The 57,036-nt window shown below is 66.9% G+C and carries 49 protein-coding genes (1 of these 49 running past the window's edge); 20 read left to right on the forward strand and 29 right to left on the reverse strand.

The features are described from left to right. Positions 1–190 precede the first annotated feature (190 nt). The 5 genes from Q9Q95_RS08135 to Q9Q95_RS08155 form a co-directional block, all read right to left on the reverse strand. Positions 191–868, reverse strand: a complete 678-nt coding sequence (locus Q9Q95_RS08135; RefSeq protein ID WP_306095810.1) for an alpha/beta hydrolase — start codon at positions 866–868, stop codon at positions 191–193. A gap of 258 nt (positions 869–1,126) precedes the next feature. Next, positions 1,127–2,527 carry a dihydrolipoyl dehydrogenase gene (gene lpdA, locus Q9Q95_RS08140; RefSeq protein ID WP_306095811.1) on the reverse strand — a complete coding sequence of 467 codons (1,401 nt, stop codon included), beginning with the start codon at positions 2,525–2,527 and terminating at the stop codon, positions 1,127–1,129. 39 nt (positions 2,528–2,566) lie between these two features. Further along, complete coding sequence (locus Q9Q95_RS08145) at positions 2,567–2,965, reverse strand: acyl-CoA thioesterase (RefSeq protein WP_306095813.1); 399 nt, start codon at positions 2,963–2,965, stop codon at positions 2,567–2,569. Further along, complete coding sequence (locus Q9Q95_RS08150; RefSeq protein WP_306095814.1) at positions 2,958–3,185, reverse strand: hypothetical protein; 228 nt, start codon at positions 3,183–3,185, stop codon at positions 2,958–2,960. The genes Q9Q95_RS08145 and Q9Q95_RS08150 overlap by 8 nt, the downstream gene beginning before the upstream one ends. A 10-nt stretch (positions 3,186–3,195) precedes the next feature. Further along, positions 3,196–4,485 carry a pyruvate dehydrogenase complex dihydrolipoamide acetyltransferase gene (locus Q9Q95_RS08155; RefSeq protein WP_306095816.1) on the reverse strand — a complete coding sequence of 430 codons (1,290 nt, stop codon included), beginning with the start codon at positions 4,483–4,485 and terminating at the stop codon, positions 3,196–3,198. A 146-nt stretch (positions 4,486–4,631) separates the two neighbouring features. Here Q9Q95_RS08155 and Q9Q95_RS08160 point away from each other — a divergent pair, with 146 nt between their 5' ends. After that, positions 4,632–5,087 carry a universal stress protein gene (locus Q9Q95_RS08160; RefSeq protein ID WP_306095818.1) on the forward strand — a complete coding sequence of 152 codons (456 nt, stop codon included), beginning with the start codon at positions 4,632–4,634 and terminating at the stop codon, positions 5,085–5,087. Positions 5,088–5,263: 176 nt separating this feature from the next. Further along, positions 5,264–6,553, forward strand: a complete 1,290-nt coding sequence (locus tag Q9Q95_RS08165) for a M28 family metallopeptidase (RefSeq protein WP_306095820.1) — start codon at positions 5,264–5,266, stop codon at positions 6,551–6,553. 132 nt (positions 6,554–6,685) lie between these two features. On the opposite strand, the gene Q9Q95_RS08170 is transcribed toward Q9Q95_RS08165, so the two are convergent. The 6 genes from Q9Q95_RS08170 to Q9Q95_RS08195 form a co-directional block, all read right to left on the reverse strand. After that, positions 6,686–7,573 carry an RcnB family protein gene (locus Q9Q95_RS08170; RefSeq protein WP_306095822.1) on the reverse strand — a complete coding sequence of 296 codons (888 nt, stop codon included), beginning with the start codon at positions 7,571–7,573 and terminating at the stop codon, positions 6,686–6,688. A 117-nt stretch (positions 7,574–7,690) separates the two neighbouring features. After that, the gene (locus tag Q9Q95_RS08175) at positions 7,691–8,176 is read right to left on the reverse strand and encodes a GAF domain-containing protein (RefSeq protein ID WP_306095823.1); all 486 of its coding nucleotides are present in this window, start codon (positions 8,174–8,176) and stop codon (positions 7,691–7,693) included. A 129-nt stretch (positions 8,177–8,305) separates the two neighbouring features. Beyond that, positions 8,306–8,707, reverse strand: coding sequence for an alternative ribosome rescue aminoacyl-tRNA hydrolase ArfB (gene arfB, locus Q9Q95_RS08180; protein WP_306095827.1), 402 nt, complete (start codon positions 8,705–8,707; stop codon positions 8,306–8,308). Then, positions 8,700–9,350, reverse strand: coding sequence for an RluA family pseudouridine synthase (locus Q9Q95_RS08185; RefSeq protein WP_306095829.1), 651 nt, complete (start codon positions 9,348–9,350; stop codon positions 8,700–8,702). Before Q9Q95_RS08185 ends, arfB begins: the two co-directional genes overlap by 8 nt. 92 nt (positions 9,351–9,442) lie before the next feature. Next, positions 9,443–10,075: an NAD(P)H:quinone oxidoreductase gene (gene wrbA, locus Q9Q95_RS08190; protein WP_306095831.1), complete on the reverse strand. Its 633-nt coding sequence runs from the start codon at positions 10,073–10,075 to the stop codon at positions 9,443–9,445. A 124-nt stretch (positions 10,076–10,199) separates the two neighbouring features. After that, on the reverse strand, positions 10,200–10,898 hold the full coding sequence (locus tag Q9Q95_RS08195; protein ID WP_306095833.1) for a pirin family protein: 699 nt from the start codon (positions 10,896–10,898) through the stop codon (positions 10,200–10,202). Positions 10,899–11,023: 125 nt separating this feature from the next. Between Q9Q95_RS08195 and Q9Q95_RS08200 the strand changes: the two genes are divergently transcribed. After that, the gene (locus Q9Q95_RS08200; protein ID WP_306095835.1) at positions 11,024–11,938 is read left to right on the forward strand and encodes a LysR family transcriptional regulator; all 915 of its coding nucleotides are present in this window, start codon (positions 11,024–11,026) and stop codon (positions 11,936–11,938) included. Positions 11,939–12,112: 174 nt separating this feature from the next. After that, a complete protein-coding gene (gene ctrA / locus Q9Q95_RS08205; RefSeq protein ID WP_306095837.1) occupies positions 12,113–12,826 on the forward strand; it encodes a response regulator transcription factor CtrA in 714 nt (237 codons plus the stop codon). Between the two features lie 59 nt (positions 12,827–12,885). Here ctrA and Q9Q95_RS08210 read toward each other — a convergent pair whose 3' ends face one another. Further along, complete coding sequence (locus Q9Q95_RS08210; protein WP_306095838.1) at positions 12,886–14,538, reverse strand: MFS transporter; 1,653 nt, start codon at positions 14,536–14,538, stop codon at positions 12,886–12,888. Positions 14,539–14,677: 139 nt separating this feature from the next. On the opposite strand from Q9Q95_RS08210, the gene Q9Q95_RS08215 reads away from it, so the two are divergent. Next, positions 14,678–15,211, forward strand: coding sequence for a hypothetical protein (locus Q9Q95_RS08215; RefSeq protein ID WP_306095841.1), 534 nt, complete (start codon positions 14,678–14,680; stop codon positions 15,209–15,211). Between the two features lie 234 nt (positions 15,212–15,445). On the opposite strand, the gene Q9Q95_RS08220 is transcribed toward Q9Q95_RS08215, so the two are convergent. Next, entirely contained in the window at positions 15,446–18,472 is a 3,027-nt protein-coding gene (locus Q9Q95_RS08220; protein WP_306095843.1) for a TonB-dependent siderophore receptor, read from the reverse strand. Between the two features lie 309 nt (positions 18,473–18,781). Here Q9Q95_RS08220 and Q9Q95_RS08225 point away from each other — a divergent pair, with 309 nt between their 5' ends. Next, positions 18,782–21,136 (forward strand): penicillin acylase family protein, encoded by a 2,355-nt coding sequence (locus Q9Q95_RS08225; protein ID WP_306095845.1) that lies wholly within the window; start codon positions 18,782–18,784, stop codon positions 21,134–21,136. A 138-nt stretch (positions 21,137–21,274) separates the two neighbouring features. Here the strand turns inward: Q9Q95_RS08225 and Q9Q95_RS08230 are convergent, their stop codons facing one another. Next, a complete protein-coding gene (locus Q9Q95_RS08230; protein WP_306095847.1) occupies positions 21,275–21,904 on the reverse strand; it encodes a helix-turn-helix domain-containing protein in 630 nt (209 codons plus the stop codon). A 148-nt stretch (positions 21,905–22,052) separates the two neighbouring features. On the opposite strand from Q9Q95_RS08230, the gene Q9Q95_RS08235 reads away from it, so the two are divergent. From Q9Q95_RS08235 to Q9Q95_RS08270, 8 genes are all read left to right on the forward strand, one after another. Further along, the gene (locus Q9Q95_RS08235) at positions 22,053–24,026 is read left to right on the forward strand and encodes a serine hydrolase (protein WP_306095849.1); all 1,974 of its coding nucleotides are present in this window, start codon (positions 22,053–22,055) and stop codon (positions 24,024–24,026) included. A gap of 4 nt (positions 24,027–24,030) precedes the next feature. Further along, positions 24,031–25,050 (forward strand): dipeptide epimerase, encoded by a 1,020-nt coding sequence (locus Q9Q95_RS08240; RefSeq protein ID WP_306095851.1) that lies wholly within the window; start codon positions 24,031–24,033, stop codon positions 25,048–25,050. A gap of 84 nt (positions 25,051–25,134) precedes the next feature. Next, positions 25,135–26,283: a dipeptidase gene (locus Q9Q95_RS08245; RefSeq protein WP_306095853.1), complete on the forward strand. Its 1,149-nt coding sequence runs from the start codon at positions 25,135–25,137 to the stop codon at positions 26,281–26,283. 26 nt (positions 26,284–26,309) lie between these two features. Further along, on the forward strand, positions 26,310–28,520 hold the full coding sequence (locus Q9Q95_RS08250) for a TonB-dependent receptor (protein ID WP_306095854.1): 2,211 nt from the start codon (positions 26,310–26,312) through the stop codon (positions 28,518–28,520). Between the two features lie 14 nt (positions 28,521–28,534). Then, positions 28,535–29,572 (forward strand): DUF1611 domain-containing protein, encoded by a 1,038-nt coding sequence (locus Q9Q95_RS08255; RefSeq protein ID WP_306095856.1) that lies wholly within the window; start codon positions 28,535–28,537, stop codon positions 29,570–29,572. After that, positions 29,569–30,699, forward strand: a complete 1,131-nt coding sequence (locus Q9Q95_RS08260) for a hypothetical protein (RefSeq protein ID WP_306095858.1) — start codon at positions 29,569–29,571, stop codon at positions 30,697–30,699. Before Q9Q95_RS08255 ends, Q9Q95_RS08260 begins: the two co-directional genes overlap by 4 nt. Further along, positions 30,696–32,270 (forward strand): serine hydrolase, encoded by a 1,575-nt coding sequence (locus tag Q9Q95_RS08265; RefSeq protein WP_306095860.1) that lies wholly within the window; start codon positions 30,696–30,698, stop codon positions 32,268–32,270. Before Q9Q95_RS08260 ends, Q9Q95_RS08265 begins: the two co-directional genes overlap by 4 nt. A 41-nt stretch (positions 32,271–32,311) precedes the next feature. Continuing rightward, positions 32,312–33,475 carry a dipeptidase gene (locus Q9Q95_RS08270; protein ID WP_306095862.1) on the forward strand — a complete coding sequence of 388 codons (1,164 nt, stop codon included), beginning with the start codon at positions 32,312–32,314 and terminating at the stop codon, positions 33,473–33,475. Between the two features lie 162 nt (positions 33,476–33,637). Here the strand turns inward: Q9Q95_RS08270 and Q9Q95_RS08275 are convergent, their stop codons facing one another. After that, a complete protein-coding gene (locus Q9Q95_RS08275; protein WP_306095865.1) occupies positions 33,638–35,662 on the reverse strand; it encodes an ATP-binding protein in 2,025 nt (674 codons plus the stop codon). 348 nt (positions 35,663–36,010) lie between these two features. Then, positions 36,011–37,111, reverse strand: coding sequence for a redox-regulated ATPase YchF (ychF, locus tag Q9Q95_RS08280; protein ID WP_306095867.1), 1,101 nt, complete (start codon positions 37,109–37,111; stop codon positions 36,011–36,013). A 118-nt stretch (positions 37,112–37,229) separates the two neighbouring features. On the opposite strand from ychF, the gene Q9Q95_RS08285 reads away from it, so the two are divergent. Further along, positions 37,230–38,117: an oxygenase MpaB family protein gene (locus Q9Q95_RS08285; RefSeq protein WP_306095869.1), complete on the forward strand. Its 888-nt coding sequence runs from the start codon at positions 37,230–37,232 to the stop codon at positions 38,115–38,117. An 89-nt stretch (positions 38,118–38,206) separates the two neighbouring features. Then, positions 38,207–39,196, forward strand: a complete 990-nt coding sequence (locus Q9Q95_RS08290; protein WP_306095872.1) for a transferrin-binding protein-like solute binding protein — start codon at positions 38,207–38,209, stop codon at positions 39,194–39,196. A gap of 56 nt (positions 39,197–39,252) precedes the next feature. On the opposite strand, the gene pth is transcribed toward Q9Q95_RS08290, so the two are convergent. From pth to Q9Q95_RS08315, 5 genes are all read right to left on the reverse strand, one after another. Next, positions 39,253–39,822 (reverse strand): aminoacyl-tRNA hydrolase, encoded by a 570-nt coding sequence (pth, locus tag Q9Q95_RS08295; protein WP_306095874.1) that lies wholly within the window; start codon positions 39,820–39,822, stop codon positions 39,253–39,255. Positions 39,823–39,899: 77 nt separating this feature from the next. Beyond that, positions 39,900–40,514, reverse strand: a complete 615-nt coding sequence (locus Q9Q95_RS08300; RefSeq protein WP_306095876.1) for a 50S ribosomal protein L25/general stress protein Ctc — start codon at positions 40,512–40,514, stop codon at positions 39,900–39,902. Positions 40,515–40,668: 154 nt separating this feature from the next. Next, positions 40,669–41,151: an SRPBCC domain-containing protein gene (locus tag Q9Q95_RS08305; RefSeq protein ID WP_306095878.1), complete on the reverse strand. Its 483-nt coding sequence runs from the start codon at positions 41,149–41,151 to the stop codon at positions 40,669–40,671. Then, positions 41,148–41,486, reverse strand: coding sequence for a helix-turn-helix transcriptional regulator (locus Q9Q95_RS08310; RefSeq protein WP_306095879.1), 339 nt, complete (start codon positions 41,484–41,486; stop codon positions 41,148–41,150). Before Q9Q95_RS08310 ends, Q9Q95_RS08305 begins: the two co-directional genes overlap by 4 nt. A gap of 197 nt (positions 41,487–41,683) precedes the next feature. After that, positions 41,684–42,559, reverse strand: coding sequence for a TraB/GumN family protein (locus Q9Q95_RS08315; RefSeq protein ID WP_306095898.1), 876 nt, complete (start codon positions 42,557–42,559; stop codon positions 41,684–41,686). Between the two features lie 67 nt (positions 42,560–42,626). Between Q9Q95_RS08315 and Q9Q95_RS08320 the strand changes: the two genes are divergently transcribed. The 3 genes from Q9Q95_RS08320 to ppdK all read left to right on the forward strand — a co-directional run bounded on the left by Q9Q95_RS08320 (position 42,627) and on the right by ppdK (position 48,718). Continuing rightward, positions 42,627–43,493, forward strand: coding sequence for a glycine--tRNA ligase subunit alpha (locus Q9Q95_RS08320; protein ID WP_306095901.1), 867 nt, complete (start codon positions 42,627–42,629; stop codon positions 43,491–43,493). A 232-nt stretch (positions 43,494–43,725) separates the two neighbouring features. Then, positions 43,726–45,885 carry a glycine--tRNA ligase subunit beta gene (glyS, locus tag Q9Q95_RS08325; RefSeq protein ID WP_306095903.1) on the forward strand — a complete coding sequence of 720 codons (2,160 nt, stop codon included), beginning with the start codon at positions 43,726–43,728 and terminating at the stop codon, positions 45,883–45,885. 172 nt (positions 45,886–46,057) lie between these two features. Further along, the gene (gene ppdK, locus Q9Q95_RS08330) at positions 46,058–48,718 is read left to right on the forward strand and encodes a pyruvate, phosphate dikinase (RefSeq protein WP_306095905.1); all 2,661 of its coding nucleotides are present in this window, start codon (positions 46,058–46,060) and stop codon (positions 48,716–48,718) included. A gap of 90 nt (positions 48,719–48,808) precedes the next feature. Here the strand turns inward: ppdK and Q9Q95_RS08335 are convergent, their stop codons facing one another. The 8 genes from Q9Q95_RS08335 to Q9Q95_RS21205 all read right to left on the reverse strand — a co-directional run bounded on the left by Q9Q95_RS08335 (position 48,809) and on the right by Q9Q95_RS21205 (position 56,562). Next, positions 48,809–49,087, reverse strand: a complete 279-nt coding sequence (locus Q9Q95_RS08335; protein WP_306095907.1) for a hypothetical protein — start codon at positions 49,085–49,087, stop codon at positions 48,809–48,811. A 76-nt stretch (positions 49,088–49,163) separates the two neighbouring features. Further along, positions 49,164–50,156 (reverse strand): type II secretion system F family protein, encoded by a 993-nt coding sequence (locus tag Q9Q95_RS08340; RefSeq protein WP_306096349.1) that lies wholly within the window; start codon positions 50,154–50,156, stop codon positions 49,164–49,166. Between the two features lie 2 nt (positions 50,157–50,158). Then, on the reverse strand, positions 50,159–51,136 hold the full coding sequence (locus Q9Q95_RS08345; protein WP_306095909.1) for a type II secretion system F family protein: 978 nt from the start codon (positions 51,134–51,136) through the stop codon (positions 50,159–50,161). 53 nt (positions 51,137–51,189) lie between these two features. Beyond that, positions 51,190–52,470, reverse strand: coding sequence for a pilus assembly protein CpaE (locus Q9Q95_RS08350; RefSeq protein WP_306095911.1), 1,281 nt, complete (start codon positions 52,468–52,470; stop codon positions 51,190–51,192). Then, positions 52,467–53,096: a CpaD family pilus assembly lipoprotein gene (locus Q9Q95_RS08355; RefSeq protein WP_306095912.1), complete on the reverse strand. Its 630-nt coding sequence runs from the start codon at positions 53,094–53,096 to the stop codon at positions 52,467–52,469. The genes Q9Q95_RS08350 and Q9Q95_RS08355 overlap by 4 nt, the downstream gene beginning before the upstream one ends. An 18-nt stretch (positions 53,097–53,114) precedes the next feature. Beyond that, a complete protein-coding gene (locus Q9Q95_RS08360; RefSeq protein WP_306095913.1) occupies positions 53,115–54,809 on the reverse strand; it encodes a type II and III secretion system protein family protein in 1,695 nt (564 codons plus the stop codon). A 1-nt stretch (position 54,810) separates the two neighbouring features. Beyond that, on the reverse strand, positions 54,811–55,833 hold the full coding sequence (cpaB, locus tag Q9Q95_RS08365; protein WP_306095915.1) for a Flp pilus assembly protein CpaB: 1,023 nt from the start codon (positions 55,831–55,833) through the stop codon (positions 54,811–54,813). A gap of 54 nt (positions 55,834–55,887) precedes the next feature. Beyond that, entirely contained in the window at positions 55,888–56,562 is a 675-nt protein-coding gene (locus Q9Q95_RS21205; RefSeq protein ID WP_371876715.1) for a prepilin peptidase, read from the reverse strand. A gap of 49 nt (positions 56,563–56,611) precedes the next feature. On the opposite strand from Q9Q95_RS21205, the gene Q9Q95_RS08375 reads away from it, so the two are divergent. After that, a protein-coding gene (locus Q9Q95_RS08375; RefSeq protein WP_306095917.1) for an alpha/beta fold hydrolase crosses the window boundary here: on the forward strand, positions 56,612–57,036 show its start. The gene runs 523 nt beyond the window's last position; the window shows 425 of its 948 coding nt (coding positions 1–425); its start codon is at positions 56,612–56,614; its stop codon lies off the right edge, out of view.

A 57,036-nucleotide genomic window follows, 5' to 3' on the forward strand; every position in this document is an offset into this window, starting at 1 on the left:
GACGAAGCGAGCGAGCGGGGGTGGGCGCGGTCCGGCGGATGTCTGGAATGGTGGCGGGACATAGGCCGAGTGACGCTCTAGGGGACGTCACCCGGCCACGCCCGCTACTACCCTAAATAGGTAGGCCGCGGGTCGTTTTCCACCCCGGCTGCGCCGGTGCGGATGTCTGCTGCGTCGAGGCGAGTCGGCGTCATGCGTGCTGACCATAATAATGCGCCTGCGCGGCTTCGGTTGCGCTCACGGCGAGCAAGGAGCGCGCGTCGTTGGCCGAGCGTACCTTGCCGGTGCGATCCGCCGCGGCATCGAGCACGCGGTCGAGCAGCGCCTGGCCCTCTTCCCACCAGCCGATGCCGCTCGCGGCGTTGAGATGGCCCTGCGGCCCGGCGTCGATGAAGAAGCTGCCCCAGCCGCCGGCCAGCGCCCGCGCCTTTTCGGGTGCGATCCATGGATCGTCGCTGCTCGCCACCACGATCGACGGGAAGGGCAGCGGTTTCGAGGGCGTGGGCTGGAAGGCGGCGAGTTCGGGCCGCACGTCCTCGCGATCGACATCGGCGGGGGCGACGAGCAATGCGCCCGCTACCGGCCAGCCGAACGGCTGCCCGGAAAGCTCGGCCCACCATGCGACGGCGAGGCAGCCGAGGCTGTGCGCGGCGAGGACTACCGGCGCCTGGGCATTGCGAATCGCCTGATCGAGCTTGGTGACCCAGGTATTGCGATGCGGCGAATCCCACATGCCGAGTTCGACGCGATGCGTGTCGGGGCGCGATTGCTCCCATAGGGTCTGCCAGTGCGACGGGCCCGAGCCGCCGAGTCCGGGGACAGTGAGAATGATCGGCGAATGGTCGTCGATAGGCGAAAATATGGACATTGGTTCCACTCCACCCGAAGGGAGGCCGGAACACGGATATATATCCTATCGATTTAGTGGGCAATAAGCAGTGCGCCGGATTGTCGTGCGCGTGCGACGATCTGATCGGCCGAGAAAAAATCCTCCCTCGCGCAGCGGAGGAGGTGGCGCCGAAGGCGACGGAGGGGGCCTCTCCCCAGGCGACGCGCCCGTGGAGAAGCCCCCTCCGTCACGCTGCGCGTGACACCTCCCCCGCTTCGCGAGGGAGGATCGAACGACTCAGATGTGCAGCGCGCGTCCGTAGGCGCCGAGCACGCTCTCGTGCATCATCTCGCTCAGCGTCGGATGCGGGAAGACCGTCTCCATCAGCTCGGCCTCGGTGGTCTCGAGCGTCTTGCCGATCGTATAGCCCTGGATCAGCTCGGTGACCTCGGCGCCGATCATGTGCGCACCGAGCAGCTCGCCGGTCTTCGCGTCGAACACGGTCTTCACGAAGCCCTCGGCCTCGCCGAGCGCGATCGCCTTGCCGTTGCCGATGAAGGGGAAATTGCCGACCTTGACTTCGTAGCCGGCTTCCTTCGCCCTGGCCTCGGTCAGGCCGACGCTGGCGATCTGCGGGTGGCAATAGGTGCAGCCCGGAATGTTGCGCGGGTCCATCGCGTGCGGATGGTTGCCGGCGATCGCCTCGGCGGCGATCACGCCCTCATGGCTGGCCTTGTGCGCGAGCCAGGGCGGCGCGGTGATGTCGCCGATCGCGTAAAGGCCGTCGACATTGGTCTTGCAGGCCGGATCGGTCTTGAGGAAGCCGCGATCGTCGACCGCGACGCCCAGCTCCTTGAGGCCGATATTCTCGGTGTTCGGAACGATGCCGATCGCGACGATGACGTGGGTGAAGTCGCTTTGCGTGGACTTGCCGTCCCTGGCGGTGATCGTCGCCTTCACGCCGTTGGCGTCGGCGGCGATCTTGTCGATCTTGGCGCCGGTCAAGATCGTCATGCCCTGCTTCTTGAGCGCCTTCTCCAGGAAAATGGAGACGTCGGCATCCTCGACGGGGACGATGCGGTCGAGCATCTCGACCACCGTCACTTCGGCGCCCATGTCGTTGTAGAAGCTGGCGAATTCGATGCCGATCGCGCCCGAGCCGATGACGAGGAGCTTTTTCGGCATCTCGGGCGGAGTCATCGCATGGCGATAGGTCCAGACGCGCTTGCCGTCGGCGGGGAGGTTGGGAAGGTCGCGGGCGCGCGCGCCGGTGGCGAGGATGATGTTCTTCGCCTCGAGATCGGTCTTCTTGCCGTCCTTGTCGGTGACGCTGAGCTTGCCCTTGCCGGTCAGCTTGCCCTCGCCGAAATGCACGGCGATCTTGTTCTTCTTCATCAGGTGCGTGACGCCCTGATTGAGCTGCTTCGCCACGCCACGCGAGCGCTTGACCACGGCTTCGATGTCCGCGCTGATTCCCTGCGCCACGAGGCCGTAATCCTTGGCGTGCTGCATGTAATGGTAGATCTCGGCCGAGCGGAGCAAAGCCTTGGTCGGGATGCAGCCCCAGTTGAGGCAGATTCCACCGAGCAATTCGCGCTCGACGATCGCGACCTTGAGGCCGAGCTGCGCGCCGCGGATCGCCGCGACATAGCCGCCGGGCCCCGAGCCGAGGACGATGAGATCGTAGGATTCAGCCATTTGGATGCGCCTTGTTGGTTCGTTGGCGAGATAGGGTGTTCAGGACGTCGTTGCGACCGCCGCCTCGACCGGGCGGGGCTGGCGGTGCTCGTCGATCGCGACGAAGACGAACTGGGCCTGCGTCACGAGGCAGCTTTGCTCGGCATGTCGCGCGCGGCGCCAAGCCTGGACGTCGATCGTCATCGAGGTGCGGCCGACCTTGACCAGATCGGCATAGACCGAGACTTCGTCGCCGACCGCGACCGGGGCGTGGAACTTCATTCCCTCGACTGCGATCGTCACCGCGCGGCCGTGCGAATGGCGCGAGGCGACGAGCCCCGCGGCCATGTCCATCTGGCTCATCAGCCAGCCGCCGAAAATGTCGCCATAGGGATTGGCGTCGGCGGGCATGGTGGTGACCCGGATCGCGGGCTGGCGATCGGGTGGGCTGTCAGCCATTGGCAATGTCCTTCGGTTTGCGGCCGAGCCTGGCGCGGTCGATCGTCAGCGCGCGGCGGATCGGGCCGATCCCCATCAGCACCACCAAAGCCATCGCGACGAAGGTGACCAGCCAGATATCCTGGGTTGCGCGCGGATAGGACCAGGCCGCCGCAGTCGCGATCAGCGCCGCGGCGAGCAGACCGATGGCGATATGGACCACCTCGATGAGGACGCGCACCGCCGCCGCCTCAGGCGATCATGCCCATCGGCGCTTCGACCAGCGCCTTGAAGGTCTTCATCAGCTCGGCGCCGTCGGCGCCGTCGATCGCACGGTGATCGAAGCTGCCGGTCGCGCTCATGACCGTGGCGATCTGGAGCGAATCGTCGATCACGTACGGGCGCTTCTCGCCGGCGCCGATCGCCATGATCATGCCCTGCGGCGGATTGATCACCGCATCGAACTGCGTGATGCCGAACATGCCCATGTTCGAGATGCTGGCGGTGCCGCCCTGATATTCCTCGGGCTTGAGCTTGCCTTCCTTGGCGCGGCCGGCGAGGTCCTTCATCTGGGTCGAGATCGAGGAGACGCTGACCCCTGCGGCGTCGCGGATGATCGGGGTGATCAGCCCGGTGGGCGTCGACACCGCGACCGACACGTCGGCGCGGCTATACTTGATCAATTTGTCGCCGGTGTAGGTGACGTTGCACTTGGGCGTCTGGATCAATGCGACGCCCAATGCCTTGATCAGCAGATCGTTGACCGACAGCTTCACCCCGCGCGGCTCGAGCGCCTTGTTGAGCTCGCCGCGCAGCTTGAGCAGCGCATCGAGGCGGATATCGACGGTCAGGTAGATATGCGGGATCGTCTGCTTCGACTCGGTGAGGCGGCGCGCGATCGTCTTGCGGATGTTGGAGAGCTTCTCTTCCTCGTGCGGGATCGACTCGTCGTACCACACCGGCTTGTGCTCGGCGGGTACGGCGGCGGGAGCCGCGGACGGCGCGGAAGCGGCGGTTGCCTGCACGGCCGGGGCGGCACCTGGCTTCGCGCCTTCGAGATCGGCCTTGACGATGCGGCCGTTCGGGCCTGAGCCGGTCACCGACGCGAGATCGAGACCCTTTTCGGCGGCGAGGCGCTTGGCGAGCGGGCTCGCCTTGACGCGGCTGCCATCGGCAGCGGCTTTGGCCGGTGCAGGGGTAGGTGCCGGGCTGGCGGCGGGCGCAGGTGCCGGAGCGGCTTCGGCACTGGCGGCCGGGGCCGGGGCCGGAGTCGGCGCGGGCGTAGCCGAGACATCCCCGTCTTCGCCGGCCATCACGGCGATCACGGTGCCGACCTTCACATTGTCGGTGCCCTCGGGGACGGTGATCTTGCCGATCACGCCTTCGTCGACGGCCTCGAACTCCATCGTCGCCTTGTCGGTCTCAATCTCGGCGAGGAGGTCGCCGGACTTCACCGTATCGCCCTCCTTGACCAGCCATTTGGCGAGGGTGCCCTCTTCCATGGTGGGGGAAAGCGCAGGCATCTTGATTTCGATCGACATGGAGGTTCCCGTCGTTGGTCCCTGGGGTAGGCTCGTCCCCCCTTTGCCGCCGCTACGGCGTCGGTCAAGAGCCTGAGGGCCGAGACCATGGACTTGCGCGGCGGGTAAGGAGCGGGCAGTCAACGCGTGGAACAGGGAATGCATCCATGCGCACCTATCTGGTCGTGATCGACGAAACCCCGGAATCGGAGATCGCGTTGCGCTTCGCCGCGCGGCGTGCGGTGAAGACCGGCGGCAGCGTCGAGATCCTCGCGCTCACCCCGACGCAGGAGTTCGTCCAGTGGGGCGGGGTGATGGCGACGATCGAGGAAGAGAGCCGCCAGCGCGCCGAGGCGCTGGTGACGCGCGCGGCGGGGACCCTGTTCACCGAATCGGGGCTCAAGCCGTCGATCACCGTACGCGAAGGCGACGGCGCCAAGGTGGTCCGTGAGATGATCGCGGCAAATGGCGACATCGCGGCATTGGTGCTGGGCGCCGCGGCGAGCGGGCCGCCGGGGACCCTGGTCTCGCACTTCACCGGCGCCGATGCCGGGACGCTGAGCGTGCCGGTGATGATCATCCCGGGGTCGCTCGACGTGGCGGCGATCGATCGGTTGAGTTGAGGGCAAAATCATAGTGACCGTCACCCCGGACTTGTTCCGGGGTCCACGGTGCGGCACCCGAAAGTCTCGAGCCTTCTGTCCGGCGGCTGCGGATGGATGGACCCCGGACAAGTCCGGGGTGACGATAAAGGGACGAGCAGATTGACCGGTCACGCCGACCGCGTCACTTGTCGAGCATGCGCATCCTCTCCCTCGCTCCGCTCGCTCTCCTCGCCACCCCCGCCGCGGCGCAGGACAAGCCCAGCCCCGCCCGGCTCAAGGCCGATGTCGAGAAGCTGGTCAGCTTCGGCACCCGGCATACGCTGTCCGATCCCGACCATCCCACCCGCGGCATCGGCGCGGCGCGGCGCTGGTTCGCGAGCGAGCTGGGGCGAATCGGCGAAGGTTGCGGCGGCTGCATCGACGTGGCGAACGTCGCGCGAACCTTCACCAACGATCGCGCGCCCAAGGGCGTCGAGGTGGTCGATGTGCTCGGCTTCCAGCCCGGCCGCGATCCGAAGCGCGTCGTCATCGTGATGGGGCATATCGACAGCCGGGTGACCAATGTGATGGACGCGACTTCCGACGCGCCCGGCGCGAACGACGATGCTTCGGGGGTCGCTCTGGTGCTCGAGGCGGCGCGGATCCTGTCGAAGGAGAAGTTCGACGCGACGATCGTCTATGCCGCGCTTTCCGGCGAGGAGCAGGGGCTGTTCGGCGGGACCTTGCTCGCCGAGACCGCGAAGGAGCGCGGCTGGACGGTGAGCGCGGTGCTCAACAACGATATCGTCGGCAATACGATCGGGCAGGACGGGCGACGCGTCGCCGATCGCGTCCGCGTGTTCTCCGAAGGGATTCGCGACGTCGAGCCGATCGAGGCGCAGCGCCTGCGGCGTGCCGATGGCGGCGAGGATGACGGTCCCTCGCGCGCGCTGGCCAAGGCAGTCGACGGGGTGGCGGGAAAGATTCGCGGCGGGATCGACGCGTTCATCGTGCGGCGCTTCGATCGGTTCGGGCGCGGCGGCGATCATTCGCCGTTCCTCAAGCTCGGCTATCCGGCGGTGCGCTTCAGTGTCGGAGTCGAGAATTACGACGCGCAGCATCAGGACCTGCGCAGCGAGAACGGCAAGATCTTTGGCGACACGGTCGATCGGATGGACTTTCCCTATCTGGCCAAGGTGACGGCGATCAACGTCGCGACGCTGCGCCGGCTGGCCAAGGCGCCGGCGGCACCGGCGAGCGTGACGATCGGCGGCGCGCTGGCGACCGACACCTCGGTCAAATGGGAGCCGGTTCCGGGTGCGGCCGGCTACCGCGTCCATTGGCGCCGTGCCGATGCTGCGGACTGGCAGAAGCATGTCGACGTTCAGGGCAGCGAGACCGCACTCAAGGGCGTGATCGTCGACGATACGTTCGTCGGCGTCTCGGCGCTGGCGGCGGACGGATCCGAGAGCCTCGTCACCTTTGGCGGGCGCGAGCGGCGGTAATCCAAAATCACGTCATCCCCGCGGAAGCGGGGACCCATCTCCGGCAATCGCCAGAATCGCGCCGGTGCTTTTGCCATTCGGTCAGGAGATGGGCGCCCGCTTTCGCGGGGGTGACGTATATGAAGGATTCGCTCAGCGGCAGCCGCAGCTGACGCGCTTGCGCAACAGCCGCTTGGTCGGCCGGCGCACATAGCTGCGCTCAACATATTCGGTGACCGTGGTCGTGGTGGTCGTCGCGGCCGGGATCACCACGACGGTGGTCGTGGCGCCATAAGCGGCGCCGTAGCTGCCGACCCACGCGCCGTTCTGCCACGCCATGCCGGCGGGATAGGCACCCGGACAGGCCTGCGGGCAGGGCGGGGGCGCGTAGGCGACAGGCGGCGGAGGGGCGATCAGCGGGGCCGGCGGCGGCGCGTAATCGTCGCGACGCGATCCGCGATACGGGCCGGGCTCGTAGGACGGCGGCGGGCCCTGGTAGCGATAATCGCCATCGTCGTCATCGTCGCGGTCGTAATAGTCGTCGGGGTCGACCGGCTCGATCCGCGGCGCCGGATAGGGCGCGCCGGCGCGCGTGTCGGCATAGGCGATGCCCGCGCTCGCGCTCGCCACGGCGGCTGCGCCGCCCCAGGCCACGCCGTCGAGCGAATCCCAGACGCGGCCGTCGTGATCGACGAGCACGGCGTCGTCATAATAGCGCATCCACGCATAGCCCGGGGGTGGGGCCGAGAGGCCGAAGCTGAGATAATCGTGGACGCGAAAATCGTCGCCGCGCCAATAGCCCGGCAAAGTGTGCCCGCGGTGCAGCCGGCGATAGCTGTTCCAGCCGCCCGGCGCGCGGAAGCCGGCTTCCCAGCGGCCATCGCGCATCGCCCAGCGGTGCGGATTGGTGCGCATCACGCTCGGTGCCGAATGCCGCGGCATCACGACCCAGCGGCCGTCCTGCCACACGCGTTGCGCCGTCGCGGGCGTGGCGCCTGCCACTCCGGCGATCACCGCCGCTGCCAACCAATAGCTGCGCACTCTACCTTACTCCCTCGTGCAAGCGCCCCCACGCCCGCTTGCCGAAGAAATAACCGTTACGCGCCGTGCACGAAATCGCAGTCGCGGTTCAAACCTGTCCCAATGCGGGGCAGCGTGTCATCCCGAGATTCTGGGGGCGAGAATCCGCATCAGAGCCTCGCAGCCTGCAGCGTCGCCGGCGTCGAAACGGCCCGGGAGCGGGCTGTCGAGATCGAGCACGCCGAGCAGTTCGCCCTGATGGACGATCGGCACCACCAGTTCGGAGCGGCTGGCGGCATCGCAGGCGATATGGCCGGGAAAGGCGTGGACGTCCGCGACCAACTGGGTTTCGCGAGTCGCCGCGGCGGCGCCGCACACGCCCTTGCCGAACGGGATGCGGATGCACGCGGCCTTGCCCTGGAACGGGCCGAGGACGAGCTCGTCGCCCACATTGCGATAGAAGCCGGACCAGTTGAGGTCGGGAAGATACTGACCGATCAGCGCCGAGACATTGGCCATGTTGGCGATGGCGTCGGGCTCGTCGGCAGTGAGGGCATCGAGCGCGGCGGCGAGGTCGCGATAGAGTTCGGATTTGGAGCCGGCGGCGATGTCGAAGGTGAACATGGCGGGTATGTAGTCGACGGGAAGCGGGAGCGGGAGAGGGTTCAGCGCATCACCGTCACCCCGGCGTTGCGCCGGGGTCCACCGCGCGGCGACGGAAGAACGAGAAGGTAGAGGGCCGGGGTGACGATCTTAGTCCATCCGCACCTTGCCGCGTCCCGCCTTCACTTCGCTGCGGCCCTTCTTGGCGTCGACCCGGCGTGCCTTCGCCGCCTTGCTGGGTTTGGTCTTCACCCGGCGTGCCTGACGTTCGTGCGCTTTGGCGAGCAACTCGGCGACGCGCTCGCGCGCGTCGGCGCGATTGGCATCCTGCGTGCGGAACTTGCGTGCGGTGATCACCAGCTCGCCGGCGCTGGTCAGCTTGCTCCCGGCGAGCGTCTTGAGCTGCTGATAGGCCCAGGGCTGCAGGCCCAGCGCGAACACGTTGACCCGCAGCTGCACCGCGGTCGCGACCTTGTTGACGTTCTGCCCGCCGGGGCCGGAGGCGGCGAGGAACTTCTCCTCGACGATCGCCTCTTCCGGCAACTCAGCCACGGCCGAAACCCATATTGTGAAAGCGCACCGGCAGCGGTGCCTCGGCATGGATCGCCGGTTTGTCGCCGCGCGGGACAGTGAGCTCGGCAGCGTGGAGCATCACGGCGGGGCCGCCTTTGCCATAGACCGGATCGCCGAGGATCGGCAGGCCGAGCCCCTCGGCGGCATGGACGCGGATCTGGTGGGTGCGGCCGGTCTCGGGGAAGAAAGCGAGCATCGCCTTGCCGCGCGCGCGCTCGATCACTTCCCAGCGGGTGCGCGCGGGCTTCCCGCCTGCGTCGCCGGTCATCCGCCAGCCGGTCTCGGCGGTAGAGACCTTGATCAGCGGCAAGTCGATCGCGCCGCTTTCGGCCGTGGGTTCGCCGTCGAGGATCGCAAGGTAGCGCTTGACCACCGTGCCGGCTTCGAACGCCTGGCCGAAGCGCTTGTGCGCCTTGGGGTTGCGCGCCAGCAACAGGCAACCGCTGGTGTCGCGGTCGAGTCGGTGGACGGGCAAGGGCAACCGCTGGAAGCCGAAGGTGAGCTGGTCGAGCATATCCTCGAGGCTCCGGGAGCGGTCGCGCGGGCGATCGACCGGCAAGCCCGCGGGCTTGTCGATCACGATCGCTTCGCCGTCGATGAAGAGCACGCGGTCCTTGAACATGGGCAGGCATATAGAGCGTCGCGCCCAAACGGAAAGCGGCGGCCGGGCTTTCGCCAGACCGCCGCTCCGTCGAACCGCGTGGGGAGGGGGACTTACGCGGTCTCGGTCTCGCGGGCGGGGGAGGGCACCGCGAGCTTGTTGGCGACTTCGGCGATGCGGCGACCCTGATAGCGGGCGCCGTCGAGCTCGGTTGCGCTCGGCAGGCGGCTACCGTCGCCGTCGGAGATCGTGGTCGCGCCATAGGGCGAGCCGCCCTTGACCTCGTCGACGCCCATCTGGCCCTGGAAGCCATAATCGAGGCCGACCACGGTCAGGCCGAAATGCAGCAGATTGGTGATGATCGAGAAGAGCGTGGCCTCCTGACCGCCATGCTGGGTCGCGGTCGAGGTGAAGGCGCCGCCGACCTTGCCGTTGAGCGCGCCCTGGTACCAGACGCCGCCGGCGCGATCCCAAAAGGCCGCCATCTGGCTCGACATCCGGCCATAGCGGGTCGGCGCGCCGACGATGATGCCGTCATAGCCGGCGAGTTCGTTGACGTCGTCGAGCACCGGGTGGCTGTGATCGGGGATGAAGCCCGATGCGGCGGCAATTTCGGCGGGGACGGTCTCGGGGACGCGACGGACATCGACCTCGGCGCCGGCGCTGCGCGCGCCCTCGGCGACGGCGTCGGCCATCTTCGCGAGGTGGCCGTAGGAGGAGTAATAGAGGACGAGGATTTTGGACATGGGGGCTTCCTTCGAATTCCCCTCCGCTTGCGGGAGGGGTTAGGGGAGGGTGTGAGATCCGGAGAAGTGGGTCAGTCCCTCCCCCGACCCCTCCCGCAAGCGAGAGGGGAGTTCTGAGAGTTGGTTATTCGCTGTCGACCAGCACGATCTCGGCGTCTTCGAGCGCCTTGATCGTCACGGTCTGGCCGCCCGACAGCGCGGCGCCGTCGCGGGCCTCGAAGCGCTGTCCGTCGATCTCGATCGCGCCGACGGCGGGAACGAGATAGGCGTGACGCCCGTCGCCGACCGTGTGTTCGACGCTCTCGCCGGCCTTGAGCGTGGCGCCGAGGACCCGGGCGTCGGCACGGATCGGTAGCGCATCGTCATCGCCTTCGAACCCCGAGGCGAGGGTCACGAACTTGCCCGAGCGATCGCCCTTGGGGAAAGGCTTGGCGCCCCAGCTCGGCTGGCCGCCGCGCTCGCGCGGCAGGATCCAGATCTGGAACAAGGTCGTGGTCTCGGGCTCGAGATTATATTCGGCATGGCGCACGCCGGTGCCCGCGCTCATCACCTGGACGTCGCCTGCGCCGGTGCGGCCCTTGTTACCCATCGAATCCTGATGGGTGATCGCACCGGTGCGGACATAGGTGATGATCTCCATGTCCTGATGCGGATGCGCCGGAAAGCCGTTGTTCGCGGCGATCTCGTCGTCGTTCCAGACGCGCAGCGCGCCCCAGCCCATCCGGGCGGAGTCATGATAGTTGGCGAAGCTGAAATGGTGTCGCGCGTTGAGCCAGCCATGGTTGGCATGGCCGAGACTTTCGAAAGAGCGTTTCTCGATCATCGCTGATCTCCCTTGGTGTTGGTGCCAAGATAGGGAGGACGATCGTGGCGTAAATGGAAACGTTGGAAACTGATTGTTTCCTTGTTATGATCCTCCCCGAGACGGGCTCGGGGAGGAATTGATTGATGAAACTACCCGATTTTGAAGCCTGGGCGATTTTCGCGGCGGTGGTCGAGCATCGCTCGTTCAGCGGCGCGGCGGAGGCGCTCGCCGTCTCCAAGGCGACGGTGTCCAAGGCGATCACCCGGCTCGAGACCCGGCTGGGCACGTCGCTGTTTCACCGCACCTCGCGGCGGCTGACGCTCACGGACAGCGGCCGCGCGCTCGCCGATCATGCGCAGCGCATCCTTTCCGAAGGCGAGGCGGCCGAAGAGGCGGCGTTCGAGTCCGCCAGCGCGCCGGTGGGCGTCGTCCGGGTCGCGGCACCGCTGACCTTCGGGATCCAGGCCGTTGCGCCCGCGCTCGCCGATTTCATGGCGATCCATCCCGGGATCAAGATCGACCTCAGGCTGTCCGACGCGTTCGTCGACATCGTCGGCGAGGGGATCGACATCGCGCTGCGCATCGCCGAGCTGCCCGACAGCTCGCTCCGCGCGCGGCGGCTGGGGCCGGTGATCGGGCACATCGTGGCCTCGCCGGCTTATTTCGAGCGCGTCGGACGGCCGCGGCACCCCGCCGACCTCGCGACCCATGCCTGCTTCGTCTACACCAACACCGCGACTCCCGACGTCTGGCGCTTCCGCCGCGCGGGCGGCGAGGAAGCGGCGGTGCGCGTCGACGGGCCGGTCCGTACCGACAATGGCGACGCGATGCTGCCGGCGTTGCGCGCCGGGCTCGGCATCGCAAGGCTCCCGGATTTCCTCGTGCGCGAGGATCTGGCGGCGGGGCGGCTGGAATCGGTGCTCGACGATTGGGCGATCGGCGCGGCGGGGCTCCATCTGCTCACCCCGCCCGGGACCCTGCGCCCTGCCCGGGTGGAAGCGCTGATCGAATTCCTCAGCGATCGGCTCAAGCGCATGTGCAGCGAAGTGCATATTTGACTCGACAGCGAAACGAATTCGAGTCCGCCAATAAGTAGATTCCCTACGACTCGTGGAACAAGGCCGGTTAGTCAGAAATTAACCTTTTGCCTTCAGAGGTGCTTAGGTTAATGAATTCGTCCAGCGCGTCGGCCACGGGGCCCCAAACGCGTGCTTGGGACAGGGGAACCGACGATGCGCGTGCTGCTGATCGAGGACGAACCTTCGACTGCCAAGGCGATCGAGCTGATGCTCTCGACCGAGGGGTTCAATGTCTACACGACCGACCTCGGCGAAGAGGGTCTGGATCTCGCCAAGCTGTATGATTACGACATCATCCTGCTCGATCTGAACCTTCCCGACATGCACGGCTATGACGTGCTCAAGAAGGTCCGCGTCGCCCGCGTGCAGACGCCGGTGCTGATCCTGTCGGGCATCAACGAGATGGATTCGAAGGTGCGCAGCTTCGGCTTCGGCGCCGACGACTACGTCACCAAGCCGTTCCACCGCGAAGAGCTGGTCGCGCGCATCCACGCCGTCGTCCGCCGCTCGAAGGGCCATAGCCAGTCGGTGATCCGCACCGGCAAGCTCGCGGTCAATCTCGATGCCAAGACCGTCGAGGTCGATGGTGCCCGCGTGCACCTGACCGGCAAGGAATATGCGATGCTGGAGCTGCTCTCGCTCCGCAAGGGCACCACGCTCACCAAGGAAATGTTCCTCAACCACCTCTATGGCGGGATGGACGAGCCCGAGCTCAAGATCATCGACGTGTTCATCTGCAAGCTGCGCAAGAAGCTCAGCATGGCATGCGAGGGCGAGAATTACATCGAGACCGTCTGGGGCCGCGGCTATGTGCTGCGCGAGCCCGAAGGCGCCGAGGGCGCCGAGCCGGTTCCGGCAGTCGCCTGACACAGTTTCAACGGGGGTAAGGAAGTCGCGGTCCGCAAGGACCGCGGCTTTTTTTGGGCTCAGGACGAGCCGGTCGGGTCGGTGACCTGGTTGAGCTCGCGCGGATCGGGGGCGCGCGACTGCGGCAGCGAGCTGGTCTGGCGTTCGATCCGGCGATGCACCACCGGCTCGGCGCCATCGATCCGCAGCGCGCGCAGCGCCTCGCTATTGGCGTCGTCGGCATGGGTCCGGCGATGATTGTGGCGGACATAATCGAGCCAGGTGGGGACATGATAGCGCTCGATCCACAATTCGGGATCGCCGAGATCGCGGAGCAGCGCCCAATGGCGCGCGCCGTCGCGGCGGCGGATGCGGCGGCGCTCGTTCATCGCGGCGAGGAAGGCGGGGACATTGGCCTCGGCGATGCGATGCTCGATGGTGATGACGATCGGTCCGCTGCGCGGCTCGACCGGCACTGCGGTCTCGGGCTCGCGCCAGCTGTCGCGCGGATCCATGTTGAGCTGGCTGACCGCCGGCAGCCGCCAGAGCAAGCCGGCGGCGACGCTGAGCAGCTGCACCCCGGCCGCGGCGAGCAAGGCGGTCGCGACGCCGTGCCCTCCCGCGACCATGCCGAACACCCAGCTGCCGCCGGCCAGCCCGCCGAACGCCGCCATCTGGTAGAGCGACAGGGCACGCGCCACCACCCAGCGCGGCGACGCCATCTGGACGCTGACGTTGAAGGTCGACAGCGCCACCACCCAGCCGGCGCCGCACAAAGCCAGCGCGAGCAGCGTCAGCGCCAGCCAGTCGGTCGCCGCGGTGGTCGCCGCGCCGCTCGCCAGCGCGGGCGCTGCGAGCCGGACCAGCCCCTCGGTCGAGAAGCGTCGCCGCAGCCATTGGCTGCCGAGCGCGCCGGCGACCGCGCCGACCCCGAACGCGCCCAACAACAGGCCATAGGTCAGCGGCCCGCCGCGGATGATGTCGCGCGCGACCAGCGGCATCAGCGCCGGCACCGCGCTGGCGGCGAAGCCGAACAAGGCGGCGCGGATCAGCACGGTGCGGATCGGTGGCGAGAGCCGGACATAGCGGATGCCCGCCGCCATCGCGACGAGGATCCGCTCGCGCGGCAGCCGCGCCGGCGGCAGATCGGGCCGCCAGCGCGCCAGTACCGCGATCAGCCCGACATAGCTCACCGCATTGGCGAGGAACGCCGCCGCGGCGCCGGCGACCGCGACGATCGCGCCGCCGATCGCGGGGCCGAGGCTGCGCGCGACGTTGAAGCCCATGCTGTTGAGCGCGACGGCGCTGGGCAGCAGCGCGCGCGGGACCATGTCGCCGACAGACGCCTGCCAGGCCGGTCCGTTGATCGCGGTGCCGCAGCCGATCAGGAAGGTGAATGCCAGCAGCAGCCACGGCGTGAGGATGCCGGCCCAGCTTCCCGCGGCGAGCAATGCCGAGACCAGCAGCATGAAGCACTGCGCCGCGAGCATCACCCGGCGGCGATCGAGATTGTCGGCGACCGCCCCCGCCCACAGCGAGAGCAGCATGATCGGCAGGCTGACCGACGCCTGGACCAAGGCGATCATCTGCGGCGAGCCGCTGAGGCTGGTCATCATCCACGACGCGCCGACCGACTGGATCAGCCCGCCGAAATTGGAGGCGAGACTGGCGATCCACACAGTGCGGAAGAGCGGGAGATCGAAGGGGGAGCGGGGTTCGTGGCTGACCTGCATGGCGGCTCAATCCCTCAACCCTTCGGGCGATCCCGGCAAGCCCCGCGGCATCGCTCAGCAAAGCCTCACAACTTGCTCATGACGCGCTCCGGCGCGGCGCGGCATGCCGGGCCCTCGATGGCGAGATGCGGAGAACGCCATGGCTGCGAATGCGAATCCCGACCGGCAAGCACCTGCGATCCCGTGGCGAGCGATCGGCTGGGGCGGCGCGGCGTCGCTGCTTGCGCTGCCGCTGATCGCGCGGGCGCCGTGGACCGGTTTCGACTTCATGGCCATGGCCGGGCTGCTCGGCAGCGTCGGACTGGGGCTCGAGCTCGTCGTCCGGAAAAGCGCCGGCATGGCGTATCGCACCGCCGCCGGAATCGCGCTTCTGGCGAGCTTCCTGCTCGTCTGGAGCAACGGCGCGGTCGGGATGATCGGATCGGAGCACGATCCGCGCAACCTGCTGTTCGCCGGCGTGCTGGCGATCGGCTTCGGCGGAGCGATGCTTGCGCGCTTCCGGGCTCGGGGCATGGCCTGGGCGATGCTGGCCACGGCAGTCGCGCAGGTGCTGGCGGGACTCAGCGGACTGACCAGCGACGTGCGCGGCAGCGGCCTCGCGACCGGCTTCGCGGCCTTGTGGCTATTGTCGGCGGCGCTGTTTCGCGAAGCGGGGCTACGGCGTGCGGAATAGGATTATCCCGCCGTCGATTGATAGGATTCGGCGCGCCCGATTGCACGGTTTTCACGGCAATCCGGCAATAAAGATACAATGTCGTGATGCTTTGTTGCGTATTTCGATAGGAAGATCGACGGTGCAAAGAGCGGGCCGGGGCCGCGCGCAGGCAATCACTTCAAATCCTATTTTGCAAACGAAAGCCCTCCCTTCTCCCGAACGGAGGAGGAAGGGCTCGCGGGCGCCGTCCGATCAGCGCAAGTTGAAGCGGATGCCGACGCGGAACTGGCGGCCGAGCATGTCCGAGTAAGTGGTGTTCGCGGCCATGCCGGTTTCGGGGACCAGCAGCGGCCAGCGATTGAACAGGTTCGTGACGTTGAAGAACATCTCCGCTTCCGAACTGCTGCTGACCGCGATCTTCTGGGTCAGATTGATGTCGGCATAGAAGAGCCCCGAGACGCGATTATTGTCATAGGTCGGGAATTGCGAGGTCGAGAGCGGGCAGCCGCTGGTGCATTCGATGCCGTTGGCGACATATTTGCCCGAGCTGACGCCGCGGCCGACCACCGTCGCCGAGAAGGTCGGCGTCTCGTAGGTCGCGCTGCCGCGGAAGATCCAGGTCGGGGTGCTGGCCTGGCCGCCATTCGCGCCGACGGTATTGACCGGCACGACTCCCGCGATGCCGGTGTCGGACAGATTCTCGATATAGCGCGTCGCGACGCCCTTGATCGTGAGCGCGTCCGCGCCGAGCGGGATGCGATAGGCCGCGTCGAAATCGATGCCGCGCACCAGCTTGCGGGCGAAGTTGAACGGCTGGCTGCGGATCAGCAGATAGGGCACGCGCGGCGGCCCCGCCTGGGTGCGGACCGGGTCTTCGGTGATCGCGGCACAATATTCCGCAATGCCTTCGTCGCAGCGATTGACGATCTCCTGGGCGCTGATCGAGTCGATCGCATCTTCGAGGTCGATGCGGAAATAATCGACCGAGGCCGTGAAGCCCGGCAGGAAGCGCGGCGAGATCACCGCGCCGATGTTCCACGAATTGGCCTTTTCCGGCCGCAGATTGGGATTGCCGGTGGTCAGGCCCGAATAGCCGAAGGTCGCCGGACCGTTCAGGCCGTCGGTGGTGTAGGCGGGGTTGCGCACCGAATCGCTGTTGGCGGTGCCGGCCTGGTAGAGCTCGTTGAGGTTGGGCGCGCGGATGTCGCGCGACCGCGTCACGCGGAAACGGATGTCCTCGATCGGCGCCCAGGTCGCACCCAGCTTCCACGTGGTGACATAGCCCGAGTTCGAATAGTCGGTCGCGCGTACCGCGCCGTTGAATTCGAGGCCGAGGCCGAGCGGAATCACCGTTTCGAGATAGGCTTCCTTGACGCTGTATTCGCCGGTGAAGGGAAGATAGTTGCCGACCGACCATGCGTTGCTGGTGGTGCCGTTCGGATTGATGACCGGCTGATATTCGGTCGGCACGCTGCCGCGGATCTTCTCCTTGCGCGCCTCGCCGCCGAAGGCGATGCTGACGTCGCCCGCCCAGGTGGCGAACGGCGTGACCGCCCAGTTGGTGCCGACGACGAATTGCTCGAGCACCTGATCGCGATAGGGATCGCCGAGCACATAATCGATCGCCGCCTGGCTGGCGACGCCCACGCCGAGGCGATTGAGCGGCACGCAGTTCGGATCGTTGTTGGTCGTGCTCGCGTCGAGGTTGATCAAGCACTGGATAGAGCCGACCGCATAGCCGCCGGCATTGCCCGCCGGCGCGAATGCCGCGGCGGTGGCGTTGGTCATGCGCGCGAGATGCATAATGTCGCGCAGCTGTTCGCGCAGCTGCGAGCGGCCATATTGGGCATAGACGCCCCAATGCCCGGCGCGGCCGAACGCGTCGAAATTGCCGTCGGCGCCGATGACGTAGCGCTGGACCTTGCGCTCGTTGTTGATGCCGCGGAACGGCAGGTCGGCGGCAGTGGTCGCCACGGTGACGCTGGTGATGCCGGCCAGCCGCGCCGCGCCGAGCGTCTGCAGGGCGAAGGCGTTGCAGGTCACCGGAACCGGGACGGTGGTGCAGCCGGTGGTGTTGTAGGTGATGCCGGTCGACAGGTTGGGACCCGCGTTGAAATAGACTTTCTGGCGGTTGTACGATCCCTCGGCGAAGACCTCGACGCCGTCTGCGACTTCGTAGCTCAGCCGGCCGAACACGCCCCAGCGGTCGTCTTCGGGCATCAGGCCGATGCGGCGGCCCGAATCATTGACCTGCCACGAGCCGCCCTGGGTGAGGCTGGGCGCCGCGGAGCCGGTCGGCGAGGGGAAGGTCAGCCCGCCATAGGTGTAGTTGAGCACCTGGCCGCCCTGGCCGAAATAGAGGCCGCGCAGCCGATTGGCGGCGCCGCCGGCCGAGCCGGTGATCAGGCCGCCGGGGGCCGAGTTCGCCGCGCCGATCTGGCGCTGGGTGGTGATGAATTGCGGCGTGGTGCTGGTCGCGGCGACGAAGTTCGGATCCTGGATGCGCACATAGCCGGTATGGTTCCACGGGCGATCGTTCGGATTGACTTCGAAGATGCCGTCCTGATGCGCGATCTCGGCATTGAACAGGAAATGGCCGCGCCCGCCGGCGAACGACTTGCCGCCCGCGATGCTGCCCGAATAATTGAAGCCGTCGCCGGCGCTGGTGACGCCGGTATCGGCCTGGACCTTCAGCCCTTCGAACTTCTTGTTGAGCACGAAATTGACCACGCCCGAGACCGCGTCCGAGCCATAAGCCGACGACGCGCCGCCGGTGACGACCTCGACGCGATCGACCAGCGCCTGCGGGATCGTGTTGATGTCGACCCAGCCGTAGATGGTCGAGCCGACCGAGCGGCGCCCGTCGAGCAGGATCAGCACGCGGCCTTCGCCGAGATTGCGCATGTTGAGCGCGTTGATGCCAGCCGAGCCGTTCGACAGATTGAGGCGCGAATTGGCCGGCTTGGTCGAGCCGGCGAGCTGCGGCAGCTGATTGACGAAGTCGGCGATGTTGTTCGACGGCGACGTGTTCTGAATGTCTTCCTGGGTCAGCACGGTCAGCGGCGTCGGGGCCTGGAAGCCGTCGCGGATGATGCGGGTGCCGGTGACGACGAGCTCGTCTTCCCTGGCTTCGGGCGCGGCCGGCGGGGTCTCCTGCACGGTCGCGGTGCCGGTGCCTTCGGTCTGGGCTGCGGCGGGCAAAGCCGTGAGCGAGGCAAGGGCCAGCGCGGCCATGCTGGAGAAAGTGGCAAGATCCGATTGCCGGCGTGGATTCGTCATTTTACCCCCCTGATGGGATGAACCTTCGGGACCGGCGAACCGGCCTGCGCGAATGCCCTCCGCGGCAACGCACCGCACACTCTCTGCAGCCTCTGTGCGGGCCGCATGGGATCGTGCCGGAAGCGAAGGTGCGCCGCGGTTTCGCGCAGCGTCAACCGGCCGCGGGCTTCTATACGTTCACCACGCCATAGCCGCAGACTATGGCTGCCAGCCATAACTTCGCTCTATGGGCGGCGAAGCGCTTGCCATGCGACGCGACGCCGCGCGGCGCTAGCTTGCCGCCACCGCCCACCGCCAGGATGATTGCCGATGCTCGCCCGCCGCTCCTTCCTGCTCGGCTCGGTTGCGACCCTCGCGCTGGCGCCGGCCGCCGCCGCACGGCTGCAGCGCGCGCCCGCCGAGGCGAGGGTTCGCGGCCTCGATGCGCCGATCCATATCGTCGACGATGCGTTCGGCGTGCCGCATGTCCGCGCGGCATCGATCGCCGACGCCTTTTTCGGGCAGGGCTATGTCGTCGCGCGCGACCGGCTGTTCCAGATCGACCTGTCGCACCGGCGCGAGATGGGGCGGCTGGCGGAGGTGTTCGGCGCGGACTTCGCGAAGCACGACGCGACCGCGCGGCTGTTCCATTATCGCGGCGACCTCGATGCGGAGTTGCGCGACGTGCCGGCGCATCTGCTCGCCTGTGCGCGGGCTTATGTCGCGGGGATCAACGCGCGGATCGACGAAGTGCTGGCGGATCGCAGCTTGCTGCCGCTCGAATATGCCATTCTCGGCGTGGCGCCGCTGCATTGGGACCTGCGCGACCTCGTGCTGGCGCGCGGCGCGTCGATCGACAATGCCGATGACGAAGTTCGGCGGGCGCAGCTCGCCGCGCTCGGGTTGCTCGATCTCGATGCGATCGTCGCGCCGCTGCGGCCGAGCTGGACGATGGCGGTGCCCGAGGGGCTCGACGCGGCGGCGGTGTCGGCGGCCGATCTGGGGATGCTCCGGCTGGGCGGACTGCCGTTCGGGCCCGAGACCCCGGTCGCCGATCCCGCCGCCGGGCCGGCCGAACGCGCCAATGCGGGCAGCAATGCCTGGACGATCGCGCCGTCGCGCAGCGCGACCGGGCGGCCGATCCTCGCCAACGATCCGCATCTCGGCATCGGCGGCTTCGGCCCGCGCCACGTCGCGCATCTGAGCGCGCCGGGGCTCGACGTGATCGGCGGCGGATCGCCGGGGCTGCCGGGGATCATGCAGGGGCATACCGACCGCTTCGCGTTCGGGCGTACCAATTTCCATATCGACCAGCTCGATCTGTTCGTGCTCGAGCTGCATCCCGACGATCCCGAACGCTACCGGCATGACGGGGAGTGGAAGCGTTTCCGCCGGGTCGAGGCGGCGATCCCGGTCAAGGGCACGGCGCCCTATGTCGTGCCGCTGCGCTATTCGGTGCAGGGGCCGGTGGTGTCGCACGATCCGGCGCGGCGGCGGGCCACCGCGGTTTCATCGATCGGGATGCAGCCGGGCGGTCACGGATCGTTCGCGATGATCGCGATCAATCTGGCGAAGGACTGGAAGAGCCTGCGGAAGGCGTTCGCCTTCCACCCGTCGCCGACCAATTTCCATTATGCCGATATGGACGGGAATATCGGCTGGCAGGTGATCGGCTTCGCGCCTGTGCGCAAGAAAGGCGAGGGGCTGCTGCCGGTGCCGGGCGACGGGCGCTACGACTGGACGGGGATGCGCAACTTTTCGGCGCTGCCGAGCGAATATAACCCGGCCAAGGGCTGGTTTGCCTCGGCCAACCAGAACAATCTTCCCGCTGACTGGCCGCGCGACCGCATCCCGGCTTTCTCGTTCCGCGATCCCTATCGCTACGCGCGGATCGCGGAGGTGTTGGCGGCGCAGCCGCGGCACGGCCTGGCGGACAGCGTCGCGCTGCATCACGATACCTTCTCGGCGCCGGCAAGCCAGCTGATCGCATTGGTGTCGGCGCGTCCGGGGCCGGCGGCGGCGATGCTGCGCGGCTGGAATGCGCGGATCGACGGGGAGAGCGGCGCGGCGGCATTGTTCGAGATGGTCTGGCGCGATCTCGGCAAAAGGATGCTCGCGGCGATCGTCCCCGCGCGGGCGAAGCATCTCGTCACCGAGATCGCGCCCTCGGTGCTGCTCGGGCTGCTCGCCACGCCCGACGCGCGGCTCGGCGCCGATCCGGCGGGCGCGCGCGACGCGATGCTCGATGCGGCATTGGCCGCGGGCTGGGGCTCGGCGCGCGAGTTGCTGGGGCCCGATCCGGCGAAGTGGCGCTGGGACAAGCTGCACCAGGTGCGGATCCAGCATCCCTTGTCGCGCATCCCGGCGATCGCCGCGGCGTTCCCGCCGATCGAGGGCCGCGGATCGGGCGGCGACGGCTATACGGTGATGGCGCGCTGGCTGGGCGCGGGGCCGGGCTGGCGGACCGGCGGCGGGGCGAGCTATCTCCAGGTGATCGACGTCGGCGCGTGGGACAATTCGCTGATGCTCAACCTGCCGGGCCAGTCGAACGACCCGCGCTCGCCGCATTATCGCGATCAGTACGAACCGTGGAGCGAAGGGCGGATGCTGCCGATGCTGTTCAGCAAGGCGGCAGTCGATGCACGCGCGGCAGGGCGGACAAGGTTGGTGCCCGAGCCAAAATAATCCTTCCTCGCGAAGCGGGGGAGGGGGACCAGCGAAGCTGGTGGAGGGGGCATCTCCGTAAGCGTTCGCTCGCGGCCAGGCCCCCTCCGTCACGCTACGCGTGCCACCTCCCCCGCTTCGCGAGGGAGGATTTTATTCTCACCCGTGCAGATTGAGCAGCGAATCCATCAGGCCGTCCTCGGCGCTCGAGCAGACGCCGAGCACCACCGCCTCGTCGCAGCCTTCGCCGGTGACATAGGCATGGCCCATGTTCGAATCGATGTAGATCGATTCGCCTGCCTCGAGCGTCACCGGATCGTAGAATTCGGTATGGACGACGATGCGGCCGCTGACGATGTAGATGAATTCCTCGCCCGAATGGTGGACGAGATCGCCGAATTCCTCGACCGATTTGGCGCGAACCCGGGTGATCACCGGGATCATCCGCTTCCGGCGCAGCTCGGTGCAGAGATAATAATAATCGTAATTGGCGGTGTTCACCCGCACCGCGCGCTCGAGATCGCCGATGCTGCGCCGCGCGGTGACCGGCGGCTCGGCGACCGAATCATTCTCGGCGAACAGCTCGGACATGCGGATGTTGAGCCGCTGGCTGAGCTGGAGCAATTTGTCGTAGGTCAGGGTCAGACGGTCGTGCTCGACCTTGGACAGAGTCGAGACCGGAATGCCGCTCTTCACGCTCATCTCCTTGAGCGTCCAGCTGTTTCGGCTGCGCAGCGCACGCAGCAGCGCACCCAGCGTCGGTTGCTCGGGCTTCAGCCGCGTGGCCATTCATTACCTCGGTTTGACATTTTTCCGAACAGGATCATTATGTCTCAATCAGGCGTAACTGGTTCATTCGGGATATAGCCTAACCGCAGACGCAAACCGGCGCAATCACATGCCGGGGCGGATGCGAGCGACAGAGGGGATTAGCGCGATGTGGAAACGTTCGCTTACGGTGCTCGCGGCAGGGTTGCTCGGCATCGCCGTCGGAGTGCCGGCCTTCACCCAGGCGCCCGCGCCGCTCACTCCGGTGCCGCAAGCGCCGGCGGCCGTGGTTCCGGCGACTCCGACGGGAGTCGGCGCGCTGAACAAGGCCGACGCCGATGCGTGGCTCGACGGGTTCATGCCCTATGCGCTCGCCCGCGGCGACGTCGCCGGCGCAGTGGTGGTGATCGTCAAGGACGGCCAGGTGCTCACCCAGCGCGGCTTCGGCTATGCCGATGTCGCGAAGCGCAAGCAGGTCGATCCGGCGACGACGCTGTTCCGCCCGGGCTCGGTCTCCAAGCTCTATACCTGGACCGCGGTGATGCAGCAGGTCGAGGCGGGCAAATTGAACCTCGACGCCGACGTCAACCAATATCTCGATTTCAAGATACCTGCTTATGAAGGCAAGCCGGTCACGCTGCGCAACATCATGACGCACACCGCCGGTTTCGAGGAGATCATCAAGGGGCTGCTGAGCTTCGACAAGCCAGTCCCCAGCCTCGGCGACGTGGTCAAGCGCCGCATTCCCGAGCGGATCTATGCCCCCGGCACCACCCCGGCCTATTCGAACTACGCGACCGCGCTCGCCGGCTATATCGTCGAGCGCGTCTCGGGCATGTCGTTCGACGATTATGTCGACCGCAACATCTTCGGCCGGCTGGGCATGCAATATTCGACCTTCCGCCAGCCGCTGCCGGCGCGGCTCAAGCCGTTCATGTCGCAAGGCTATGAGCTCGGTTCGGGCGACGCACAGAAGTACGAAGAGATCGGCATGGCGCCGGCGGGCTCCGCGGCGATCAGCGGCGGCGACATGGCGAAGTTCATGATCGCGCATCTGAACAAGGGCGGACCGCTGCTCAGCCCCGCGACCGCGGCGCAGATGTACGCCCCCCAGCATAGCGATATCCCGGCGATCAATGGCATGGCGCTGGGCTTTTACGAGCAGCGGATCAATGGGCGCCGCTCGATCTCGCATGGCGGCGACACGGTCTATTTCCACAGCGACTTGTGGATCTTCCCCGAAGACAATGTCGGGCTCTACGTCTCGATGAACAGCAACGGCAAGGACGGCGTCGCCCGGGTCCTGCGCGGCCGGCTGTTCGAGGAATTCGCCGACCGTTACCTGCCCGATGCCAACAAGAAGCCGCCGGTCGAGCTGCCGACCGCGAAGGAGCATGCGAAGCTGCTCGTCGGCACCTGGACCAACAGCCGGCGGATCGATTCGAGTTTCGCCAAGGTGATCGGCCTGATCGGCGACACCAAGGTGAGCCTCGACAAGGATGGCCGTCCGGTGATCCCGGCGCTGACCAGCCCCGGCGGCGCGCCGCGCAAGCTGATCGAGGTCGAGCCCTTCGTCTGGCAGGACGCCTATGGCCATGAGCGGCTCGCCGCGCAGGTGGTCGACGGCAAGGTCGTGCGCTGGAGCTTCGGCGAGGTCTCGCCGTTCATGGTCTGGTATCGCACCCCGGGCGCGCTCGACAGCGCGTGGCTGATGCCCGCTTTGCTGTTCGGCGTGGGCGTGGTGTTGCTCACCGCATTGTCGTGGCCGGTCGGCTGGTTCACCCGGCGTCGCTATGGCGCGCAGCTCGCGCTGCAAGGCGAGAGCCTGCGCACGTTCCGCGCGGTCCGCGGCTTTGCGTGGCTGACGCTCGCGGCCCTGGTCGGCTGGATGATCGTCATCACCGGGCTCGAGGATTTCGAGAGTCACGGCTCGACCGACGGGCTGATCCTGCTGGTCCAGATCCTCGGCACGCTCGCATTCTTCGGATTGTTCGGGCTGTCGGTCTGGAACGCGTGGCTGACCTGGAAGGAGAAGCGCAGCTGGTTCGCGCGAGTATGGAGCGTGCTGCTGGTGCTCGCGGCGTTCTTCATCCTCTGGATGGCGCTGGCTTACAGGCTGGTCGGCTTCGGCACCGAGTTCTGAGGACATGGTGATGCGTCTCTCGGTCGACCTGGCGGTGGAACGGCTTGCTTTCGCGAAGCCGTTCCGGATTTCGGGCCACGTCTTCACCGAAAGTCCGGTGGTGGTCGTCACGCTCTGTGACGGCCTCCACACCGGGCGGGGCGAGGCGAGCGGCGTCTATTATCTGAACGACGATGTGGACGCGATGACCGCGGCGCTGGAGACGGTGCGCGAGGGGCTGGCCGGAGGGATGAGCCGCACCGAGCTCCAGCAGGCGCTCCCGCCCGGCGGCGCGCGCAACGCCGCGGATTGCGCGCTGTGGGAACTGGAGGCGAAGCGCAGCGATACGCCGGCATGGAAGCTGGCGGGGCTGCCCGAGCCGAAGCCCTTGCTCACCACCTTCACGCTCGGCGCCGACGATCCCGCGGCGATGGCGGAGGGAGCCCTGGCCTATCGCGACGCCCGCGCGCTCAAGCTCAAGCTCACCGGCGATCTCGACCTCGACAGCGCCCGGATCCGCGCAGTGCGTGCGGCGCGCGGCGATTGCTGGATCGGCGTCGATGCCAATCAGGGCTTCGAGATCGGCGAGCTGGACCGATTGGTCGCCGTGCTGGTCGAGGCGCGGATCGCCTTGCTCGAACAGCCGCTCGCACGCGGACGCGAGGCCGATCTCGACGGCTATGATTCGCCGATCCCGATCGCGGCGGACGAGAGCGCGCTGAGCCTCGCCGATATGGACGGGCTCGTCGGCCGCTTCGAGACGGTCAACATCAAGCTCGACAAATGCGGCGGCCTCACCGAGGCAGTCGCGATCGCGCGGCGCGCGCGGCTGCTCGGCCTCGACGTGATGGTCGGCAACATGGTCGGATCGAGCCTCGCAATGGCGCCGGCGTTCCTGCTCGGCCAGCTCTGCGACGTGGTCGATCTCGACGGCCCGACTTTCCTCGCCGCCGATCGCCGGCCCGGCATTCGCTACGAGGACGGCTACATCCATTGTCCCGATGACGTGTGGGGGCATCGCGCCCTGTGCCCGGCAAGCGCGTAACGCAACATTGTTGCAATAATAGTTGACTCTTCTCTGATCAGGATAATAGCATCCTGATCAGATAAACGCTCAGGGAGAGCGGCAATGCCATCATTGCCCCAGGTCTCGCGTCGCCGCCTGCTCGGCGGCGCGGCTGCCGTCGCGGCCGCGGGATTCCCGATGGTCAATAAAGGCCAGTTTCGGCTGTCCGCCGCCTCGCCGGTCAGCTATTCGCGCCGCGCAGTGGATCTGGTGCGGTCCTCGCTGGTCATCGACATGCTCGAGGTCATCAAGATCGACGATCGCCCGCAATTCTATGGCGCGGCGATGACCGCGCAGGACGAGGCTGATTTCCGCGCCTGCGGGATCACCGGCTTCCACCATTCGATCGGCATCATGGGCCCCAATGCGCGCGAGGAGACGCTGACCTTCCTCGCGCTGAGCCAGGGCTATGTCGGGCGCGCTTCGCATCTGTTCACTCTGGTCGACAAGGCGGCGGATCTCGATCGCGCCAAGAAAGACGGCAAGATCGCGGTGATCCTCGGGCTGCAGAACAGCGAGCATTTCCGCACCGTCGACGACGTCAAACTGTTTCACCAGATCGGCCAGCGCTGCTCGCAGTTGACCTATAACAGCCAGAATCTGATCGGTTCGGGATCGACCGAGCGTGTCGATGGCGGGGTGACCGATTTCGGCGCGGAGATCGTCAAGGCGATGAACGCCGTCGGCATGCTGGTCGACGTCTCGCATTGCGGCGATCGCACCACGCTCGATGCGATCGCGCTCTCCGCCAAACCGATCGCGATCACCCACAGCAATTGCCGGGCCTTGGTGAACCACCCGCGGCTCAAGACCGACGAGGCGATCAAGGCGATGGCGGCCAAGGGCGGGGTGATGGGCGTGACCGGCGTCCGCATGTTCGTCAGCGCGCAGGAGCCGACCGCGGTGCCGCAGATCGCCGACCATATCGACCATGTCGTCAAGCTCGTCGGGATCGAGCATGTCGGGATCGGATCGGATGCCGATCTCAACGGCTATGAGGACATGCCGGCCGACCTGTATGCGCAGCTCAAGGCCGCATATAAAGCGAGCTACGCGTTTCGCGAGAAGATCGATGTCGATGGCTATGACCATCCGCGCAAGATCTACGACCTCACCGAAGAACTGATCCGGCGCAACTATTCGGACGCCAATATCGCCGCCGTGCTGGGCGGCAATTTCCGTCGGCTGCTGGGGGAAATCTGGGGCGGCTGACTTTGGGACTCGAGGGGAGAAAAAAGATGAACCGGTTCGCCTTGTCCGTACGCACCCTGCTGGCGGTTTCGACCGCCGCGGGCGCGCTGGCCTTTTCCGCGAGCGCGCAGGCGCAGGAGGCGCCGCCCGTCGCGCGCAGCGACGACGAAATCGTCGTCACGGCGCAGAAGCGCGAGCAGAACCTCCAGGACGTGCCGATCTCGATCAGCGTGGTCAGTGGCGATGCGATGAAGGAGCAGGGCGCCGCCTCGCTCACCGATTATGCCGGCTATGTCCCCGGGCTGCAGGTGTCGACCACCGGCACGCCGGGGCAGACCACGATCACCCTGCGCGGCGTCGCCCCGCTCACCGCCAGCCAGACCGTCGGCATCTATCTCGACGACGCGCCGGTGGGATCGAGCGCGATCTACAATCGCGGCGGGCAATTCTCGCTCGATCTGCTGCCATACGACATCGAGCGGGTCGAAGTGCTGCGCGGGCCGCAGGGGACGCTCTACGGCGCCAGCTCGATCGGCGGGCTGCTCAAATATGTCACGGTGACGCCGAGCACCTCCACCTTCAGCGTCCGCGGCGGCGTCGAGGGCTTCGGGATCAACGGGGCGGGGGATCTCGGCTGGGCCGGGCAGACGATGTTCAATGCGCCTTTGGTGGAGGGCAAGCTCGGCGTCACCGGCAGCTTTGCGTGGCGCAAGACCCCGGGCTTCGTGAACAGCGTCAACAATGCCGGGCTGACCGACCAGAATGATTACGAGCAGATCGGCGGGCGGGTCGCATTGCTGTGGCAGGCGAGCGATCGGTTCAGCGCGCGGCTGACCGCGATCTACCAGGATCTCGATTCGGACGGGAACGGGATCTACGCCGCCGATCTGACCGGCAAGCGGCTCGGCGACGGCAAGTCGTACAACAATTATGTGCCCGAGGCCTTCAAGACCGAGCTGCAATATTATGCCGCGACGCTCGATTATGATTTCGGCGGGGTGACTGCGACTTCGGTCACCACCCACAGCACGACGCATGCCACCCAGCTGCAGGACGCCAGCTATGCGTTCGGCGTGCTGTTCCCCTTGCTCACCGGTGGCGCGGTAGCCGCGGGCATCACGCCGTTCGAGATCAATCTGGGGCTGCGCAAATGGACGCAGGAAGTCCGCCTCGCTTCGCCGAGCGGCGGCAGCTTCGAATGGCTGGTGGGCGGCTTCTACACCGACGAGAAGAGCTCGAACACGCAGCTGGTCCGCTCGTACGACATGGCGGGGAACATCATCCCCGCGCTCGATCCGCTGGCGACGGTGGGGCTGCCGGCGACCTACAAGGAATATGCGGTGTTCGGCAACGCGACGCTCCGGTTCGGCGAGCGCTTCGAGATCACCGGCGGGGTGCGCTGGGCGCGCAACGAGCAGACCTTCCGCCAGATCAGCTCGGGGGCGATCGTGCCGCAGGCGGACGACCCCGGCGAATCGCAGGAAGACGTGGTGACGTGGAGCGTCAGCCCGCAATTCCATGTGAGCGACGACGCGATGCTCTATGGCCGGGTCGCCACCGGCTATCGACCCGGTGGGCCCAACGTCATCGTTCCCAACGTGCCGCCGAGCGTCGATTCGGACACGCTGACCAATTACGAGATCGGCTTCAAGGCGGACCTGGCGGGCCGCGCGGTGTCGATCGACGTGGCCGCTTTCTACATGGACTGGAAGGACATCCAGGTGACGCGCGCGTTCGGGGGCGTCTCGGGCCAGGCCAATGGCGGCGCGGCGGCGAGCAAGGGCATCGAGGGCTCGCTTTATATCCGGCCAACGAGCGGGCTGACCCTGTCGCTGACCGGCTCGTATACCGATGCGAAATTGAGCGAGGACGTGCCCGAGATCAGCGGCGAGGATGGCGACCAGCTTCCCGGCGTGCCCAAGTTCAGCGGCGCGGCGCGGCTCGATTATCATGCCGAGCTGGGCGGCGATCTCAGCGCCGATTTCGGCGCGGGCGTGCGGCATGCCAGCAGCCGGCTGTCGCTGGTCGAGAGCGATCCGCTGACCGCGCGGGCGACCGCCTATACCGCGGTCGATCTCAACGCATCGCTCAACATCGGCGAGCATTGGAAGCTCCGCGCCTATGCGCGCAACCTGCTCGACGATGACGGCGAATTGTCGCGCTCGACGCTGACCGACGGGCTCAACCAGCCGAGCTTCCTCGCGATCACGCCGCTCCAGCCGCGCACGATCGGCCTCGCCTTCGATCTCTCGTTCTGACCCGGGAAGCCATCATGAACGCCCCTTTCGGCCTGAACGTCGACCTGCTTTCGCTGCCCCAGCCCTATCTCCTGTTCCTCGGCGACACGACCGAGCCGGGTTTCGCCAAGACCGCGTTCGGGCTTCGTGACTGGGCGGGAGAGAAATGCGTCGGCGAATTTTCGTGCGGCGCCACCGTCACTACCAAGCTCGAGAAGATGACGCCCGCCCAGGCAGTGGCCGAAGGCGCGAAGGGGCTGGTGATCGGGGTCGCCAATCCCGGCGGGGTGATCCCGACCTCGTGGCGCAAGTCGCTGATCGAGGCGCTCGAGGCGGGGCTCGATCTGGTCGCGGGGATGCATACGCGGCTCGCCGACATTCCCGAGCTGGCCGAGGCGGCGGAACGGCTGGGGCGGCGGCTGATCGACATCCGCGTGCCGCCCGCCGACATTCCGGTCGCCACCGGGCGCAAGCGGAGCGGCAAGCGGCTGCTCACCGTCGGCACCGATTGCGCGCTCGGCAAGAAATATACCGCGCTGGCGCTGGCGCGCGCGTTCAGGCGGCGGGGAGTCGACAGCGATTTCCGCGCCACCGGCCAGACCGGGATCATGATCGCCGGGGGCGGCATGCCGATGGACGCAGTGGTCTCCGATTTCGAGGCGGGGGCGGCGGAGATGCTGTCGCCCGACGCCGACCCCGGGCATTGGGACGTGATCGAAGGGCAGGGTTCGCTGGCGCACCCGGCCTATGCGGCGGTGTCGCTCGGGCTGCTCCACGGCAGCCAGCCGGACGTCTTCGTGGTGTGCCACGAGCCGGGGCGGACCGAGATGCTCGGCACCGCGGGCTATCGGGTCGCGACGATCGAGGAGATCATCGACCTGACGCTGGCGCTCGGGCGGCGGACAAATCCCGACATCCGCTGCGGTGGGGTGAGCTTCAACACCTCCGCGCTGGACGAAGCCGAGGCCGAGGCGGTGATGCGGCGCGAGAGCGAACGGCTCGGGCTGCCGGTCGCCGATCCGGTGCGCGGCGGCGCGGCGTTCGACGCGCTGGTCGAGAGCTGCCTCGCATGAGCAGCGCCGCCGCAGGATCGAGCTGGTTCCAGCGCTTCCTGCTGCCCGGCTTCGCGATGAAGGCCGTGATCATCGGCGGCGGCTATGCCACCGGGCGCGAGCTGGCCGAATATTTCCTGCCCGCGGGGCCGTGGGGCGGACTGATGGGCATGCTGCTGGCGATGCTGCTGTGGAGCGTGATCGCCGCGACCACCTTCGCTTATGCCCGGCTGGCGGGGGCGCTCGACTATCGCGCCTTCTTCGCCGATCTGCTCGGGCCGGCCTGGATCGCGTTCGAAGTGGCGTACATCCTGTTCGTCGTGCTGATCCTGGCGGTGTTCGGGGCGAGCGCGGGGGCGATCGGCGCGGCGATGTTCGGCTGGCCGAGCTTTATCGGCGCATTGCTGCTGGCGAGCGGCATCCTCGCCACCGTCGCATTGGGCAATCAGGCAGTCGAGGGCGTGTTCAAAAATGTCTCGTTCCTGCTCTACGGCGTCTATGCGCTGTTCCTGATCCTCGCGCTGTTCAGCTTCGGCGACCGTATCGCCGCGGGCTTTTCGACCCCGGCGCCGTGGCAGGGCTGGGCGTCGGGCGGGCTGACCTATGCCAGCTACAACATCATCGGCGCGGTGGTGATCCTGCCGGTGCTCCGCCATCTGACCAGCAGCCGCGACGCCGTGATCGCGGGCATGATCGCGGGACCGCTGGCGATGGCGCCGGCGATCCTGTTCTTCACTTGCATGGTCGCTTTCTATCCCGCGATCGGGGCCGAGACGCTGCCGTCCGACTTCCTGTTGCGCCAATTGAACGCGCCGCTGTTCCACTGGCTGTTCCAGATCATGATCTTCGCCGCTCTGCTCGAAAGCGGTGCAGGCGCGGTGCATGCGATCAACGAGCGCGTCGCCGGGGTGCTGCGGCGCCGCCGCGGCGTGGAGCTGGGCGCGCGCGCGCGGGCGCTGATCGCCGGGGTGCTGCTGCTGGTCTGCATGTTCGTCGCCGAGCGGGTGGGGCTGATCGCGCTGATCGCCAGCGGCTACCGGCTGCTCGCCTGGCTGTTCCTCGCCGTGTTCGTGCTGCCGCTGATGACGATCGGGCTGGCGCGACTGCTCCGGCGCCGTTCTGCATCCCCCAAGGAGATCGCCGCATGAGACTGTGCTCGCTGCTCGCTGTGCCGTTGCTCGCGCTCGCCGCACCCGCGCTGGCCGATCCGCCCGCGGGGCTCGACGCAAAGGTCGAGGCGCTGCGCAAGGCGACCGGGGCGCCGGGGATCGCGGTCGCGATCGTCGAGCATGGCAAAACCACGCTCGCCAAAGGCTGGGGGGTACGCAAGCTCGGCGCGGCTGCGAAAGTCGACGCCGACACGATCTTCCAGACCGGATCGACCGGCAAGGCGTTCACTGCCGCGGCGATCGCGATCCTCGTCGACCAAGGCAAATTGGGCTGGGACGATAAGGTGATCGATCACATGCCGTGGTTCCGCATGTACGATCCATGGGTGACTCGCGAGATCACCGTTCGCGACCTGCTCGTCCACCGCAGCGGGCTCGGACTGGGCGCGGGGGATCTATTGTTCGTCCCCCGCGGCAGCCTGTCGCGCAAGGAGAGCGTCAAGCGGCTGGCGTACATCAAGCCGGCGACCAGCTTCCGCTCGTCCTACGCCTATGACAACATCCTCTACATGGTCGCCGGCCAGCTGATCGAGGAAGTCAGCGGCAAGACGTGGGAGGAGTTCATGACCCGCGAGGTGCTCGGCCGCGGCGGGATGAAGACCGCTACCGCCACCTATGAAGCGCGTTGGGCGACGCCCGACCGCGCCTTTCCGCACGCCCGGATCGGCGGCGCAGTGCGCGGCGACGGGCCCAATTCGGTGCTCGACGAGCGCGAGGAGCTGGGCCGCGCGGCGATGCCCGCGGGCGGGCTGGCGCTGAGCGCGAAGGACCTCGCGCAATGGCTCAAGATCCAGCTCGGCCATGGCGCGCTGCCGGGCGGCGGCCGGCTGTTCAGCGAGGCGCAGGCGGCCGAGATGTGGAAGGGCGCGACGCTCCAGCCGATCACGCCCTATCCGGGCAGCCTCGCGCCGCTGACGCCCAAGTTCAGCAGCTATGCGCTCGGCTGGGAAGTCGAGGATTACAAGGGCGCGCGGATCATCTCGCACGGCGGCGGCGTGTTCGGATCGATCACCCATGTCATCCTGCTCCCCGATCAGGATGTCGGCATCGCGGTGGTGGTCAATTCGGAGGAAGTCGCTTTGCTGCGCGGCGTCGCGCACATGCTGGTCGATCATTATCTCGGGCTGCCCGACCAGGATTGGCCGGCGCGGTTCGGCGAGTTCATGGAGAAGCGGATCGCCGGCGGCAAGGCGGCGCTGGCCGGAGTCAAGGCCGCGCCCGCCAAGGTCGGGCCGTCGCTGGCGCTCGAACGCTATGCCGGTACCTATCGCGATCCCTGGTATGGCGACGTCGCGGTGACCAACGCCGCCGACGGCCTGCGCATCGACTTCAGGAGCACGCCGCGCATGGCCGGCAAGCTCGTCCATTGGCAGTACGACACTTTCGTCACCCGCTTCGACGACAAGGCGATCGAGCCCGCATACGTGACCTTCGCGCTCGACGCCGACGGCAAGGTCGCGCGGGTGTCGATGAAGGCGGAGAGCCCGATCGCCGATTTCAGCTATGACTATCACGATCTCGACCTGCGGCCGGTGGAGGGGGCGGAGTGAGGGGGAGCTGGCTTCTCCCCTCCCCTGCAGGGAGAGGGACTTTGGCGCTCGCCCTCCTCCTCGCCGGGTGCGCCACGACGCAGGCGGAGCCGCCGCGCAAGGCGCATCGCGATTTTCTCGTGCTCGACACCCATCTCGACACGCCGATCCATTTCGGCCGTCCGGGCTGGAGCTTTGCGGGGCATCATGATCCGGCGACCGATCTGGTGCAGGTCGATCTCGAGCGGATGGATTCGGGCGCGCTCGATGGCGGCTTTTTCGCGATCTATACCGAGCAGGGACCGCTGACGGCCAAAGGCTATGCCGATGCGCTCGCCTTTGCGCGCAAGCGATCCGATCTGATCGACTCCACCCTCGCGGCGCTGCCCGCCCGGATCGATTTCGCGACGACCGCCGCCGATGCGCGCCGGGCCGACCGCGCCGGGCTGCGCATCGCGTTCAAGAGCATGGAGAACAGCTACCCGCTCGGCGAGGATCTGTCGCTGCTCGAGGATTTCTACGATCGCGGCGTGCGGCTGGCCGGGCCGGTGCACGGCGCCAACAACCAGTTCGCCGATTCCTCCGGAGACACGCCGAAATGGAACGGTCTCTCACCCCTCGGGCGCCAATGGGTAAAGGAGATGAATCGGCTGGGGATGGTGATCGACGCCAGCCATGCGTCGGACGCGACGTTCGACCAGATGCTGGAATTGTCGACCACGCCATTGCTGCTCTCGCATTCGAGCGGGCGCGCGGCGTTCGACCATCCCCGCAATCTCGACGATGGCCGCATCCGCAAGCTCGCGGCGAAGGGAGGGGCGATCTGCGTCAGCACGATCTTCCTCTCGACCATGAATCTCGGGCCCGAGCGCGCCAAGATGTTCGGCGAGTACGAGCATATCGCCGATCTCTCGCCCGAACAGCAGGCCGATCTCGCCCGGCGCTGGCGCGCGCTCGACAAGACCGCGCCGATGTGGGCCGCCGATTTCGAGCGCTACATGACGATGGTGCTGCACGTGATCGAAGTCGCCGGCGTCGACCATGTCTGCTTCGGCGCCGATTGGGACGGCGGCGGCGGCCTGCCGGGGATCGCGGACATCTCGGCCTTGCCCAAGGTCACCGAGCGGCTCCGCGCGGCCGGCTATTCGGATGCCGATCTCGCCAAGATGTGGGGCGGCAACATCCTTCGCGTGGTCGAGGCGGCGGAGCGCGGCGCGGCGCGCTGAGACGGCCTGCTTTCCCCTCCCTGAAAGGGAGGGGGCAGGGGGTGGGTTGGAAAAGGTCGGGCTCGACGCCCGGCCTTTTCTTTATTCCGCCTACGTCGTTGAGCGCGCTGACGCGCGCACCCACCCCCGACCCCTCCCTTCCAGGGAGGGGAGTTGATGGGCCTACGCGACGTCGTAGAGCAGGGCCAGTTCGTCGAGCGGCAGCGTGAAGCAGATCGCGGCGCCGCCGAGGGGGCTGGTGCCGCTCCAGATCCGGCCGCCATAGGAATCGACGATCGTCCGGCAGATCGACAGCCCGATCCCCAGCCCGTTGCGATCGGCCGCGCCGAACGGCGCGAAGATGTCGTCGACATGGTCGGGCAGGCCGGTGCCGTTGTCGGCGACGCTGACCATGACCATTCCGCCTTCCTCGCGCCGGCTGGTGACGATCACCTGCGGCTTGTCGATGTGAGTCACTGCCTGCGCGGCGTTGCGGATCAGATTGAGCAGAACCTGCTGGATCTGGACCTTGTCCGCGGCGACATGGCCGGTATCGGGCTCCAGCCGCGCGCTGATCGCGGTGCGCGCCACTGCCGGATCGGCGACCTTGCTGAGCGCGATTGCCTCCTCGACGATGTCGTCGAGCGATGCGATCTCGCCGTTCCGCCGGTCGGAGACCATTTCGCGGGCGCGCGAAATGATCTTGCCGCTGAGGCCGATCTGACGGCCCGCCTGCCCCAGCAGGACCGCCAGCCTCTCCTGATCGACGAGCGAATGCCTGCCCTGTTCGGCCAGATAGATCGCGGCGCTGAGATAATTGCCCGCGGCGGTGAGCGGCTGCGACAGCTCGTGCGCGATCGTCGCGGCCATCAGATTGACTGCCTCGACCCGGGTGATGTGGGCGACTTCGGCGCGCAATTGCTCGTGCCGCCGTTCGGTGGTGATGTCCTGCTCGGTACCGAGCACGGTGCGCACCTTGCCGTCGGAATCGACCACGGGGAACATCCGGATCCGCAGATGCGCGACGCGGCCGTCGCCCATCGTGCTGACCACTTCGCACTGCGCCGGCTGCTTCGACAGGATCGCAGTGCGCAAGGTCCGCTGGATATCCTCGCGCCCCTCCGGATCGTGGAAGGCGAGCGCCTGATCCGAAGTGATGACGTCCTGCTGCGGATCGAGACCGTGCATCCGGCAGGCCTCGTCCGAACAGGCGAGCAGTCTGGTTTCGAGATCGAGCTCCCAATCGCCCATCTTGCCGATCGCCTGCGCTTCGGAAAGCCGCTCGTTGGTGGCGGCGAGGTGACGGATGATCGCTTCGCGCCGGCGCAGCCCCAGCCAGAAAGCGAGCGTGCCGCCCAGCAGTGCCAAGGTCAGTGCGGCGACGGTGAGATAGAATATGCGCGCGCGGGCATAAGAGGGGGCGAGCACGTCGTCGGTGCCGAGGCCGACGCTGACGAACAGCCCGAAGCGCGACAGCCGCCGCTGGCTGAAGATGCGGGTAACGCCGTCGACCGAGCTGGGGCCGACATAGGTGCCCCACGGCTCGGCCGCCTGACGCTGCATGGCGAGCTTGCCTGCGAGATTCTGGCCATAGCTCACCGCCGGTCCCTCGCGCCGTGCGAGGGTGAGTCCGTCGAGGCGCACGACCGAGATCAGGTCGTGCGGACGAAAATCGGCGCCCTCGTAGAAGCGGGTCAGCCGATCGACCGGGATGTGCAGCGCGACGGCGCCGCCGAAGCTGCCATCCGCGCGCCGGATCGAGCGCGCGAAAACGATCGCGGCCTTGCCGGCACCGCCATCGGGGGCCGGATCCGCGAGGAGCGGCTCGCGCGTCCGACCGGTTCGCAGCAGCCGGAACGCCGCCTCGCTCGCCTCTCCGGTGCCTTCGCCGGGACGGCTCGACGCGCCGAGCCGGCCGCTTGCATCGAGGACGTCGACCCGGGCGAACAGGGGATCGGTGGCTGTCGAATCGGTCAAGGGCCGCGGAGTCGCGCCGACGTCGCGATACTGCCGCGCCAGATGCTGCGCCGCGCTGTCGGCATGATCGAGGATGCCCGCGACGAAATGGTCATAGGCGATCGCCCGGTTGCGATTCTCGCGGATCGCGGCCGAGATCAGATTGTCGCGCTGGACGTGGGTGATCTGGAGCGCGGCGACCCAGATCGCGACGCAGATCAGCACTGCTGCCGCCGGAAGGAGAAACGTCACCCATCGCGGAGCAACCTGCGCCGATCCACGCAGTGGATAGCGGAATGCAGGCAGGGAATCGGCTATAAGCTTCACACTATGGACAGCCCGGGCAGTGTCGACGGCAGGGTGGCTAAAGTACCATCTTCAACTTTTGTTAACTAAGTACTTGTCCTGACAAAACCAATGGCCAGACGGGTCTTGGCATATCGCCGATCGGGGCGGTTTGTCGATTCCGCGCAGTCCGGACACTGCTTGGGCAATAGTGTACACCGCGCGGGCCGGCTGCGCGCAGGGGTGACGACTCTGGCAGCTATCGCCGCCAAAGCGCTGGAAACCCGGTTGATTCAATCTTCCGTAGGGTGCGGCCTACACGTTGAAGCGGAACAGCATCACGTCGCCGTCATGGACGACATATTCCTTGCCTTCCGAACGCAATTTGCCCGCGTCGCGCGCGCCGCTCTCGCCCTTGAACTGGACATAATCTTCATAAGCGATCGTCTCGGCGCGGATGAAGCCGCGCTCGAAATCGGTGTGGATCGCGCCGGCGGCCTGCGGCGCCTTGGCGCCGACCTCGACCGTCCAGGCGCGCGCCTCCTTGGGGCCGACGGTGAAGAAGGTGAGCAAGTGGAGCAATTTGTAGCCGGCGCAGATCACGCGGGCGAGGCCGGTTTCCTCGAGCCCGAGCTCGCCGAGAAATTCGCCGCGCTCCTCGGCGGGCATCGTCGCGATGTCGGCCTCGATCGCTGCCGAGACGACCACCGCCTCGGCGCCCTCGGCCTTCGCCTTGGCGAACACCTTGGCCGAGAGTTCGTTGCCGTTGGCGGCGTCTTCCTCGTTGACGTTGCAGACATAGAGCACCGGCTTGCCGGTCAGCAATTGCGCCTGCGCGAAGACCTTGGCCTCCTCGGCGTCCTTCGGCTGAGTCAGTCGCGCGGGCTTGCCTTCGCGGAGCAAGTCGAGCGCCTGGCCGAGCACCGATGCGGCGACCTTGGCGTCCTTGTCGCCCTGCTGGCCCTTCTTGACGTAATTGGGCACGCGCTTCTCGAGGCTTTCGAGGTCGGCGAGCATCAATTCGGTTTCGACGGTCTCGGCGTCGGCGATCGGATCGACCTTGTTGTCGACATGCTGGATGTCGTCATTCTCGAAGCAGCGCAGGACATGGACGATCGCGTCGACTTCGCGGATGTTGCCGAGGAACTGGTTGCCGAGGCCTTCGCCCTTGCTCGCGCCGCGGACGAGCCCGGCAATGTCGACGAAGCCGAGCTGGGTCTCGATGATCTTGGCCGATCCGGCGATCTCGGCGAGCGCGGTCAGCCGCGGATCCGGCACTGCGACGTTGCCGACATTCGGCTCGATCGTGCAGAACGGATAGTTCGCCGCCTGCGCGGCGGCAGTCTCGGTCAGCGCATTGAAGAGCGTGGACTTGCCGACGTTCGGAAGCCCGACAATGCCGCAGCGAAAACCCATGAGAAGCTCGATCCTGTGTTGAAGCGCCGGGCAGGCCGGCGAGTTGCGGGCTCGATAGGCGCAAAGCGCCGGACTTTCCAGTGCGGAGCAAGCGCGCGGGGCCGGGCGTTGATGCCCCATGCTGTTGCACCATATCGATTCCGCCGCCGCTCGTCTGATGGGCATCGAAGACGCCGATTTCCGCGAGCCGGCCGGCGAGCCGGCGATGCTTCCGCCCGATTCGGTATCGTGGCGCGTGTTCCGCAATCCGGTGACGATGTATGTGGGCGGGATCGCCGCGGTCCTGCTCGAATTGGGCGAGCCGCGGGTGCGCCACGGCGTCTGGGATCACACCAGCTTCCGGCACGATCCCGCGACGCGGATGCGGCGGACCGGGCTGGCGGCGATGATCACCGTATACGGCGCGCGCAGCCGGTTCGAGGCGCTCGCCGGACGAGTCAATCGCATGCACGCGCGGGTGCGGGGCGAGACCGACGACGGGCGACCCTATGTCGCGAGCGATCCCGAATTGCTGCTCTGGGTGCAGGCGACCGCGAGCTGGGCGTTCCTCGAGGCCTATCGCTGCTATGCCGTGCCGCTTGGCCAGGCCGAGCGCGACCTTTTCTATGCCGAGGCGAAGGCGGGCGCCGCATTGTACGGCGTTGAGGCGCCGCCGGCGAACGAAGCCGAGATGGCGGCGCTGATGGCGCGGATGCGGCCGCAGCTCGAGCCGTCGCCGGCGATCGACGAGCTGATCGCGATCCTGCGCTCCGCCGACATATTGCCGCGCGCACTGCGCCCGCTGCAACGGCTCGGCGTCCGCGCGGCCATCGATTTGCTGCCGGCGGCGATGCGCGGCCAGCTCGGGCTGGCAGGCTATCGGTTCGGCCGGCGCGAGCGCGCGCTGCTCAAGCTGCTCGCCAGGGGAGCAGGGCGCTTCGAGCTGCCGTCGAGCCCGGCGCGGCAGGCGGCGGCGCGCCTCGCGCGCGCAAGGACTTACGGGCCGGGCGCGCTCGCTCCGTCCTAGTATTGTATCGCTGCTTGACGCCCCCCCGTTCATCTGGAGTACAGGGGCGCCGGGCCTTGTCAGGCATCGAGTATTTCAAGGAGCAGGGAATGATTCGCCGTCACATGATCATGAGCGCCGCCGCGGCGACGCTGGCGCTTGCGAGCTGCAGCGGCAGCGACGATCCCGATCCGACGCCCACGCCCTCGCCGACCGCGACTCCCACGCCGACGCCGACCGCGTCGCCGACCTACACGGCATTTCCGCTCGCCACTGCGGCCGAGTTCAGCACGATCAACGCCGCGACCAGCTATACCGGCAATCCGGCGGGCGCCGTGACGCTGGGTGCCGCCAGCACCGAGCCGATGTCGAGCCGGGTGCGCCTCGCCACGAGCAACCTGATCGCCTCCGCGACCTATGTGATCCGCGAGAACACCGAGGAATCGCGCTTCGTCAACGCCAACGTCACCACGGCGCCCGCCCCGGCCGTGACCGAGTTCGTGTTCCGCACCAACGACACTGCGACCGCGGGCAAGTTCGCGCAGCTCGAATTCCTCAACAACACCATCCCGTCGCAGGTGACGAGCAACACCGCGCTGCAGCTGACCAATCTCAGCTACGCCAATTGGTGGCGCGGCGATTCGACCACCGGCGCCAAGCGGATCGCGACCACGGTGTTCGGCTATCAGACCGCACTGACCGACGTTCCGACCACCGGCACCCAGGCCTATACGTCGACCGTCGTCGGCAAGCTGGTCAGCGTCAACGGCGGAGTCACCACGGTGTCGCGCGTCGGCGGCACGGTCACCGTCTCGGTCAATTTCTCGACCGCTCTGGTCGATGTCACGCTCACCCTCAACCAGACGCCCGAGGGCGGCGGGACCACCACCGCATACGGCACCTTCACGGCGCAGGGTGCGATCCCGGTCGGCCAGAACCAGTTCAGCGGCAGCTTCGCCGGCAATGCGGCGCTTTCGGGAACGATCCAGGGCGGCTTCTTCGGCTCGCAGGGCAAGGAGATCGGCATTGCCTTCGCGGGCAATGGCACCGTCGGCGGCGGCAATCAGCGCCTCGTCGGCGTGGTCGTCGGCAAGAAATAAGCTCTCGGCGGAACGACGAAGGGGGCTCCGGGAAACCGGGGCCCCTTTTCGTGCGCTCAATCCTGCAGCCGGAGCGCCACGTCGCTCATGAAGCGCGCGTCGTTGCCGCCCGCCAGCCACGCCGCTTCCGCGGCGATCGCGCCGAGCATGTCGCTGAGCGGCTCGATTTCGGCCTTGGCATAATTGCCCAGTACATAGCCGGTCACCCGATCCCTGTGTCCCGGATGACCGATGCCGATCCGCACCCGGCGGAAATCGGGCCCGATATGCGCATCGGTCGAGCGCAAGCCATTATGCCCCGCGGTGCCGCCGCCCACTTTCACCTTGACCTTGAACGGCAGCAGATCGAGCTCGTCGTGGAAGACGGTGACGTCGGCGGGGGTGAGCTTGTAAAAGTCCAGCGCCGCGCGGACGGCGCGGCCGCTCTCGTTCATGAAGGTGCCGGGCTTGAGCAGGATTAGCTTGTCGCTGCCGATACGCCCTTCCTGCGTCCAGCCCTGGAACTGCTTCTTCGGCGTGGAGAAATCGTGCACCTCGGCGACGGCGTCGAGGGCCATGAAGCCGACATTGTGCCGGTGCATCGCATATTGCGGCCCCGGATTGCCGAGACCCACCCAGAGCTGCATGCCGATAACCCCAAAACAAAATCGCCCCCGCACCTAAGATGCGGAGGCGATTTTTTGAACCGTGAAGTTTGGGACGATTACTCGCCCTCGGCCTCGTCGGCGACTTCGGTCTGGGTGTCGCCTTCGCTCGACTTGAGCGCCGACGGCGCCACGACGGTCGCGATGGTGAAGTCGCGATCGGTGATCGCCGAGGTTGCGCCCTTGGGCAAAGTCACTGCCGAGATGTGGATCGAATCGCCCACTTCGACACCCTTCAGCGAGATCTCGATCTGGTCGGGGATCTCGGCCGCGTCGACGACGAGTTCGAGCTCGTGACGGACGACGTTGAGCACGCCGCCGCGCTTGATGCCGGGGGCTTCTTCCTCGTCGGTGAACACGATCGGCACCTGCACGGTGACGGTGGCATGCTCGGAGATGCGCAGGAAGTCGACATGGACCGGACGGTCGGTGACGACGTCGAAAGCGACGTCCTTGGGCAGGGTGCGCTCGCCATTGACCATGACGACCGAGTTCATGAAGTGCCCGGTGTTGAGCAGCTTCATCAGCTCGCGCTCGCTGACGTGCACGCCAACGGGGTCTGCCTTGTTGCCGTAGATGACGGCGGGGACGCGGCCTTCACGACGCAGCGCCCGGGAGGCTCCCTTGCCAACCCGGTCGCGCGTCTCGGCCGACAGCGTAAGCGTTTCGCTCATGTGTCGTTTCCAATGCGCTAAAGTGTTTCAATTCGCATGCCCGGCAGGCCTCCAGGGATGACCCTGCCACGGCAAGCGCGCGCCTCTATAGGAAGTACGGGAAAAGTGCAACCGACTCCAATCCTCCCCCGGGGAGGGGGAGGATCGCAATCGGCTAAACCAATTCAGGCAGCAACTCGTCGAGCTTGTCGAGGCTCTGGCTCCAGCCTTCCTTCATGCCGTTCAGTGCCGGCAGCATCCGCTCGCTGACCTGGGTCACGCGCGTCACCATGTGCAGCACCGTGCCGCCGTCCGGCGCATCCTCGAAGACCAGCGTGTCCTCATGCTCGATCCCCCAGCTGCCGTCGGGCTCCTGAAAGGCGCGGAGGACGAAGCGCAGGCGATCGGGGCGGGCGATCTCGAGATACTCGCCATAGACCGGGTTGGTGCCATATGGCTCGGGGCCGCGCATGTCCATGCGGATCTTGCCGCCGGGGCGTGCGTCGGTCTCGCAAACCGGCGCGTCGAACTCCCGCGGGCCCCACCAGCGGGCGAGATGCTCGGCTTTGGTGAAGCAGTCGAACACCAGCTCGCGCGGCGCGGCGAAATTGCGAGTGATCGTCATCTCATAGCCAACGCCGATTTCGGTCGTGCTCATCTTTTCTCTCCTTTGTGCTGCAGTTCATCAAGATACGCGTCGAGATCATCGAACTTCTCTTCCCAGAAGCGACGATAGGCAGTGAGCCACTCGCTCGCCGCCTTGAGCGCTTCGGCCTCGAGCTTGGCCGGGCGCTGTTGCGCGGTGCGGCTCCGCGAGATCAGCCCGGCGCTTTCCAGCACCTTGAGGTGCTTGGTGATCGCGGGGCCGCTGATCGCGAACGGGCGGGCGAGTTCGCCGACATGGGTTTCGCCGAGCGCCAGGCGGGCGAGGATCGCGCGGCGGGTCGGATCGGCAAGCGCGGCGAAGGTGGCGCTCAGTGGGTCGGGACTCATATAACCTCCATGTTAAATAACTTATCGGCTAAATGACGACGGGAGTCAAGCCCGTGCGCTCGCCTCCCTGCAAGGGAGGAGCAGAGGGTGGATGCGAGCCGTCGAGATGCGTCGGTAAAAAGAAAAGGCCGGGCATCGAGCCCGACCTTCTCTTACCCACCCCCAACCCCTCCCTTGCAGGGAGGGGAGCTTGTGCCTTAATAATCTACCCGTTCGGCCTTGAGCCCGCGCTTCGCCAGTTCGGCCTGCACCCCGGCCTTGCCGGCGAGATGCCCCGCGCCGACCGCGACGAACACCGTTCCCGGTGCTTTCATGCGCTGTGCCAGCCAATCGGCCCATTTGCGGTTGCGCTGCGCGAGCAGGGCGTCGGCGAGCTCGGGCGAGCGGCTGAGATCCTCGTTCATCAGCTGCGCAATGCCGTCGGCATCGCCCGCGCTCCACGCCGCGACCATCCGGTCGATCGTCTCGCCCGCTTTGGGCAGATCGTCGAGCGTATCGATCAGCAGCGCGCGCTGGGCCGGCATCGGCAGCCGATCGAAATAGCCGAGCTGCTCGCGCGCGGTCTCGAGCCCTTCGACCTGCTTGCCGCTGGCCTTGGCCGCCGCGGTCAATACGGCCTCGGCGCCGTCCTTCTCGTCATAGCCCAATTGGCGCAGCGGCGCCGCCGACAGCATCGTCGCCGCCAGCCACGGCTCGGCGCGATCGAGCGCCTCGGGCGACAGCCCCATCTCGGGCAGGGCCGCACGGAATTTCGCCGCTTCGGCGGGGGAGAGCTGATCGGGCAAGGCAGGGCCGCTCGCCGACATGCCGAGCTCGCTGACCAGCGCCTGCATCTCGTCGGCGGGCGGCATCACCAGCTCGAGCACCAGTTCGTCGCTGGCATCGAAAGCGGTCTTCACGCCATCGTCGAACCAGCCGACCCCAGGCTTGAGCATGTGCACCGTACCGAACAGATAGATCCTGGTGTCGGCGTCCCTGACCACCCACAATGCCGGATCGGCATCGTTCGCCGCCGGCTTCGCCCCGCACCCGCCGAGCGCCAGCAGCGCCGCGATCAATATCTTCCGCACCATCGCGCGACAGGAGCGCAGTCACTGCATCCTTGTCAACGGGACCGCGTCACGCCAAAGCACCGCGCATATGTCCGAGCCCCTCAGCTTCCAGCGCATGATCCTGAAGCTCCATGATTACTGGAGCGAACGCGGCTGCGTGATCCTCCAGCCCTATGACATGCGCATGGGCGCGGGGACCTTCCACCCGGCGACGACGCTCAAGGCGCTCGGCCCCGATCCGTGGAACGCCGCCTTCGTCCAGCCCTGCCGCCGCCCGACCGACGGCCGCTATGGCGAGAACCCCAACCGGCTCCAGCACTATTACCAATATCAGGTGATATTGAAGCCGAGCCCGCCCGATCTGCAGGAACTGTATCTCGGCAGCCTTGCCGCGATCGGGATCGACTTCACCCGCCACGACATCCGCTTCGTCGAGGACGATTGGGAATCGCCGACGCTCGGCGCCTGGGGGCTGGGCTGGGAAGTCTGGTGCGACGGGATGGAAGTCACCCAGTTCACCTATTTCCAGCAGATGGGCGGGTTCGACTGCAAGCCGGTGGCGGGCGAGCTGACCTATGGGCTCGAGCGGCTGGCGATGTACATCCAGAATAAGGACAGCGTGTACGATCTCGCGTTCAACGATGCCGGGGTCAGCTATGGCGACGTGTTTCTCGAGAACGAGAAGCAGATGTCGAAATATAATTTCGAGGTCGCCGATACCGAGACCTTGTTCGAGGCGTTCCGCAAGGCCGTCGCCGAGTGCGAGAACTGCCTCGCGCAGGACATTCCGATCGCCGCATACGAGCAGGCGATCGAGGCGAGCCACGTCTTCAACCTGCTTCAGGCGCGGGGCGTGATCTCGGTCGCCGAGCGCCAGGCCTATATCGGGCGGGTGCGCGATCTCGCCAAGGGCTCGTGCGCGGCGTGGATGGCGAAAAACGGGTGGGCGGCGTGAAGAGGTTCGCGCAAGAACGCGAAGGCGCGAAGCATTTGGTTCGCGCAGAGGCGCAGAGGACGCAGAGATTGCAGTCCTCGAACACCGCAGAGCGGCCTTCATTTGCTGCGAGGCAGCGTGAAACGTCTCGCTGGCGCGAGACGATGCGGCGCGGACAGGCTCTGCGTCCTCCGCGCCTCTGTACGAAAAAACCTTCTCTCCTTCGCGCCTTTGCGCCTTTGCGTGAACCATCATGACCGAAGACTTCCTTCTCGAGCTTCGCTCCGAAGAAATCCCCGCGCGGATGCAGGAGAAGGCGCGGGCCGATCTCGCGTCGCTGTTCGAGGCACGGCTGAGGGCGCTCAACCTCGCCTTCGACAGAATCGAAAGCTTCGCCACGCCGCGCCGGCTCGCTTTGATCGTCCGCGGGGTCGCCGAGACCACCACCGCGGCGACCGAGGAGCGCAAGGGGCCGCGCGCCGATGCGCCCGACGCCGCGATCCAGGGCTTTCTCCGCTCGACCGGCCTCAGCCGCGAGCAACTCGTCGCACGCGACGACGGCAAGGGCGGGCAAATTCTGTTCGCCGTGATCGAGCGCCCCGGCATCGTCGCGGGATCGGTGCTCGCCAGCGCGGCGAGCCATGTCATCCACAGCTTCGCCTGGCCCAAATCGATGCGCTGGGGCGAGGCGTCGGTCTCGACCGAGAGCCTGCGCTGGGTGCGGCCGCTGCAGGGCATCGTCGCCTTGCTCGGCGACAAGCTGGTTCCGATCGAAGTCGCCGGGATCAAGAGCGGCGTCCAGACCGTCGGGCACCGCTTCCACCACCCCGGAGTGATCACGATCGGCAGCGCCAACGACTATGTCGAGAAGCTCCGCGCTTGCCATGTCGTGGTCGACGGCGCCGAGCGTCGCGCGATCATCGCCGTCGGGGCGAAGCTGGCCGCGCAGAAGGCGGGGCTGTCGCTGGTCGAGGACGAGGGCCTGCTGTTCGAGAATGCCGGGCTGACCGAATGGCCGGTGCCGCTGCTCGGCCGCTTCGATGCTGACTTCCTGAGCGTGCCGCCCGAAGTGATCCAGCTTACGGCGCGGGTGAACCAGAAATATTTCGTCTGCCGCGATAATGCGGGCAAGCTGGCCAATGCGTTCATCTGCACTGCGAACGTCGACGCGGTCGACGGCGGGGCGAAGATCGTCGAGGGCAACCAGAAGGTCCTCGCCGCGCGGCTGAGCGACGCGCGCTTCTTCTACGATACCGATCTGAAGGTGCCGCTCGAGGCGCAAGCGGAGAAGCTCGAGAAGATCGTGTTTCACGAGAAGCTGGGCACGGTGGCCGACAAGGTCGAGCGGGTGGCCAAGCTGGCGCGCTGGCTGGTCGAGCAACAGATCGTCACCCCGGCGAAAGCCGGGGTCTCGGGCGAAGGCGCGGGGCAGGAACCGCACGAGATCCCGGCTTCCGCCGGGATCACGGAATTGGCCGACATGGCCGAGCGCGCGGCGCGGCTCGCCAAGGCCGATCTGGTCACCGGCATGGTCGGCGAATTCCCCGAGCTGCAGGGCCTGATGGGGGGCTATTACGCCGCCGCACAGGGCGAGCCGGCCGAGGTGGCCGAGGCGATCCGCGATCATTACAAGCCGGTCGGGCAGGGGGACGAGGTTCCGACTGCGCCGGTCACGGTGGCGGTGAGTTTGGCGGATAAGCTCGACAGTATCACCCAGTTCTTCGGCGCAGATCTAAAACCCAGCGGATCGAAGGATCCTTTCGCGCTCCGGCGGTCGGCACTCGGCACCTTGGCGCTGATTATCGACAATGGCCTTCGCTTCCCGATGTCGAAGATCGCGGGTGCGGATGTGCTCGACTTCTTCGCCGATCGCCTCAAGGTCCAGCAGAAGGAAGCCGGGGTCCGGCACGACCTGATCGACGCGGTGTTCGCATTGGGCGGCGAGGACGATCTCGTCCGGCTGCTCGCCCGGGTTCATGCGCTGCAGGCGTTCGTCGGGACCGAGGACGGCAGGAACCTGCTCGCGGGCTACAAGCGCGCCGCGAACATTCTCAAGAAGGAGGGCTGGCCCGCCAGTGCTCCTCCGGAAGCAGGAGCCCAGGATGGCGAGGGGCAGAGCAACCCTGGGCGCCTGCCGGCGCAGGAGCACGGGTATGTGCCGCAAGCGGAGGAAGCCGACCTGATCGCCGCGCTCGCCGCCGCCGAACCGGTCGCCGCCACCGCGATCGCGCGCGAGGATTTCGAGGCTGCGATGGCCGCGCTGGCGACGCTGCGTGCGCCGATCGACGCATTCTTCGACAAGGTTACCGTCAATGATCCGGACCCGGCAAAACGCGAGGCCCGCCTCAACCTGCTCGCCCGCATGCGTGACGCAGTGCACAAAGTCGCCGATTTTTCGCGGATCGAAGGCTGATTTATCGGATTTATTGCGGTTCCGGAATAGTCGAATTTGTCCAGTCTTTAGGAAGTCTTGGCCGTCCGCCGCGCGCCTGCGTCCTGACAACGCAATCAGAGCTTCCGCCTTGTTCGCAGCCGCGGTAGGCGCCTCCCGTCCCGGGGCGGCGCCTCCAGCATAAGGATCAGGGATGACGCAGTACGTGTACCGCTTCGGCGGCGGGGTTTCGGACGGCGGCAACGGCGACAAGAATCTGCTCGGCGGCAAGGGCGCCAATCTCGACGGCATGGCGGGCATAGGCCTGCCGGTGCCTCCCGGCTTCACGATCAGCACCCCGGTCTGCGCACTCTATTACGATTCGGGCGAGAGCTTCCCCGACAGCCTCAAGGACGAAGTCGCCACCGGCGTCGCGCATATCGAGAGCGTCACCGGCAAGAAATTCGGCGACCCCGCCGATCCGTTGCTCGTCTCGGTCCGCAGCGGTGCGCGGGTGTCGATGCCGGGCATGATGGATACGGTGCTCAACCTCGGGCTCAACGACGCGACCGTCGTCGGGCTCGCCGAGGTCAGCGGCGACGAGCGCTTCGCGTGGGACAGCTATCGCCGCTTCATCCAGATGTATTCGGATGTCGTGCTCGGGCTCGATCATGGACGCTTCGAGGAAGCGCTCGAGATCGCCAAGGAAGACAATGGCTACAACCTCGATACCGAGCTGAGCGCCGGCGACTGGCAGAAGCTCGTCGCCGAGTACAAGGCGATCGTCGAGGAATTGTGGGGAAAGCCCTTCCCGCAGGATGTTCACGACCAGCTCTGGGGCGCGATCGGCGCGGTGTTCGGTTCTTGGCAGTCCGAGCGCGCCAAGGTCTATCGCCGGCTGAATGACATCCCCGGCGATTGGGGCACCGCGGTCAACGTCCAGGCGATGGTTTTCGGCAATATGGGCGAGACCAGCGCGACCGGCGTGGCCTTCACCCGTGATCCGGCCAAGGGCGACAATGCCTATTATGGCGAGTTCCTGATCAACGCGCAGGGCGAGGACGTCGTCGCCGGGATCCGCACCCCGCAATATCTGACCAAAGCGGCGCGCGAGACGGCGGGGGCCAGGCCGCTGTCGATGGAAGAGGCGATGCCCGAGGCCTATGCCGAGCTCGCCCGCGTCTTCGACCAGCTCGAGCGCCACTATCGCGACATGCAGGACATCGAGTTCACCGTCGAGCGCGGCAAGCTCTGGATGCTGCAGACCCGCAGCGGCAAGCGCACCGCCAAGGCGGCGCTCAAGATCGCAGTCGACATGGCGAACGAAGGGCTGATCACGCAGGACGAGGCGATCCTGCGGGTCGATCCGATGGCGCTCGATCAATTGCTCCACCCCACGCTCGATCCCAAGGCGGTGCGCGACGTGCTGACCAAGGGGCTGCCGGCGTCGCCGGGCGCCGCTTCGGGCCTGGCCGTGTTCGACAGCGACACCGCCGAGAAGCGCGCCGCGGCGGGCGATTCGGTGATCCTGATCCGGGTCGAGACTTCGCCCGAGGACATTCACGGCATGCATGCCGCCAAGGGGATCCTGACCGCGCGCGGCGGGATGACCAGCCATGCCGCGGTGGTCGCGCGCGGCATGGGCCGGCCGTGCGTCTCGGGGGCAGGCACGCTGGCGATCGTCGCGCGCGATAAAGTGATGCGCGTCGCCGGGCGCGAAGTGCGCGAGGGCGATACGATCACGATCGACGGCACCACCGGCGAAGTGATGTTCGGCGCGGTGCCGACGGTCCAGCCCGAGCTTTCGGGCGATTTCGGCACCCTGATGGTCTGGGCCGATGCCAAGCGCCGACTCAAGGTCCGCGCCAACGCCGAGACGCCGCTGGATTGCCGCACGGCGCGCGAGTTCGGCGCCGAGGGGGTCGGGCTGTGCCGCACCGAGCACATGTTCTTCGACGGCGCGCGGATCACTGCGGTGCGCCAGATGATCCTGGCGAGCGACGAGAAGGGCCGGCGGGCCGCGCTCGACAAGTTGCTCCCTGAACAGCGCAGCGATTTCGTCGAGATTTTCGAGGTCATGGCGGGGCTGCCCTGCACGATCCGCCTGCTCGATCCGCCGCTCCACGAGTTCCTGCCGCACGAGGAAGCCGAGTTCGAGGAAGTGGCCAAGGCTGCCGATGTCGACATCGAGACGCTGCGCAGGCGGGCGGCCGAGCTGCACGAGTTCAATCCGATGCTCGGGCATCGCGGCTGCCGGCTCGGGGTGACCTACCCCGAGATCTACGAGATGCAGGCCCGCGCGATCTTCGAGGCGGCGGTGCTCGTCGCGGAGAAATCGGGCGCGGCGCCGATCCCCGAAGTGATGATCCCGCTGGTCGCCACGCGGCGGGAGCTCGAGCTGATGAAGATCGTCGTCGACAAGGCGGCCGAGGCGGTGTTCGCCGAGAAGGGGCGTCGGATCGAATATCTGGTCGGCACGATGATCGAGCTGCCGCGCGCGGCGCTGCGCGCGGGCGAGATCGCCGAGGTCGGCGAATTCTTCAGCTTCGGCACCAACGATCTCACCCAGACCACGCTCGGGGTGAGCCGCGACGACGCCGCGCGCTTCCTGACCACCTATGTCGAGAAGCAGATCTATGCGCGCGATCCGTTCGTCAGCCTCGATGTCGAAGGTGTCGGCGAGCTGATAGCGCTGGCGGCGGAGCGGGGCCGGGCGACGCGGCCCGATATCAAGCTGGGCATTTGCGGCGAGCATGGCGGCGATCCCGCCTCGATCGCATTCTGCGAAGAGACCGGGCTCGATTACGTCTCCGCCTCGCCGTACCGGGTGCCGATCGCCCGGCTCGCCGCGGCGCAGGCGGCGCTGCGTAACTGAACTCCAATGCTCCTGCGAAAGCAGGAGCCCAGAGTCACGAGCGCATCGCTTGCCGCCCTGGGCTCCTGCTTCCGCAGGAGCACTGAAAGGTCAGTAAGGATCGACCGCCCGGGGCGGCGCCACCCCGCTCGGCGTCGCCGCGCGCAGCCGGGCATTCTCGGTCTCGAGCTCGCGCAGGCGGCGTTGGGCCTCGCGGAGTTCGGCGCCGGTCTCGTCGCGATAGGTGCGATGGCGGAGCTCTTCGTCCTGATAGCGATCGCGCCATTTGCTGCGGCCCGATCGGGCGGCGAGCCCGAAGAAGAAGCCCGCCACGAGCGTGATGCCCAAAGCGACGAACTGCGTGACCGTGTCGAAAGGCAATCCCTGCATCGCTCGATCTCCCTGTGGCGGCGGGCAGGCTAGTCCGCCCGCGCCGCCGATGCCACCGTAACGATCGAAGCGGGATTTAGTGCATCAGCGCGTCGTTGATCGAGCAGGCGGCGGGGCCGAGGATCACGATGAACAGCACCGGCAGGATGAACAGGATCAGCGGCACGGTCATGATCGCGGGCAGGCGCGCGGCCTTTTCCTCGGCGCGCATCATGCGTTCGTTGCGGAATTCGGCCGAAAGCACACGCAACGCCGACGCGAGCGGGGTGCCGTATTTCTCGGTCTGGATCATCGTGGTGACCACGCCGCGGACCGCTTCGAGATCGATGCGGTGCGCGAGATTCTCGAACGCCTGGCGGCGATCGGTGAGGAAGCCCAGCTCGATCGCGGTGAGCGAGAATTCCTCGCCGAGCTCGGGATAGGCCTTGCCCAGTTCCTTCGAGACTCGGTGAAAGGCGGCGTCGACGGTCAGGCCCGCCTCGGCGCAGATCACCAGCAGGTCGAGCGCGTCGGGAAGCCCCTTGCGGATCGCGTGGCTGCGCTTGGTGATCTTGTTCTTGAGATAGATGTCCGGCGCCTTGTAGCTCAGGATGAAGCTGACCGCGACGAGCCCGTACTTCTTGAATGCGCTCCAATCGACGAACATGTCGGTGCCGTAGACCATGTACAGGATCGGCCCGCCGATCACGATCGGCAGCACCAGCCGGCCGAAGATCACCGCGACTGCCCATTCCTTGGAGCGGATGCCGGCCTGGAGAAGCTTGGTCTGCGCGACCTTGATCTGGCTCTCCTGCAGCACCTTCATCGAAGAGAGCAGCGAGCGGATGCGATCGGTCGTCTCGTTCTTCTGGACGAGCTTGGCGCGGCGCTTCGAAGTCGAGGCGGTGATGCCCGCCTTCAATTGCTCGCGGCGATCGTTGAGCGCCTTGACGCGCTTCGCCATCGGATCGCGCACCGTCGTCGCGGTGTAGATCGCGAAGACCACGGCGGTCGCCGCGATCGCGCTGAGGAAAGTCGCGACCCAGAGGACGTCGACGCCGAGCAGGGTGGGGCCAGCGGAGGGTTCCATCATCAGATCTCGAAATTGACCATCTTGGCCATGATGAAGGCGCCGAGCGCCATCCAGATCAGCCCGCCGCCGCCGGCGACCATCAACCGCTCATCCTTGAAGAAATTGAGCATGTAATTGTTGTTGATGAACCAGACGAGGCCGAACACGATGAACGGCAACGAGCCGACGATCAGCGCGGACGCCTTGGATTCCGAAGACATCGCCTTGATCTTGAGCTTCATCTGCGCGCGCTTGCGCAGCACTTCGGCGAGGTTGGCGAGCGTCTCGGCAAGGTTGCCGCCGGTCTCGCGCTGGATCGCGATGGTGATCGTGAAGAACTGGAATTCGGGGGTGCCGAGCCGGTCTGCGGTCTCCTGCAGCGCGGCGTCGAGCGTACGGCCGATCTTCATCTTGTCCGAGACGGCGCGGAACTCCTCGCCGACCGGGCCGGGGACTTCCTGGCCGACCACGCCCATCGTCTCGGTGATCGGCAGACCCGAGCGCAGGCCGCGGACGAGCAGATCGATCGCGTCGGGGAATTTCGAAGTGAATTTGTTGATTCGCCGCTTGATGAAGAAGCTTACCACCTTGTGCGGCAGCCCGACGCCGACGAACAGGCTGAGGAACAGCGCCAGCCAGATCGGCGCGCCCTCGAAATAAAGCAGGGCGCCGGGGACGAGGATGAGCCCGAGCGTGATCATGCCGTACTGGCTCAGCGTCCAGTTCTTGCCGGTCATGTTGAGGCGCTTCTGGAGCAACGCCGGATTGGGCAGGAAGCGCGACGCGGCGAGATCCATGCCGCTCGCGCTCCGCGCAGTGACGCGGCGGATCTGGGCTTCCATCGCGACGGCGCCGGCGGTGCCCGAATGGCGTTCGCGCACGCCGCTCAGACGACGCGCGCCGGCGCGCGCCGTCGACGGCCCGGCAAAGGCGAGCACCATCAGCGAGAGCACCAGGAAGGTGCCTCCACCAAGCATCAAAACCGGCAGCAATTCCACGCCGAGGTGCCTCCGAACCCGTTATCCCGCGCCCGCAATTGGGCGCGGAACGATTACTTCTTCGCCTTTGACGGCATCTTGACCTTGATCTTGTCGAACAGCGAGCTGCCCTTTGATCCCTTGGCCGGCTTGGCGGTCTTGTCGTCGCGCTCGCCCGAATCGGTGATCGCTGTGATCCGCGCTGCCAGTTCGCCGAGCGGCGCCAGCGACTTGGCCGACTTGCCGACTTCGGCGAGCGGCTTGCCGAGCTTGGCGGCCTGTGCCGCCACCTTCTGCTCGAACGGGATCAGCACGTCGATCTTGCGCTCGATCGAGCCCTCGAAGTCCTTGCGGCTGATCTCGAGGAACGCCTGGGGCTGGGCCTTGTTGGCGACGACGATCACCTGGGTCTGCGGCGCATTCGACTTGAACCAGCTGAGGATGCGGATCGCGTCGCGCGCGGCAGCAAGCGTCAGCTCGGTCACCAGCACCGCGACCTGAATGTCGGTGATCAGATGCGGATGATTGACCAGCATGTTGCGCGGCAGATCGACGACGGTGCATTCGAACGCCCCGCGCATCTCTTCCTGCAACTGGTAGAATGCGGCGCCGTCGGTCAGGACGGGCGCGTTGATCGGCGCCTCGGCCGACAGCACGGCGAGACGGTCCGACGCCTTGACCATCGCGCGTTCGATGAACAGTCCGTCGATGCGGCTCGGATTCTCGATCGCATCGGTCAGGCCGCGGCCCGGCTCGAGGTCGAGCGCGAGCGCGCCGGTGCCGAAATGCACGTCGAGGTCGAGCAAGGCGGTAGTCCGCACATGCTTGTCGCTCAGCAGCCAGGCGAGCGAGGTCGCGATCGTCGATGCGCCGCAACCGCCGCGCGTGCCGATGACGGCGACCGCGCAATGCGGCACGTCGCTGCCGGTATCCGCCAGCTTGGGCGCGTTGAGCGCAGCCTGCGCCTGGGCGAAGGTGTCGCGCAGCGCATCCGGGTTGAGCGGCTTGAGCAGATAATCGTGGATGCCGCTCGCGACGAGATCGCGATAGAGGCGCACGTCGTTGACCTGGCCCGAGGCGATGACGATCGTGCCGGGCTCGCAGACTTCGGCGAGCGCGTTGATGTCGTTGAGCGGATCGCCCGATTCCGAGAGATCGACGAACAGCACGTTGGGACTCGCCGAGACCGACAGGGTCTGGACCGCGTTGCGCAGCCCGCCCTTGTTGACCTTTTCGGGCGACCAGCCGAGCTCGACTGCGATCGGACGCAGCGCCTCGGCGGTGGTCTCGTCGCAGACAAAGGCGATGAATGGCTCGCGATGCGCGGTGCGCGAGGGATTAAAAGGTGCGTTCACTGCTTGCCTCCAGCGCTCTCGCCCTTCACGGCGCCGCCCGCTCCCGACGGTGCCGCCCGGCGATACGCGTTCACGGCCTTGGCCGAAGTTGCCGAATCGGTGAGCGGCGAGCCCGGCGCGCCGCGCACGAGATCGACCGGGTCGGCGATCATCGCGGCGAGATTGCTGTTGGTCGCACAGCCGAAATTCGCGCTGGTGCTGGCCGCAAAATCGGGTTGAAAGTCCGGCGAATGATCCGGGCAATTCGGCACGCTGGCCGTGGTGCGGGTGACGACGACGCGGGCGGTGCCCGGCCGGATCTCGCCCACCGTCACTGGTGCCTGATCGGAAACCAGCAGACCGTAGCGATCGGCATAGGCGGCGATCTCGTTGCGGGCCGCATCGTTCTGGCTGGCGTCGTCGACCGCGATACGGTCGCCATAACGAAGCCCCATCGATCCGAGCCAGCCGGCGAGACGCTGGCCTTCGCCAGCGGCGAGGCCGTTGCCGGTGGTCTGCACGTCGAACACATAGTCATTGCGCTGGACGACGGGCTGATAGACCGAGTCTAGGCCGTGATTGTTCGTTCCGCACGCACTCAACAGCACGAGCGGGGCGAGGAGGAGGGGAGTGAAGCGCGACGACATTGCGATCTCCTCAGGACATCAGAAGCCGAAGCCGGGGGCGGCGGAGCCACCCTTTTTCGGCCTGGACGGGGCGGGTGCGGCCTTGGCGGGCCGGTTGGTTCGATCGGCCGGCGCGGGCATCGACTGCCCGGGTGCGAACGCACCGACTGCGGGCACTGCGCTCCCGGACGGAGCCATCGTCGGCTTCGGTCGATCGCCGTTGGCGCCGCTGCCGCTGAGCTGACCGCCGATGATCCGTTCGAAATCATTGGGCGAGCGATAGCCGTCGGTCGGCAGCACGATCTGGTTCGCATTCACCGGCTTCACCAGATACGGCGTGATCACGATCATCAGTTCGGTCTCGTTGCGCTGGAAGCCGTTCGACCGGAACAGGGTGCCGAGGATCGGAATGTCGCCGAGGCCGGGGGTCTTGCTGATCGAGTTGTTGTGCGAGTTCTGCAGCAGACCGCCGATCACCATGCTCTCGCCCGAGCCGAGCTCGACCGTGGTCTCGCTGCGGCGCGTGGTGAGCGCGGGGATGCTGGTGCCGTTGAACTGGACGGCGCCCGCCGACGACAGCTGCGACACTTCGGGCCGGACGCGCATCGAGATGCGGCCATCGGCAAGCACGGTGGGCGTGAACGCCAGGCTGACGCCGTATTGCTTGTACTCGATCGTCGTCGTGCCGAGCCCCTGTGCGATCGGGATCGGGATTTCGCCGCCGGCGAGGAAAGTCGCCGTCTCGCCCGAAAGTGCGGTGAGGTTCGGCGTGGCGAGCGTGGTCACCTGGCCGATGGTCTCGCCGAGATCGATCGCCGAGAGCACGTCGATTCCGAACAGCTTTCCGGCGAGGCCGAGAGTCGAGAAGTCCGATCCCTTGGCGAAATTGGTCACCGAGGTGCTGCGCGGATTGATGAACTGGCCGGTCGAGGGATCGTAGGGCCCCTTGATGTACCCGCCCCCGGGGACCGGGATCTCGGCGATCGGGAATTTCGACAGATCCGAATCGGTGAATGAGCCGGGATTGCGGCCCGAGGCGACGCCGAAGCCGAACCCGCTGGTCTGATCGCGCGTCGTGACGTTGACGCCGACATTCTTCATGAAGCTGCGGCTCACTTCGGCGAAGCGCACTTGCAGGTTGACCTGCAGCGGCGTCGCCGTCTTGAGACGGTTCATCACCATATATTTGAGCTGGGCGTTCGGATCCGAGACGTTGACGCCGGGATTGAGCGCGGAGAGCACGAAGCGCTGCGCCTGCTCGCTCTCGGCGGGCGAGGCGACCGTGCCGTTCAGCACCGCCAGCTGACCCACCGTGGTGATCGTGATGTCGGTTTCCGGCATCGCCGCCTTCACCATGCGGTCGATCGACGTGACGTTCTGCGCGACGCGGACATTGGTCGAATAGACGACGGCGCCGTTGGCGGCGGTCGCGAAGATCGTGGCCTCGCCGAATTCCTTGCCGAACAAGTGAATCTGGCGCGGATTGGCGACATAGACGTCGGCCACGCCCGAATTCGACGTCCACACATTGGCGACGTTGGCGGGCAGGGTGATCAGTTCGCCCTCGCCGACCGACAGCAGGACCTCGCGGGTCGGGCGCTGGGTGCCGACCGGAAGGTTGGCGACGCGGGCCTTCTGGCGCGACTGGGCCATCACTTCGGCCGGGAGGCTCATCGCCATCCCCGCCAGCACCGTGGCGCCGAGCGCCCGGTTCAGGAGAGTCTTGGTGCGCATGTTATTTGGTTCCCCCGAGCTCGACTTCGGTCGCGCTGGCGCCGCGGACGACATTGACCACCGGCCCCTTCTTCTTCTCGGCGCCGCCCGGATAGCCGGCCGTCGCGACGGCCTTTGCGGTGCTATCCTCGGCCTTGCCGGGGACGGTGCTGCGCTGGAAGCGCGACACGTCGGCGCCGGTGGCGAAACCGCCACGGCCTTCGGTCGGACGCGCGGCGGCACGCGCCAGCATTTCCTTTTCCTTCTTCGGATCGCCGTCAGCGGGCACATCGACCTCGCCGCTGGCGATCGCTTCCTCGAGCTCGCCCTGGTTGTCGGCGATCGAACGCAGCGACAGCGAGAGCGTACCGAGCGTCTGCGCGACGGCGAGCTTCTCGGCGAGCTTGGGAGTCGCCTCGACGGTGACCGTCGAGAAAGTGGAGACGACGGTGTTGCCCTTGTCGTCGGTCTGCTTGTCGGTCCGCTGATCGGTGGCGAGCACGCGCAGGTTGCGCAGGATGGTCTCCGATGCCTTGAGCGGCGGACCATCGCCGCCGCCGGCCACCGTCTGGGTGAGGACGAGATCGATACGATCGCCCGGGAAGACGAAGCCCGAGACGTTCGCGCCCTGTCCGGACACCGGAACCGTGACGGCACGCATGCCCGGCCCGAGGGCCGCGGCGAGGAAGCCGCGATCGCCGGGCTTGACCAGCGCACCCTGGGTGATCGGCTGACCGGCGGGAATCGCGAAACGGACGACGGTGCCCTGCAGCTTGGCGGGCTCGGATTCGCCCTTGATGTAATAGGCGCCTTCGATCAGTTCCTTCGGCCAGGCCACGTATTTGAACGAGGTGGCGTCGAGGATCGTGCCGACCGGAAGGGCGCGGGTCGCGACCATCACTTCGGTGCTGCTCTGCGGCGCGGCGACCGGAATCGCGGCGGCGGTCGGCGTCGGCGCGCCGAGCACGAGGCTGCGCGCCATGAACGCGGTGATCGCGGCGACAACGAGTGCGCCTACGAGCAGAATGAGCTTGCGTGCATCCATTTCGCTTCAAGCCTTTTCAATAACATGGCCGGGTCAGGGCGCCGGCGTTAAGCATCACGTAAACTGGTTAAAAATCGGTTCGCGAAGAACCAGCAGCGTCGAAATCGCGATCGCGACGCCGTAAGGTGTCTCGGGAACGACCCCGCCGCGCCGCGCCGCGCGCACCACCGCGATCAGCCCCGCGCCGATCACGGCGAGCACGGCCATCACGCTGAATGCCGCGAGCACCGGCTGTCCGGCGACCAGCGCCACGAAGCGCGGCCACGCGGCCCAGCCGAGCGCGACCAGCGCCGCGAGCGCAAGTGCGCCCGGCGCGATCGTCCGCCACGGCAAAGCGGCAAGCCCGCCGCGAAGCTGGGTCCAGCGCTCCGCCACCATGACCATGGTGAGCAGGCCGCCGACCAGCGACATCAATACCAGCATACCGATCAGTGGCTGCCCCGGCAGCCACAAGGCCAGCGCGGCGAGCAGCTTGACGTCGCCGCCGCCCATCTGCCCGAGCGCATAGGCGCCGACGAAAAAGCCGAGGACGAGGCTGGCGATGCCGAGCTGGAGCGCGATATCGGGCCATAATGCCAGCCCGTTCGCCCACCACCAGAGCGGTGCGAGCAATGCGATCGCGGCATTCTTCCAATTGGCGATGTTGCGCGAGCGCGCGTCCTCGATCCCGGCCGAGACCAGGAGCAGGCCGAGCGCGCTCAGCAGCAAGGTAAGAAAGACATCCCCCATCCCGTCTCAGACCTAGACGGGATGGCTTATCAAAACGTAACCAACCCCCATGGCAACTTCCCGTATAGACCGTCGCGCGCTTCCTGCCGGCACCCGCATCGACCGCTGGACCGCGCCCGACGGCTGGGAGCACCGCGTTTTCGACTGGCGCGCCGAGGCCGCGCCGGCACGCGGCTCGATCCTGTTCCAGGGCGGCCGCGGCGACATCTTCGAGAAATATCTGGAGAGCTTCGCGCACTGGCATGCAGCGGGCTGGAACGTCACTTCGTTCGACTGGCGCGGGCAAGGCGGCTCGGGCCGGCTGACTCCGGCGAAGAATTGCGGGCATATCGAGGACTATGCCGATTATGTCCGCGACCTCGGCGATTTCTGGGCGGGCTGGGCGGCCGCCAATCCGGGGCCGCGGATCGCGATGGGGCATTCGATGGGCGGCCATCTGGTGCTGCGCGGGCTGGTCGAAGAGGTGATCGCGCC

Origin of the sequence: Sphingomonas sp. DG1-23 (assembly GCF_030730875.1) — a bacterium.
In the GTDB taxonomy this organism is placed as follows: Bacteria; Pseudomonadota; Alphaproteobacteria; order Sphingomonadales; family Sphingomonadaceae; genus Sphingomonas.

Bases quoted from the DNA above. Each gene is read 5' to 3' on its own strand.
- Q9Q95_RS08230 (WP_306095847.1), bottom strand. From the start codon at position 21,904: ATGGCCACGCGGCTGAAGCCCGAGCAACCGACGCTGGGTGCGCTGCTG.
- cpaB (WP_306095915.1), bottom strand. From the start codon at position 55,833: ATGGATGCACGCAAGCTCATTCTGCTCGTAGGCGCACTCGTTGTCGCC.
- Q9Q95_RS08335 (WP_306095907.1), bottom strand. From the start codon at position 49,087: ATGCAGGGATTGCCTTTCGACACGGTCACGCAGTTCGTCGCTTTGGGC.
- Q9Q95_RS08360 (WP_306095913.1), bottom strand. From the start codon at position 54,809: ATGCGCACCAAGACTCTCCTGAACCGGGCGCTCGGCGCCACGGTGCTG.
- Q9Q95_RS08135 (WP_306095810.1), bottom strand. From the start codon at position 868: ATGTCCATATTTTCGCCTATCGACGACCATTCGCCGATCATTCTCACT.
- Q9Q95_RS08160 (WP_306095818.1), top strand. From the start codon at position 4,632: ATGCGCACCTATCTGGTCGTGATCGACGAAACCCCGGAATCGGAGATC.
- glyS (WP_306095903.1), top strand. From the start codon at position 43,726: ATGACCGAAGACTTCCTTCTCGAGCTTCGCTCCGAAGAAATCCCCGCG.
- Q9Q95_RS08155 (WP_306095816.1), bottom strand. From the start codon at position 4,485: ATGTCGATCGAAATCAAGATGCCTGCGCTTTCCCCCACCATGGAAGAG.
- Q9Q95_RS08340 (WP_306096349.1), bottom strand. From the start codon at position 50,156: ATGGAACCCTCCGCTGGCCCCACCCTGCTCGGCGTCGACGTCCTCTGG.
- Q9Q95_RS21205 (WP_371876715.1), bottom strand. From the start codon at position 56,562: ATGGGGGATGTCTTTCTTACCTTGCTGCTGAGCGCGCTCGGCCTGCTC.
- Q9Q95_RS08240 (WP_306095851.1), top strand. From the start codon at position 24,031: ATGGTGATGCGTCTCTCGGTCGACCTGGCGGTGGAACGGCTTGCTTTC.
- Q9Q95_RS08250 (WP_306095854.1), top strand. From the start codon at position 26,310: ATGAACCGGTTCGCCTTGTCCGTACGCACCCTGCTGGCGGTTTCGACC.
- ctrA (WP_306095837.1), top strand. From the start codon at position 12,113: ATGCGCGTGCTGCTGATCGAGGACGAACCTTCGACTGCCAAGGCGATC.
- Q9Q95_RS08310 (WP_306095879.1), bottom strand. From the start codon at position 41,486: ATGAGTCCCGACCCACTGAGCGCCACCTTCGCCGCGCTTGCCGATCCG.
- Q9Q95_RS08315 (WP_306095898.1), bottom strand. From the start codon at position 42,559: ATGGTGCGGAAGATATTGATCGCGGCGCTGCTGGCGCTCGGCGGGTGC.
- Q9Q95_RS08210 (WP_306095838.1), bottom strand. From the start codon at position 14,538: ATGCAGGTCAGCCACGAACCCCGCTCCCCCTTCGATCTCCCGCTCTTC.
- Q9Q95_RS08300 (WP_306095876.1), bottom strand. From the start codon at position 40,514: ATGAGCGAAACGCTTACGCTGTCGGCCGAGACGCGCGACCGGGTTGGC.
- Q9Q95_RS08225 (WP_306095845.1), top strand. From the start codon at position 18,782: ATGCTCGCCCGCCGCTCCTTCCTGCTCGGCTCGGTTGCGACCCTCGCG.
- Q9Q95_RS08285 (WP_306095869.1), top strand. From the start codon at position 37,230: ATGCTGTTGCACCATATCGATTCCGCCGCCGCTCGTCTGATGGGCATC.
- pth (WP_306095874.1), bottom strand. From the start codon at position 39,822: ATGCAGCTCTGGGTGGGTCTCGGCAATCCGGGGCCGCAATATGCGATG.
- Q9Q95_RS08200 (WP_306095835.1), top strand. From the start codon at position 11,024: ATGAAACTACCCGATTTTGAAGCCTGGGCGATTTTCGCGGCGGTGGTC.
- Q9Q95_RS08290 (WP_306095872.1), top strand. From the start codon at position 38,207: ATGATTCGCCGTCACATGATCATGAGCGCCGCCGCGGCGACGCTGGCG.
- Q9Q95_RS08320 (WP_306095901.1), top strand. From the start codon at position 42,627: ATGTCCGAGCCCCTCAGCTTCCAGCGCATGATCCTGAAGCTCCATGAT.
- Q9Q95_RS08165 (WP_306095820.1), top strand. From the start codon at position 5,264: ATGCGCATCCTCTCCCTCGCTCCGCTCGCTCTCCTCGCCACCCCCGCC.
- Q9Q95_RS08260 (WP_306095858.1), top strand. From the start codon at position 29,569: ATGAGCAGCGCCGCCGCAGGATCGAGCTGGTTCCAGCGCTTCCTGCTG.
- Q9Q95_RS08235 (WP_306095849.1), top strand. From the start codon at position 22,053: ATGTGGAAACGTTCGCTTACGGTGCTCGCGGCAGGGTTGCTCGGCATC.
- Q9Q95_RS08265 (WP_306095860.1), top strand. From the start codon at position 30,696: ATGAGACTGTGCTCGCTGCTCGCTGTGCCGTTGCTCGCGCTCGCCGCA.
- Q9Q95_RS08245 (WP_306095853.1), top strand. From the start codon at position 25,135: ATGCCATCATTGCCCCAGGTCTCGCGTCGCCGCCTGCTCGGCGGCGCG.
- lpdA (WP_306095811.1), bottom strand. From the start codon at position 2,527: ATGGCTGAATCCTACGATCTCATCGTCCTCGGCTCGGGGCCCGGCGGC.
- Q9Q95_RS08215 (WP_306095841.1), top strand. From the start codon at position 14,678: ATGGCTGCGAATGCGAATCCCGACCGGCAAGCACCTGCGATCCCGTGG.
- Q9Q95_RS08175 (WP_306095823.1), bottom strand. From the start codon at position 8,176: ATGTTCACCTTCGACATCGCCGCCGGCTCCAAATCCGAACTCTATCGC.
- ppdK (WP_306095905.1), top strand. From the start codon at position 46,058: ATGACGCAGTACGTGTACCGCTTCGGCGGCGGGGTTTCGGACGGCGGC.
- Q9Q95_RS08185 (WP_306095829.1), bottom strand. From the start codon at position 9,350: ATGTTCAAGGACCGCGTGCTCTTCATCGACGGCGAAGCGATCGTGATC.
- ychF (WP_306095867.1), bottom strand. From the start codon at position 37,111: ATGGGTTTTCGCTGCGGCATTGTCGGGCTTCCGAACGTCGGCAAGTCC.
- Q9Q95_RS08355 (WP_306095912.1), bottom strand. From the start codon at position 53,096: ATGTCGTCGCGCTTCACTCCCCTCCTCCTCGCCCCGCTCGTGCTGTTG.
- Q9Q95_RS08195 (WP_306095833.1), bottom strand. From the start codon at position 10,898: ATGATCGAGAAACGCTCTTTCGAAAGTCTCGGCCATGCCAACCATGGC.
- Q9Q95_RS08220 (WP_306095843.1), bottom strand. From the start codon at position 18,472: ATGACGAATCCACGCCGGCAATCGGATCTTGCCACTTTCTCCAGCATG.
- Q9Q95_RS08305 (WP_306095878.1), bottom strand. From the start codon at position 41,151: ATGAGCACGACCGAAATCGGCGTTGGCTATGAGATGACGATCACTCGC.
- Q9Q95_RS08145 (WP_306095813.1), bottom strand. From the start codon at position 2,965: ATGGCTGACAGCCCACCCGATCGCCAGCCCGCGATCCGGGTCACCACC.
- Q9Q95_RS08255 (WP_306095856.1), top strand. From the start codon at position 28,535: ATGAACGCCCCTTTCGGCCTGAACGTCGACCTGCTTTCGCTGCCCCAG.
- wrbA (WP_306095831.1), bottom strand. From the start codon at position 10,075: ATGTCCAAAATCCTCGTCCTCTATTACTCCTCCTACGGCCACCTCGCG.